Below are 57,671 nucleotides of genomic sequence, written 5' to 3' on the forward strand. Positions count from 1 at the left end.
CTGAACGCGGGTCGAAGTTAAATGAGCCAATGAATACTTTCCCATCAATGTCAAAAAATTTGGCATGTAATCGAGATGAGCTTCTGCCTTTTGCTGGAATCACATTACCTGTAGCAACTTCATACCATGTTCGATTTTCTCTTTCAATATAAGGTTTAAACTCATACAGCTTTACGCCATTTTTAAGTAAATCGTGGCGATATTTTTTATAAAATGCATGAACGATTGCCACATCATTGGCAAATAAAGAGTTGGTCAGAACGCGAACGCGAGTACCATTTTTCGCAAGGCTTGAAAGATACTCCGTACCAGCCGTTGTTGGAACAAAATAAGCTGAAACTAACTCCATATGCTGTTCGGGCTTGCCCATCAAATTAAACATTTGATTGACAATCATTTCATGAGGCTTTGCATTCGCACGAATTTTATTGGGAGAGTCTGCAATAAAATGTGCTTTAGCCCAATTTACAGGGTGTTGATTCAGCTCTGTATTGACTTCTGATCGTGCCCGATCAATTTTTCGCTCAATAACGTTTTTATCTAAAGCATCAGCTTCGTAATGTTGTCTTAAATCAGTCAGCGCTTGTTGAGTTCCTTGACCGATTAATTGTGGTACAGCGTAGCTTAAGTCATCATTCCAAAAGTCTAGAAATACACGATTGGCTTGCTCTACAGCTTGCCCATAAAACAAAATGTCTAAATCGGTAAATTGGAAGTTTTCACTGGCGTCAAAGTATTCACTACTGATGTTACGACCACCAGTTACGGCAATGGCGCCATCGGCAATGATAAGTTTATTATGCATACGATGGTTGATGTGCTTGAAGCGGAAAGCATAATCAATCACACGTAAATGTCTGTATTTGTAAGGATTGAACAATTTAATTTCAAAATTGGGATGAGCGACTAATGTTTTGAACGTTTCATCTAATGCAGTGCCGTTTTGGTCATCAATTAATAAACGTACTTTTACACCACGATCCGCAGCATTTAGCAGTTCATGTAACATCATATGACCAATAAAGTCATCCCCCCAAATATAGTATTGAACATCCAGACTGTGTTTAGCTTCGCGAATCAAATGTAGACGTGAAGCAATACTCATGAAAGCCTCATCAAGCGCCAAATAGGCTGTAAGCCCTTGCTTTTGCTGTGTAGATACGTCTTGCTCATTGAGCCAATGCTGTGCAAAAACTTCGACTGGGGCTGAGGGCTTAGCCTGATTGGGGGCGAGTTGGCATCCCGCGAGTGTAAAAGCTGTACTCAGTACAATTAGTGGTCTACAAAAAGTTGATATCTGCATATTGGTTTTAAAGACCTAATTTTTATAAGTTATATATTTCACATGTTATAGGTTGAAACCGTGAATAAAAAGCGGTTACTGTAGCTCATCTGTTAAATAGCTGTTAAGGATAGCGAAAATGAAATCACGTGCGGCCGTTGCCTTTGGACCAGGACAAGCTCTGGAAATTGTAGAAATTGATGTTGCTCCACCGCAAAAGGGTGAAGTTTTAGTCAAGATTACGCATACAGGTGTTTGCCATACCGATGCATTTACTTTATCTGGTGATGATCCTGAAGGTGTTTTTCCTGCGGTTTTAGGCCATGAAGGTGCGGGTATCGTGGTTCAGGTGGGTGACGGTGTCACTAGCGTTCAGCCGGGCGATCATGTTATTCCACTATATACAGCTGAGTGTGGCGAGTGTTTATTCTGCCAGTCAGGTAAAACCAATTTATGTGTAGCTGTTCGTGCAACTCAAGGTAAAGGTTTGATGCCAGATGGTACAACGCGTTTTTCTTATAATGGACAACCGATTTATCACTACATGGGCTGTTCAACATTCTCTGAATATACTGTTGTCGCAGAAGTGTCTTTGGCTAAAATCAATCCAGAAGCTAACCCAGAACACGTATGCCTATTGGGTTGCGGCGTGACCACTGGTTTAGGTGCAGTCAAAAATACAGCCAAAGTACAAGAGGGCGATACCGTTGCTGTCTTTGGTCTAGGTGGTATTGGTCTAGCTGTTGTACAAGGTGCAAAAAAGGCTAAAGCCAGTCGTATTATTGCGGTTGATACGAACCCTGACAAATATAAATTAGCAGCAGAATTCGGGGCAACTGATTTTGTAAACCCAAAAGACCATGACCGTCCTGTACAGGAAGTGATTGTTGAAATGACAGGTTGGGGGGTTGATCACTCATTTGAATGTATTGGTAACACCAATGTCATGCGCTCAGCATTGGAATGTGCACACCGTGGTTGGGGCCAGTCGGTGATTATTGGTGTAGCAGGTGCAGGCCAAGAGATTTCAACACGTCCGTTCCAACTGGTTACTGGTCGTACTTGGAAAGGGACTGCTTTTGGCGGTGTAAAAGGTCGTTCACAACTGCCGGGTATGGTTGAAGAAGCAATGAGTGGAGACATTCGTTTAGCTCCATTTGTCACTCATACTATGGGGCTCGACAAAATCAATGAAGCGTTTGATTTGATGCATGATGGCAAATCTATCCGTACAGTGATTCATTTTGAAGACTAATTCAGTGTAATACATTTAGAAAACCAAGCTTAGGCTTGGTTTTTTTGTTTTTAATGAAACGAAAAGTGGGGTGGCAAAACTGTTCATATTGTTAGACAAAAATGATAGAAAATGTCAATTTGTTAGATTTTGTCCTTTTATGACATAGCTGAAAACAACTTCTAACCGTATCTTGATGATTCAATAATGCACACTTGTATAAAAATAAATTTAGATCAGAGGGTGACTATGGGAAAGCATATTGAGTACCATCCAGAATGGGTTCGAGAAGATTTTGTGGATTTTCTAGCTGAAAAAGTAAATCCGCTGTGGGCTTGGAAAAAGGCCAAAGCACAGATTGTTGCAAAGTATCATTTGTCAGATGACTTCGTGTGCATGCAGTTACAGCCAAATCGTCATTTTAAAGTCGCTGGTTATCAAGCTGGGCAAAGCATCTTAGTAACGGTGCTTATAGGTGGTGTACGTTGGCAACGTAGCTATTCGATTGTTGAAATTTTAGACAATGGTAATCTTGTGATTGCTGTAAAAAAACAGGGAAAAGTCTCAAATACGCTTACTCAGCAGTTCGAAAAAAGTGTAGTTGAAATTTCCCAATCGCAGGGTGAATTTGTTTTAAAAACACAGCCTCATTCTGCACTGATGATTGCCTCTGGAAGTGGCATTACTGCAATTTACGCATTGATTAATGCTGCATTAAAACAAACACAAATAGTTTCCCATATTGATCTAATTTACTTTACGCGGGATGATGCCTTTCACGTAGAACTGCAACGTTTAGCGGAACATTATCCGCAGTTTAAATATCATCATATAAATACCTTGCTGGATAAACAACATCTGAGCCAAGACTTGCTTAGCCAAAAGGTTGAATGTTTTGAACAACGCGAATGTTATGCCTGCGGTGCTGCCAATATGATGCAAAGTCTGACACAAATCTATCTGGCTTTAGACTTAATTGACCATCTGCATACCGAATACTTTCAAATTACTGTCGATCACACTCAGAACGCTCAAATGGTCACATTTCAACGTTCGCAGCAACAGTTTCAAGCTCAAAGCAATTTATTAGAAAGTGCCGAACAGGCGGGTTTACGTCCCGCACATGGCTGTCGTATGGGGATTTGTAATACTTGTTCATGTACCAAAGTTCAGGGTGTGGTGCGTAATCTACTCACAGGTGAACTGGATCAAAACAATAACACTCAAATTAAGTTATGCATTTCACAGGCGGTTAGTCCTGTTGTAATTAACCTTTAAGAAGGTATAGATATGAATCTTCCCGTATATTTTAGTGAAAGCAGTAAATCTAAATATTTAAGTCCTGCACAAATCGAAGAGTTTGGCTCAAAGGTTGAAGCGATCCGCCGTGAAGTGATGGAAAGCCTCAATGAAAAAGATGCCGAATATATTTACACAATCCGAAATTTTGTCCGCTATAGCGAAATAAGCGCACGTGCAATGCTCATGTTTGCAGGGTGGTTACCTCCAGTATGGCTTTTGGGCACAGGTTTATTGGGGGTATCTAAGATCGTAGAAAATATGGAACTTGGGCATAATGTCATGCATGGTCAGTTTGACTGGCTAAATGATCCGAGTCTCAATGGTAGCAATTATGATTGGGATACTATGGCCACAGGTCCCGACTGGAAGCATACACATAATTACATCCATCATACCTATACCAACATTGTCGGGATGGATCATGATGTCGGTTATGGCTTAGTCCGTGTGAGTGATGCACAGAAATGGGAACCTCGCTTTTTGCTGAATTTGCCTTTAGCTGCTCAGTTGATGGTATTTTTTGAGTGGTACGTTGGCATACAAAATCTGCATATCGAAGATGTGGTCGCTTATAAAACCAAAACATGGCGTGAAGTTTGGGTAGAGTCATATAATTTTAGACAGAAGATGAAACGCCAAGTGATTAAAGACTATGTCTTTTTCCCCATCATCGCTGGGCCAAATGCATTGCCTGTCTTTGCAGGAAATGCTGTAGCGAATGTTATTCGTAGCTTGTGGGCATCCGCGGTGATTTTTAATGGTCACTTTACCGAAGACGCTGAAAATTTTGAAATGGACAATATTGACAATGAAACACGGGCCGAGTGGTATCTGCGTCAAATTCGAGGTTCGAGTAACTTTACTGGAACACAGTGGCTCCATATCTTAAGTGGCAACTTGAGCCATCAAATTGAACATCATCTTTTTCCAGATATGCCTGCAAATCGCTACGCACAAGTAGCCCCAAAAGTTAAAGAATTATGTGCGGATTATGGGATTCATTACAATGAAGCCAGTTTTATAAAACAGTTTTCATCTGTTTGGACAAAATTGGCGAAATATTCATTACCAAACCAGTGCTATGCGAAGAATGAAAATACATTTTCATTTATTAAACACAATCTAAATTTATTGAAGAAAGCGCTACTGAATTAATGTATTTAAAATGCATTAATTCAGTAAAAGTCTAATTGGAATGGATCTACCAATTAGACTTCTTTTTTTGCTCAAAATTAGCGCATAAAATACTGATAAATAATGTTTCATTCTAACTAAAAATAATCAGTGATCTGTCTGCATGTTTGAAATTTTATTTTATCTAGTTGTTATTATTTAAATTTTATTACTTTTTTTATATGCTCTTTTCCCCAGCAAGGATAGGGTGAGTTTAATTTCAAATATCGCTTTTGTTTATTTGTCGGATTTGTGTAAATGTTGCAATTTTTCATTGGTATAGGCTCATATAAGTTGTATATGATGCATGGTGTGATGGCAATCACGCAACGTCACTTCACATTTGTTTTTCTTTGTTTTTTTAATTTATATTTATGACTTTGCTTGATTTCTTTTTTAAACAATATGTCTGATTACGGATTAAATCAGCTAGTTTAAGTTGCAGATAATTATTATGTCGCGAATCCAATCACAGCCGAAAATTAAATCTAAAAATTTTGCTTATGAACATGAGGCAGGGAAAACTGCCATTTCTAAAAATGACAGTTTATTGATTGATTCTATTCCACAGCTTTTTTGGTTGCATAGTCATGTATGTAAGTACCTAAACTTACCCCTACGCCAATATTTGGGTGTGATGAATATATCAGAACAAGAATTTAATTTACTTCATTATATTCATCCTGAAGATGTTCAAGTACTTGATGACTTTTTGCATCAAGCAATTGTGGTCGAACATAAATTTGAAAAATCCTGCCGAATTCGTAACCAACAAGGCGAGTATCACTGGTTTTTAATTCAAGCTGAGTTGGAAAATAGTCCAATCGGTGGTTTTAAAATCAGTTGTACCAATATTCATCAGGGCATGAAAATCCATATTGAATCATTGGCTCTTTTAAGAGCTCATGCCGATATGTTGGATGCCAGTGTGGATTGTATTATTGTGGTTGACCCTGATGGCATAATCACACACATGAATAAGTCAGCATGTGAAAATTTTTTTGGGTGTGCTGATTTAAAAGAGTTTGGCATGTCTTGGATCGAAATTTTGCCACAAGCGATTCGTAAAAAAGCTAAAAAGGCGATGCTCGATGCTAACAATGGAAAAAACTCACGTTTTAATGGCATGAGCTTTTCTAAAGACAGTGTCTATTACTGGGATAATGTGCTTACACCTGTACTAGATGTCGATGGTAAAACCCAAAGTATTTTATGTGTTTCACGTGATGTAACTTTACAATACTTGGCAGAACAAAAGCTTAAACAAGGAAATGAACGGGATGAACTTACAGGCTTAAATAACCGTAGAGCGTTTAAAGAAAAAATAAGAAAACTATATACAAATGCACGGGATAAAAAGCAAAAGCTTGCTGTGATGTTGTTGGATTTAGATCATTTTAAAACAATTAATGATACGCTGGGTTATGCTGCAGGCGATCATCTTTTGCGCATATTATCTAAACGCTTAAAACAGACTCTTGAAGGACGAGCATTCTTGGCGCGTCTGGGTGGTGATGAGTTTGGAGTCATTATTCCACATGTACGAGATATTGGTGAACTCAATGAAATTGCTCAACTGATTTTAAAGCAATTAGAGATCCCGATTACATTCGCAGGTAATTATATTAATGGAGGCATGAGTATCGGCTGTGGCTTATATCCAGATGATGCTAGTGATATTGTCGAGTTAATGAAGTGTGCAGATACCGCACTTACCGATGTTAAAGCCCAAGGGCGTGGCGGTATGCGAATGTTTGATCAAGACATGTTTAATGCTGTTCGAGAGCATTCAGCACAACTGAATTGCGCACATCAAATTATTCGTAACTTGACTATTGAGGCTTATTTTCAGCCTAAAGTCTGTTTAAAGTCTGAAAAAATTATTGGTTATGAAGCATTATTACGTTGGCGAGATGAACATAATAATATTCAAAGCCCTGCAAGAATTGCTGCTGCGTTTAATGATTATGAGCTATCTAGTCGTATAAGTGAAATTATGCAGAATCAGGTTTTTAAACAGATTACTGAATGGCTAGCAAAAGGGTTAAAGGTTGTTCCTATTTCAATCAACGCTGCACCTGTTGAATTTATGCGAGATAACTTCGCAGAAATATTTTTAAAACGGCTTAAAACACATGCTATTCCAGCAAAATTTGTTGAAATAGAAGTCACAGAGTACCATTTAGCAGAACGGGGTTATGAGTACGTTATTCGAGCTTTAAAAAAACTTAAAGCCAATGGTGTGAGAATTGCATTAGATGATTTTGGCACGGGGCATTCTTCACTAACTCATTTACGAGACTATCCTGTTGATATCATTAAAGTTGATTGCTCATTTGTACAGCGATTAAGTGAAGATAAATCAATTTATGCGATTGTTGAGGGATTAGCTAAACTGGGCCCCTTATTATCTATGGATATTATTGCTGAAGGCATTGAAACAGCTACTCAATTACAACTTTTAAGGGAAATGGGTTGTCATATTGGGCAGGGCTATTTGTTTAGCCCTCCAGTTTCGGCTCAACAGGCTGAAATGCAATTATTAAAACGACACTAAACATTGATCTTTAGACAAAGACAGCTTGCATGATTTCCGATTTTCCTGGAGGGTTGTGTTTATCGAGATAGAACAACACTTTTCTATAAAAAAAGTGTTGTAAAAGCAAAAAAATCAGCGTATTTTAAATTTCAGATAACATATTTTTGAAGATATAAAAATGTTAAAGCAACCTGTAGTTTCTAACGCGACATATTATTTTTGGCAATTTAGATAGTTGCCTGAATGCGTTCGGGCATCAAAAGGTTGCCCACCCAGTTAATACCTGATCGGCAACCCTGATCAGGTTTTTTTATATCTGCTATTTTAATAAATTTTGGAGAACTTCATGAAAACGATTAACTATTCATACTTTAGCAACTTTTATTGGTTTTACTTTAGTCAATTTATGACTTCAGCCGAACAATCCATTAGACCCATAACGCTCAAATAAAAGCTCGGACTGAGACCACAGTCCAAAGGATACAAACCAATGAATGCTCTAAATACTGCACTACAACAAGCTCAACAAACAGCTCAAGAAACGTCTTTAAGTTCACCACAGCAACTCAAAACACAGCTACCACTTTCAGCAGCATTAAAATTACAAATTGCTGAACAGTGTCAAACGATTCAAAAGATTTTGAGTGGGCAGGATCATCGTCTTATGGTGATTACAGGACCATGTTCTATTCACGACCCGATTGCAGTATTAGAATATGCTGAAAAATTAAAACAATTACAGAGCAAAGTTGCAGACCAAATTTTCTTCGTTATGCGTGCTTATATCGAGAAACCACGGACAACCGTTGGCTGGAAAGGCTTTTTATACGACCCAATGTTAAATGGTTCCTCAAATATGCAGTTAGGCCTAGAGCAGTCTCGTGCATTGTATTTAAGCATTATTGAAAAAGGACTGCCTATTGCCTCAGAAATTTTAAGTCCAATGGCAACAGCATATTTTGATGATCTGTTGGCATGGGGGGCGATTGGTGCACGTACGAGTGAGTCGCAAATTCACCGTGAAATCTCAAGTCACATGCCATTCAGCATAGGCTTCAAAAACGGGACAGATGGTTCTATTCAAATTGCATTGGACGCGATTCAGTCAGCGACAAATCCGCATCAGTTCATGGGGGTGGGGCAGCAAGGCATGGCATGCATGTTGCACTCTACTGGAAATCCGAAGCCTCATTTAATTTTACGCGGTGCAAATTCTGGACCTAATTATGACATAACACATATTCGCCAAATGCAGGATAAAGTGAAAGGCGAATTACCGGCTCTAGTGATTGACTGTAGTCATGGTAATAGTGCCAAAAATCCGCTCAATCAACCTGAGGTATTGCGTAGTATTGTTGAAGAGCGTGCTCAAAGTAATGTATGTGGTGTCATGCTTGAAAGTTACTTGGTAGATGGTCATCAAAAGATCTCATCAGATATGGTCTATGGCCAATCGGTAACGGATGGATGTTTAGGATGGGAAAAAACACAACAGGTACTATTAGATATTGCTGATACTTTAAGAATGCATGCTATACAGCGTAGCGCATGATTGAAGTACCTATAAAAAAGGCCTTCAGATTTGAAGGTCTTTTTTTGTGATGTAGTTCAGAAAATACTGATAATAATTTGAAAAATAAGTTAAAAATTATTTATGAAAGAATAAATGAGGTTGAGCTGGCGGTTAAAGTTATGCACAATCAGTAACCTTAGAAACATGATAACAAATTGTATTTTTAACAAAAATGCTTTTTAGGGTCAGCTATTTGCACTAATTTTTAGAGAATACTATGTATACTGCAGAACTCTTAGAAGAAGCTCGTCGAATGATGTTCCACATGCTCACCAAGGTGGTTGAGTATGGCGGTTCAGATTTATTTATATCTGCGGACTTTCCTCCGAGTATCAAGCATCAAGGCTTGATGAAGCCTTTAGGGCAACAGAACTTAGCAGCAGATCAAACTAAGCTGTTTGCCTATAGTTTAATGAACGAAAAGCAACGTCAAGAATTTGAAACTGAGCTTGAGTGTAATTTTGCAATTAGTGTTCCCAATGTTTCTCGTTTTCGTGTCAATGTCTTCCAGCAACAACTACAAGTAGGGATGGTTATTCGTACGATTGCTGCGGAAATACCGAATTTTACCAAGTTGCAGCTTCCAGAGTCCTTAAAAGATGTGATTATGGAAAAGCGCGGTCTGGTATTGGTTGTTGGTGGTACAGGATCTGGTAAATCAACCTCTTTAGCAGCCATGATTGACCATCGAAATGAAAACTCAGCAGGGCATATTATTACCGTTGAGGATCCTGTCGAGTATGTACATAAGCACAAAAAATCAATGATTACTCACCGAGAAGTAGGGGTGGACAGCCATTCTTGGCACAATGCCTTAAAAAATACACTTCGCCAAGCACCTGATGTTATTTTAATTGGTGAGATTCGAGATACTGAAACGATGGAGCATGCAATTGCCTTTGCAGAAACAGGACATTTGTGTCTTGGAACTTTGCATGCCAATAATGCCAATCAAACCCTAGACCGTATTATTAACTTCTTTCCAGAAGAACGAAGAAATCAGCTTTTGATGGACTTATCTTCAAATATGAAGGCGATTATTTCGCAGCGTTTAGTCCGTACTGAAGATGGTCGTGGTCGCCGGGCAGCAGTGGAAATCATGCTCAATACGCCTTTGATGTCAGACTTGATATTAAAGGGGAATTTTCATGAGCTTAAGGAAGTGATGGCAAAGTCAAGAGAGCTTGGAATGCAAACATTCGATCAGGCTTTATTTGATTTGTATAATCAAGGTGCAATTGCCTATGAAGAAGCGTTACGCAATGCAGACTCGGTAAATGAATTGCGCTTACAAATTAAACTCAAAAGCAGTAGAGCAAATCCACATTTGAATACAAGTAGTGTTTTATCTTTTGATCAAACAACTCCTGAGAAGTCAAAAGACTTAGAAGAAACACAAGCTGAAAGCTAAGCTTTAAGTCCGTATGTTTAATGATCAGAACCTGCGGACACTTCTATTTAGATATATTTTTACGATTTACGACATAAGTATAGAAGAATAAACTTAAAGCTGTCGTTGTTGCACACAGTAAATAGGTGAAACTATAGCCCTGTTTTGAAATCAGTAGTCCCAGCAAAATTGAACCTAAAGCAATACCTAAGTCATACATGGTAAAAAATGTGGAAGTTGCATGTCCAATCCGATGCTTTTCAGCACGTTGAATGGCTAGGGTTTGTAGGCAGGGTTGAGCTGAACCGAAGCCCATACCTACGCATACCGCTGCAATGAGCAAGCCCGCTAATGATTGAATTTGACTTAGGATTACAAGACCTAAACTAAACAAGAGAATAGCAGGATAAATTACATAATTTGCACCATGTTGATCATAAATCTTGCCAGTAATAGGGCGTAGGCTCATCATAGCAATAGCAAAGACAATAAAAAACAAGCTTGCATAATTAAGAAGATGCTTAGACTCTGCATAGGTAGAGATAAACGACATGATGCTGGCATAGGAAAAAGAGATAATCATGGCCATAATCGAAATGTTTAAGGCTTTTATTTCTATAAAATCATCTCTAGAGAGCTTATGTTTTTTACTAGATTTAGAATGTTTGGGCTTCGAAGGAATTGGGATAAAAAAGCAAAAGAGAAAACCAAGCCAGACACTAAATGCCAAAAATCCTGCAACCATTTGATAAGACATAGACTGAATGAGCGTCAAAGCGATGAATGGTCCTAGAACAATACCTAGGTTAATTGACATGACAAAATAGCCCATACCTTCGCCTTTACGTTTCTCTGGGATAAACTCATTCACAATAGGAACAGCCACAGTTGTAACAATGCTGAACCAGATGCCGTGCAGAAAACGAATCAATAAAAGCACCTGTAAGTTATCAGCTAAGAGATAAGCTAAGGAAAATAGGCAAAATAAGGCTTCCGAAATGAAAAGTGTTTTCTTTTGACCAAATTTTTCAATAATCAGTCCACTAAAAGGTCGAACAGCAATGGATGAAACCATAAACAAGGTCATGGCTAAACCTGCTTGCGTAAGATTTCCGCCCAAATCTTTTAAAATATAAATTGGTAGAATGGTGGTTTGTGCAAAATAAAAAATGAATAAGAACAAATTATTGAATAAGCAAAGAATAAAAGACTTATTCCACAGCGTTGGGGTATTGGATGTGGACATGCTGAACCTTTGGTTTGAGGCTAAGTCACAAGGCGCTTTTATATTTTTTATGCAGGGATCTTGAGACGCTATCGTACAGTTTAGAATTGTTTAATTATAGTACAAAAAACGTGAAAAGTGTAGTTATTGTGATAAACGGAAATAAATAGACGGTCACTGTGCTATAGAAAATGATTTATTTCTCAAAATAGGAGGATAATAAAAAATCAGTCCGAAGACTGACTTTGCTTATTTCAAACGCTTCAGTTTTATTTATAGTCCAGCTTCATAGGCTGTATTTGATAGAAGCTGTTCAACATCGGCCATATTGTCAGGCTTAATTTTATAAATCCAACCTTTACCATAGGGGTCATCATTGACAAAGTCTGGGTCATCTTCCAAATTTGCATTGATTTCAACAACGGTGCCTGATACAGGTGCATGAATGTCAGAAGCTGTTTTGACTGACTCAACGACACCTGCTTGTTGACCAGCTGTGATCTGTTGACCAACTTCTGGGGTTTCAACATAGACTAAATCGCCTAAAGCATCCTGTGCATGGTCTGAAATACCAGTTACAACCAGATCACCTTCAATACGCACCCATTCATGTGTACTTGCATACTTCAATTCTGAAGGATGATTCATGAATAACTCCTTAAAATACAAAAACATTTTTGCATGATTTATACATGCTTTTTTATAAAAACAAAAGGCTTATAAATAGGGATCTTTACGCCAATTACTTGGGCTGCGACCACTCCAGCGTTTGAATGCACGGCTAAAATTGGCTACATCGCTGTATCCTAGTTCATCTGCAATTTGTTCCAGACTATAGTCAGTACGAGAAAGTAGTGAGGTGGCATGGCGGTATCGAACTTCATCAACAATGGTGGAAAATGAAGTACCTTCAGCAGCCAATTGGCGTTTCAGTGTTCGATCAGACATGTGTAATAGGTCAGCCACGTGCTCGATGCTTAAATAGTGTTGTTCTGATCGGGTTAGAATGTCACGAACTCGCATAGATAATCTTCGGCGTTCGCCCATAGCGGAGAGTTCGGCTTCACACTGATTAATCGCAATTTGGCTTGCAAGTGGGTCGGCATTGACCATTTTAAAGCCTAAGTAATGTTTATCAAAGCTTAAAAGTAAATGAGGTTGATCAAAACGAACACTATGGTTAGGCAATTTTGCGCGGTAGCGGTCAAAGCCTTCTGGCTCTGGAAAATCGAAATCAATTTCACCTGCCAGAGCCTCAATACCAGTGAGTGCCTTACTCATTGACACAATCCCAAAAATAATACTGATCGCAATATCCGTACGCAAAGGTTCAATATCAACATCGCAACGTAATTGTAAAGTTGCTTTTTCGCCAAAGGTAGAAAAGAAAAGCTGCAAAAAAGGCATACGTAGTTGAATAAAACGATTTGCCAGAACCAAAGCTTCACCAATATCATGTGTGGTCATGATGGCATAGCCAATGAAACCATGAATTGAAATACGCATCTGCGTACCAAGATGGTAGCCTAGAGTGGGCTCACCAGTCAGACGACTGGCTAATTTAACCAATTCATTCGCAGTATGCACTGGGATACGAAAATCAGGCTCAGCAAGTTGTTCGCTGGTGAGTTGAAAAGGGGAAAAGAGTGCCTCTGCGTTATAGCCCCAGCGAGACACAACATCTAATAACAATAAGCCATAAACACCAGGAATTCCTTGATCTTGGCGAAGTGAAACTGTTTTCATGCGCGATCCATTGCATTTTTCTTTCTTTTCGGTCTGAAGTTATATTGGCATGAATAATGAAAATCCATGAAGTATATTGTTTGACAATATACTTTGAGCAAATATAGGTTCAGTTTATCGGGGTTTGAATTCCTTTCAAGTAAATAATAAATAGCATAATTTTTCGTTGCACACATAAGTATTTTACTGTGCTTATAACGATTGTTATAAATAGGCTAATCGTGACTATAGATAAATTAAAAAGCCTAAATCACCTCTAAGGAGATCTAGGCTTAAATGATCATTCAGTCAATAATATTGTTTAGTATATTAAGCTTCCTTTTGCGCTTTGATCGGATGTTGTTCTGTTAAAAAACCACCTGTCTGACGCTGCCATAAATGTGCATAAATGCCATTTTTCTCAATCAGTTCCTCATGCGTCCCTTGCTCAGCAATATGACCTTCATCGAGCACAATTAAACGATCCATTTGTGCAATGGTTGAGAGTCGGTGTGCAATTGCAATTACCGTTTTACCTTCCATGAGGTCATCTAAACTAGATTGAATCGCAGCTTCAACCTCAGAATCCAAGGCACTGGTGGCTTCATCTAAAATCAGAATAGGCGCATCTTTTAAGAATACTCGAGCAATTGCGATACGCTGACGTTGTCCACCTGAAAGTTTTACCCCACGCTCACCGACATAGGCTTCATAACCCGATTTGCCACGTAAGTCTGTTAGTTGTGGGATAAACTCTTCAGCTTTGGCTTTGCGTACGGCAGCAAACATTTCCTCATCTGTTGCATTTGGACGACCATATTTAATGTTTTCAGCGACACTACGATGAAGTAAGGAGGTATCTTGAGTGACTAAAGCAATATTGCGACGTAAGCTATCTTGAGTAATGTCTTCAATATTTTGTCCATCAATTAAAATGTCACCTTGTTTTAACTGATAAAAATGTAATAAAAGTTGAATGAGGGTGGATTTACCTGCACCAGAACGACCCACAATCCCAATTTTTTCACCTGCACGAATATGTAAGTTTAAATTGTCGATGACATTTTTACTGTTATACGCAAAAGTTACGTCATTAAACTCAATCACACCTTGTTTAACTTCAAGGTCTTTAGCATTAGGCTTATCTTGGATATTAATCGGGCGACCAAGCGTTTTCATCCCATCTTGAATGGTACCGACATTCTCAAATAAGGCTGAGGTTTGCCACATGATAAACTCAGCAATACTACTCAGCTTTAAAATCATGGCTGTTGCTGCTGCAATGACACCAAGTTCAGCCTGTCCATTCATCCATAACCAGACAGCTGTGCCGAGTACACCAACGTAGAGCACGACATTTAAAAATAGGATGCTAATTTCATACTTTGCGCCCAACCGCATTTGCTTATAGACCGTAACCATAAACTCTTGCATCGAGGCTTTGGCATATTGGCTTTCACGCCCAGCATGGGCAAAGAGTTTAACGGTTTGAATATTGGTATAAGCATCGGTTACACGGCCTGTCATCACCGCACGAGCATCAGCTTGTTCGTTAGACACTTTGCTTAAACGTGGAATAAAGTAATACGCAGCACAAATAAATAAAGCCAACCAAACTAGCAAAGGCACAATTAACAACGGTGAAATAGCACCAAGGACTAGATTGACAGTGATAAAGTAAATCAATACATAGGCCAACATGTCGCCTAAAATGACCCAGAACTCGCGTATCGGCGAGAGCTGTTTGCATGACCTTTGCAGACAATCGTCCTGCAAAATCATTATGAAAAAAGTCGAGACTTTGTTTCAGCAAAAGATTGTGAAAGCGCCAACGCAAACGCATTGGGAAAGAACTAAACAAAATTTGGTGCTTAATAATGGACTGGAGGCTGGCAAAGAAAATGTTGGCTAACAAAATACAAAACAGCAGACTAAGGTTTGAACTGTGTTCTGCTAAAAAGGTTTCAGGCTGACTTTTGCTGAGCCAATTTACCAGTTCACCAATTTTTGCATAAAGGAGTGCTTCAAAACTGGCCGCACCAGCAGTGAATAAAACTAAAATCACTAAATATTGACGGACACCTTTAGCCGCCTGCCAAACAAATGGAAAGAAAGTGGTTGGTAAAGGCTGGTTTAGTCCTTCTTCTGGATAGGGATCAACACGCTTTTCAAACCATTTGAACATAAATAAAACCTTGTAAAAATAAGCTGTTTAGGGAATAACAGTTTGTTTTATAGATAATCAGAGTTCGAGAATTTTAGCATGAAAAGGTCGTTCAGTTGTTTGTAAATTACAAGACCATGTGTCTGTTTAGGAAATGGTAGTTTTGTCCAGAGAGAATTGCTTTTTAATACAAATTTTGTGCTTTGACATGGTGTTTTATACAAGGGAATCCAATTTAAGTTGGACTCCCTGAAACACTTAATGTGTTAGTTTGCTTGAGCTTCCGAAGTCGCCGTAACATCAGCTGCAGCAGCTTCCGAAGCAGAAGTCGTGTTTTCAGTTGTAACTACCGCTTGAGTTGTTTCTACAGATTGCGCTTCTGCTGCAAAGGAAGAAGTTGCTGCAACAGCTAAAAGAGTAGCCATGAAAGTTTTATTTAAAGTATTCATTTTAGAATGTCTTACTAAAGTTAAAAGGAATGGCTAATTTAATGAAGAGAAAAGGTGGATGTTGTGATAAAGTCGTATATTTCATGTAATTATTCACGTAATTTATTTACACAATACTCAATCTAATTAACACAGTTTTTAATCATTAATGTTAAGGCAGAATTGATTTTCCCGGGAAATGATGAAAATTAAGCCAATAGACTTAGTAAGTATTTTTATATATTTGAAGAGTTTGGGCACACTCAAATTGAAACTATTTGAGTGTGCTAAATAAGAAATTTAATGTTCAGATAGTGCAACTTGCATATCATGCCCTGAAGGTGCTTGGTAAATTCTGAGTCCAAACTCTGGAATAATCGCAATTAAATGATCAAAAATATCTGACTGAATAGCCTCGTAGTCTTTCCATGCAATTTGGTTGCTAAATGCATAAATTTCTAGTGGCAAACCTTTTTCCGTTGGCTGTAACTGACGTACGATGAGGGACTGGTGTTTTGAAATATTGGGATGCTGATTAAGGTATAACTCGACATAAGCACGGAACGTTCCGATGTTGGTCAAGCGTCTTTGGTTACACGGTGATGTATTGTCAAGTTTTTGGTTAAACTCAATCAATTCACTACTCTTATGATCTAAATACTGATCTAGTAACAGGAAATCGCGCAGTTTAACTTGCTCTTCTTCTGACATGAAATGAACACTGCTTTGATCAATATAAATGGAGCGTTTAATACGCCGAACGCCAGACTGTGACATTCCACGCCAGTTTTTAAAGGTATCGGTGACCAATTTGTTGGTTGGAATGGTGGTGAATGTTTTGTCAAAATTCTGTACGGTAATGGTATGTAATGACATATCAATCACATCGCCATCGGCATTAAGTGAGGGCATTTCAATCCAGTCTCCAATACGTACCATGTCATAAGATGAAATCTGCACAGAAGCCACCAATGACAAAATTGTATTTTGGAAAACCAGCATCAACACTGCAGCCATTGCACCAAAACCTGCAAGCAAAGTGAAGACATCTTTTTTCAGGAAAGTCCCGAGAATCATCAAACCACAGACAATAAAGATAATCAGCTTGATGAGTTGCAAATAACCTTTGATGGGTTTATTGCGTGATTTAGGATTACGCTGATACACCAAATTGAAGATATTAAGCAATTCACCGATGGCTAAGGCGATGGTCAAGAAGATGAATGCTTGCGCTGCCATTTGCACAAAGCTGACCATTTTCGCAGACAGGTGGGGGACGGTGACGATACCATTCATAATGACGATTGCTGGGACAATGTTCGCAATTCGACGAATCACACTATGCTGCGACATGATGTCATGATTGGCAAATTTTAGCTTAGTGATGAGATGCCGAATACCACGGACAACAACATGTTTAGCAATAATATAGGCCAATATTGCAATTAAAATCAGTATGCAAAACCCTGTGAGCATTTCGATCCAAGGATACTGATCTGACCAGTCTTTTAAGTTCTGTATAAAATGAAATTTATCCAAAATTTAGTCTTCTTTTGATTAAAACACTGAAAATAGTGTAATCAGCTATACAGATTAATCAAATCATGTCACTAAATTTATACACGTTTTCAACGACTTGATTATTTACTCGTTGTTGGGAGCGTTGGCTGAATTATAGATAGATTCAATAGATGTGTTGGATTGAAAGATAAAAGACCAACATGATAAGGAGGGATTTATCACTATCATTTTATTGTAAAAAAGCCTCCTTGTCGGAAGCTTCTTGAACGTTAAATGGTCAAATCATTACCACATTAAGTCATCTGGAATGACATAGGCTGCATAAGGATCTTCTTCATCAGTGACAGCTTCATTCTTTTCTGAGTTATTGACAATAATAAAACCTTCAAGTTTAGTATTGATACGTTCAGCTAAAGCTTTTGGTAAGAAAGCATAGTTGTCATGATCACGAGCAATCACCAAACTGCCTGCAACTAGGGCATTATAAATTTGTTGATTGATATATTGTTTTTTGATTTTGCCATTATCAATAAATTGGTAGATGACTTCGCCATCCGTATCACGGATTTTATGCTGTGAAATCATTTGAATAATGGCTGCTTTGAGCTCTTTTTCTTGCAACAGAGTTTTCTTCTCAAGCTCTATGGCTTGATCTTTCTCTAATTTTTGCTGTTTGTCTTGCGCAATTTTTGCCTTAATCTCAGCTTCATTGCTTTGACCAGTTCTTTGCTCATGCACTGCTTGTTTAGAGAGTTTTTTTGCCTTTTTATTGTCGACTAAACCGGCTTTGAGTAACTGAGCCTGTAATGCATTTTTAACCATAACGAATTCCACAATTGCGTTTAAATACGACGATATCGAAAATAGATGATCCAATATACAACACTAAGGATCAAGCTTAATGCTGTCGGGATTAAGAAAGAGTTGAGTTTGAAATAAGGGTAGATCAAACTTGCGCTGAGTCCACCAATGAAAAAACCAATTAAAATAAGAAGATGTAATACAACACGGCGTCGCTCGACCACGAGACCTCTTGCCCGATAGCCGAGTGCTAAACCTAAGTCGGTTAAGACACCAGACAAGTGTGTGGTTCGAATGATGGTTCCTTTGTAGTGGCTGACCATGGCATTTTGTACACCCATTGCAACACATGCCCAGAGCAGTGCATAGCGCGGAAAGTACGGCAGGAACAACCAGCATAGAAAAATAAAAAAAGCCACCAGACTAAGGGGTAAGCCATAACGGCGACCCAACTGAAAGTGGCTATTTCCTAAAATGATACCGCTGTAAAATGACCCCACCACATAGCACAATGTAACAAGCGCAAGGTATAAGATGTGCTCAGGTTGCCAGTTCGCAAGTGACATGGCTAAAACACTGATATTACCTGTCATGTGGGAAACGGACTGGTGTAATACTGTGACCAGTCCTAAAACATTAATCATTCCAGCATTAATTGCTAAAAAGAATGCACCCAGTTGTATCCAAAATGGTAAGTGTTGAAATGGCATAACTTCAAAATGAAACAATGTACTGATTCTACAATATATTATTTTGAAGCTCGGTCAACTGCTGCAGTGAATAATACATCAGTTGATGAATTAAGCGCTGTTTCAGTTGAATCCTGCAATACGCTAATCACCATCCCGATAGCAACGACTTGCATCGAAATATCAGAAGAAATACCAAACAGGCCGCAAGCAACAGGGATCAACAGCAAAGAACCACCTGCAACACCAGAAGCACCACATGCTGACACGGTCGCAAGTACTGATAAAATCATCATCGTAGTAAAGTCAACATCAATCCCCAAGGTATTGACTGCTGCAAGTGTAAGTACAGTAATGGTCACAGATGCGCCAGCCATATTGATGGTTGCACCCAAAGGGATTGCTACGCTTGCCGTAGACTCAGGAACGCCTAAGCGCTTTGCAAGGTCCAAGTTAACTGGAATATTCGCAGCAGAACTACGTGTAAAAAATGCAGTAATACCGCTTTCACGTAAACATTGGAATACTAAAGGATAGGGGTTGCTGCGTGTTACAACCGCAACCATAAGTGGGTTAATTACTAGTGCCACAAAAGCCATAGTACCCAGCAATACTGCAAGCAACTGAGCATAGCTTTCTAGAGTACTTAGACCCGTTTCAGCAAAAGTGACAGCCACTAAGCCAAAAATACCCACTGGTGCAAAGTTAATTACGAGGCGGATAACACTGTTTACCGCATGAGCTGTGTCATTTAAGAAGTCTTTAGTCGTGTCTTTTGCATGGCGAAAAGCTACGCCTAAAGCAACAGCCCAAGCTAAAATACCAATGAAGTTTGCTTCGCTAATTGCAGTTACAGGGTTAGCGATGAAACTGAGCAGTAAATTCTTAAAAATTTCAATCAGGCTACTTGGTGCTTGTAGATCCGTATTTGCAGGTAAATTTAAGTATAATGTACTTGGGAAAATAATACTGACGGCAACCGCTGCAAACGCAGCGAGCAACATACCAATTGCATACATGATGATAATTGGACGTAGATTTGCACTGTGGCCCACTCTAAAATTGGCAATAGAGGCAAGAACTAAAACGAAAACAAGTACAGGCGCCACAGATTTTAACGCTTTAATAAACAAGTCGCCTAGTAGGCTCAAATAAGGTGCAACACCGGGAAAAACAAGAGCTACACCAATACCTAAAATAATGGCAATGATAATTCGAGTAACTAAACTCATTCGCGCTAAAACAGAGAACATAGAGGCGCCTTGAAAATTACGAGGACAAAATACGGATTTTAAGTGCGCCATTTTATACCTAATTTCCTAACTGACTGAAAAATATTTAAATATAAAAATTAAGTTATTGTAATTTCAGTTTTTATTATTCATTCTTATTCATAAAAATGACATATTTAATGGGTTTTTATCATAAAAAGACATAGAAAGTTTTTCATTTATGCCAAAAAACTTTCATATATAGATCATATTGAATGTGTCGATAGAAGCTGTGGTGCAAGCGTTTGAATTGCTTGATAATGAGTCAAGAATATTTTTCCACTTAAATGCTTTAACAGTTTTGAGCCTTGTAACCGATCCATCACAGGGCCTTTAACTTCCGATAAATGCAACTGAATGTTTTGTTTAGATAACTCTAGATTGATATCTTCTAACATTTCTAAAGCACTTAGGTCGATACTGCTGATACTTGAACAATTGATCACTACATGAACCAGTGTAGGTTGCTGGCTGACTGCATTAATCAGTTCACCTTTTAAGACATTGGCATTGAGAAAACTTAGGTTTTCATCTATACGCATGGAAAGCACTTGTGCAGCTGTTTGAACATCATGACGTTCAACATTGCGAAAATGTTGTGTACCTTCGACCAAACCAATCACCGCAATATGTGGACGGCTAATTCTCCAAAGCAATAAAACAAATGTTGAGATCATGCCAATGATCAGACCTGTTGAAATATCTATACATACGACCCCAAAGAACGTGATCCACATAGCAATACCATCTGCTTTTGAATATTTCCATGCTTCAATAAAGGGTCTAAAGTCTACCAATTTCCAAATAGAGACAATAATCGTTGCAGCCAGAATGGCTAAAGGCAGGTTTTGAAAAAAACCAGTAAAGTATAAGCTCACTACAATAATCAATAATGATGATATCACTCCTGCCATAGGGGTTTGAGCGCCTGCATCTGCATTAACGACAGTACGAGATAAACTGCCTGTGACAGGAAAGGCTGAACTCAAACCAGCGCTGATGTTGGCTAATCCCAAAGCGATCAGCTCTTGGTTACTATTCAGTTGACTTCGATTTTGTAGCGCTGTTGCTTGGGCAATAGACAATGATTCAACAAAACTGATCATTGCGATCATGGTGGCGCCTGGCAACAGTTGCAGAACTAGAGCCCAGTTCCAATACGGCATATCGAGCGGAGGCATACCAGATGGAATGATTCCGACCGTTTTGATGCCAAGCGTTTGCAGTTGGAAAAAATAGACTAAGGCGATCGACGCAACCACTAAAAATAAAGGAATGGTGCGCGAAAGTAATACAGTCGATCCGAACCAAGACTTAAAGGCATGGCTGTTTAGCAGTTTGGGAGTGTAAATTAAAAAAGCGATGGCGCAGAGTCCAAAGACTAGCGTCCCTACGTGAGTGAGACTAATGTATTGCCAAACACTAGTTGCAAACTCGGGGATATTATTGGCTTTTAAAGGCAGATCAACAATAAACTTCAACTGACCCAAAGCAATGAGTAAGGCCGAAGCAATAATGAAACTTTGAATAACGGGATGACTAATGAGTTGAATTAAGAAACCAAAGCGTAGCATCCCCAAACACAGAGAAATAACACCGACCATGAGCGCCAATAGGCAGGCTGCCTGTATGTAGACAGGTGAACCAACTTCGAACATCGAATTCAAAGTCGCAAAGGTCATCATGGAAATGATGGCAACGGGACCAATCGAAAGCGTGGGACTGCCGCCGATGATGGCATAAATAATCATCGGGATGATACTGGCATATAATCCTGTAATTGGAGGTAAACCTGCCAACATGGCGTATGCCATACCTTGAGGAACCAACATGGCAATGACAATAAAGGATGCAAGTAAATCTGATTTAAAAGTAGGCGTGTCATAGTGCTTGAGCCACTGCCATGCGGGGAGATAAAGGCCTAGACGACGATTCCAATCAGACATAAAAAAATCTAAATCATAAATTTAGATATATTATGCATAAAAAATGCTAAGAAGTCTTAGCATTCATTATACTCATATCAAAAATAGCATAATCATTTGATTTTAAAGACGTGGTTTAGGGCAATACAACTGATATAAAGTATTTAAGACTTCTACCATACGTTCGTCTTTAATGGAGTAGTAAATTTGCTTACCGTCACGACGTGTATTTACTACATCGCTTTTGCGTAGCATCATCAATTGCTGAGAAAGTGTTGGCTGTTTGATGTCAGTAATTTCTTCAATTTGTGAAACATTAAGTTCTTGTTGCGACAAATGGCATAGAATTAATAAACGATCGGTATTGGCTAGAGATTTTAAAATACTCACAACAACTTCAGCAGAGTCGCGCATAGACGTGATTTCAAGTCCTGTGTTCATTTAAAACCTACTCATAAAACAAAACAACTGTGCGCTTAGTATAAAACCAAGCAGTTCATAATGTTGTGTTTTCATGTGTAATATGCATGGCTTTTAGTGAAATAAAATATTAGTTAAAGTTATATATACGTTCTATTTACATCAAAAATAGTTATCTTGAATATCACTTAAGTTCTCGATATTTATATAATTTAAGGATAAAAATTTAATAATATTTGTATTCTTTATGATTATTTATAATAAGCTTTTATTATTTTTTCATATATGAGTCTTATGACAGCATAATCTCTCATCTATTTATAAAATAGCACTATAAAATTTAAAAATATATGTATTTATTAAAGGCATAATTATTGCAACTTATTTTTTTTGACCAATAAGTAAATTTTAAGATGAATGTACAAATTTTTCCCTCAAATGAAGAAAGTGCAGAATATGTGGTTCTATCGTCTGGTTTAGGCGGACATGGTCAGTTTTGGCAACCCCAAATTCAAGTACTACAGTCTAAGTTTCATGTATTGATTTACGATCAAGAAGGTTGCTGTGCTGATGCAGCATTATTAAAACCAGATTATTGTATGCGAGATTTGGGGCAGCAACTTTTGCTGATTTTAAAACAGCATCATATTCAACGATTTCATTTTATTGGTCATGCATTGGGCGGCTTTATTGGTGCCGAATTAGCATATTTATGCCAACTGACAGCGTATCGGATGTTGTCCATCACGATTTTAAATGGCTGGGATACGCTAGATGCGCATACTTATAAATGCTTTGAAACACGAATCAATCTTTTAAAATGGGCTGGAACAGAAGCTTATGTCAAAGCGCAAGCATTGTTCCTATATCCACCCGCTTGGATTTCAGCAAATATAGAAAGTATTCAAAAACAAGAACAGCTCCAAATTCAAAACTTTCCACCACATGAAAATGTATTACGACGACTGAGTGCTTTAATGGCTTTTCAACTGAGCGAGGAGATACGAGCGGCTTTGCAGAATATCCCTATGCATTTGATCGCGAACCAAGATGATTTCCTTGTGCCTTACCAACGCTCACAAAAGCTAAAACAGTTGTTTCCGCATGCGCAGTTGACTCTTTTAAGGCAGGGCGCTCATGCGGCGACTGTAACTGAGACAGCACGGATGAATAACGAAATATTGGGCTTTTTAATAGCACAGGAAAGTTTGGTTTAAATGTTAATTGTTTAATTCAACTTTATAAAATAAAGGTGTCTAGATTTTATATCTAGACACCTTTTTCTTTAGGCGAATACATTTAAAAAAACTAGTTTGGTTCATTTTCTGCACAATGTTCGACCATAGATCACAAATATAGTGCATGGTGATAATTATTATTTTACTTTTTGGTAAAAAATAAAAACAATTAAAATACAATAAATATTTGAAAATAAAAAATAAAAATAAATTGGCACGGCTTATGCAAATGTATTTTTATCAAACAAAGAGTAAAAACTTTGCGCTGATTGAATATTTTTAATTCATCAGCATTCACCGAGGCCAGAGGATAAAAGAGATGAAAATAGGTGTGTTTTGCCCGATTGGAAATAATGGCTGGCTGCTTTCGGAAAGCGCCCCACAGTATATGCCTTCATTTGAACTAAACAAAAAAATTGTTCAACGCGCTGAGCATTATGGCTTCGACTTTGCTTTGTCGATGATTAAGCTGCGTGGTTTTGGCGGGAAAACTGAGTTTTGGGATCATAACCTTGAGACATTCACTTTGATGGCTGGGCTTGCAGCAGTAACCAGCAAAATCAAAATTTATGCAACAGCAGCGACATTGGTAATGCCACCTGCAATTGTGGCGCGTATGGCATCAACGATTGATTCTATTTCAAATGGGCGCTTTGGTCTAAATGTGGTGACAGGTTGGCAAGCTCCAGAATATACGCAAATGGGGATGTGGCCAGGAGATGAATATTTTGCACAACGTTATGAATATCTCTCGGAATATGTAGAAATTCTACGTGAACTTTGGGCAACAGGGCGTTCAGACTTCAAAGGAGAGCATTTTACCATGCAAGATTGTCGTGTCAGTCCACGTCCACAAGCAGACATGAAAATTATTTGTGCAGGTCAGTCTGATACAGGACTTGAGTTTTCTGCCAAATATGCCGACTACAACTTTGTCTTTGGTAAAGGGTTGAATACACCAACAGCCTATGCAGAAATCAATGACCGCTTAAAAGTACAAACGGATAAAACAGGCCGTGACGTGCAAACCTATGTGTTGTTCATGGTGATTGCTGCACAAACCGATGAAGAGGCACATGCAAAATGGCAAAAATATAATGCTGGTGCAGATATGGAGGCCATCAATTGGCTAATGAATCAAGGTGGTAAAGATACCAAATCTGGAGCAGATACGAACATCCGTCAAATGGCCTCTTCAGTTTCACCTGTGAATATCAATATGGGAACTTTAGTCGGCTCGTTTGAGCATGTTGCACAAATGTTAGATGAAATTGGTGAGATCCAAGGGACGGAAGGCATTTTGCTTACCTTTGATGATTTTGTACAAGGGGTCGAAGACTTTGGTCAGCGCATACAACCCTTAATGAAATGCCGTGAACATATCGTGGTTGAAGAGGATATTCCCCAAGCTGTTTTGGAGAAAAGTGCATGAATGAGCCGATTGTCTGTACAGAATTTACTAAACAGTGCCTGCACGCAAAAACATTGAAAGCCGAACCTGAACATATTGCATTGGCACCTGAGCACACGGCCTTGATCGTGATTGATATGCAAAATGCCTATACCTCAGAAGGTGGCTATTTGGATTTGGCTGGGTTTGATGTATCTAAAACTAGACCTGTGGTTGAAAACATTCAAAAGTCCGTTCTTGCTGCACATGCAGCGGGTATACAGGTGATTTACTTTAAAAATGGTTGGGATGATCAATATCGCGAAGCAGGAGGGATTGATTCGCCGAATTTCCATAAGTCGAATGCTTTAAAAACCATGCGCAAAAATCCTGAGCTACAGGGAAAGCTATTGGTAAAAGGTGGTTGGGACTTTGAGTTGATTGATGCACTAAAGCCAGAACCACAAGACTTGGTGATTGAAAAGCCTCGTTATAGCGGATTTTTTAATACCGCACTGGACAGCATGTTGCGGGTACGTGGAATCCGAAATTTAGTTTTTGTTGGTATTGCGACCAATGTTTGTGTTGAGTCAACTCTCAGGGATGGTTTTTCTTGGAGTATTTCGGGGTAGCTCTTAAGGATGCGTGCTATCAGGCTGGGCCCGTCGAAGCACAAGAAGCAAGTCTCTATAACATCAAAACCTTTTTTGGTTGGGTGTCTGATACACAAAGTTTTGTAAACACCTTCCAGACCTGTGGCAATAAGCCTCTGGCAAAAACAGCATAAGCCAAACATACAGTAGATTAAAGGAAGTCTCATGCCTAAAGAAATTATTGTGCCAGAAGGCACAGCGAAACCACTGGCTCCATTTGTACCTGCGACTAAGGCTGACAATATCGTCTATGTATCAGGCACTTTAGCTTTTGATGAACAGAACAATGTTGTCCATGTGGGCGATGCAGCTGCACAAACTCGACATATTTTAGAGACTATTAAACGAGTCCTTGAAACAGCTGGCGGTACGATGGATGACGTGACTTTTAACCATATTTTTGTGAAAGATTGGGGGGATTATGGCGCGATTAATGCTGTATATGCCGAATATTTTCCAGGTGATAAGCCCGCGCGCTATTGTGTCCAAACTGGATTGGTTAAGCCTGATGCTTTAGTGGAAATTGCTTCGGTTGCACATGTGGCTTGAGTTGAATAATCAAATTTTAACGTCCTGAATGGAGGAATTCGACATTCAGGACATGGAGAATACGATGAATGCAAAACTATTACACCAAGATCAGGTTGAAGCCATGCTAAACACTATAGTGCCTGAAGAAAAAGCGGAAGTGATATTGGATCAACACCTGTTCCGTCAAGGCATGGCGAATCTTGGTGCTGCGGTTAATGTGATTACGACGGATGGTGCTGCGGGTCAGGCAGGTTTTACTGCATCGGCAGTATGTAGTGTAACAGATACACCACCGACCTTATTGGTCTGTTTAAACCGTTCATCTTCTGTGTTTGATACATTTAAAACAAATCAAGTACTGTGTGTGAATACGCTATCGAGCCAGCAACAACATTTATCTAACGTGTTTGGAGGCAAAACTCCAATGTCTGAACGTTTTGCTCAAGGCACATGGTCCACACTTTTGACCAATGCTCCAGTCTTGGATGATGCCTTAGTGAGTTTTGACTGCGAAGTGGTGCAGAGTATGTCTGTGGGGAGTCATGATGTTCTGTTTTGCCAAGTCAAAGCCATGAAGCAAAGTTATGGACTGAATGCACTTATGTATTTTAAGCGTGGTTATTGCGAGCCATTACCAATGTGTTAATTCAAAAAATCCTACTTTTTAAGGGAGGGGAAACCCATGCAAACAAAAGAATCGTGGTTTCCAAAATTTAAGCCTTATCAAGGCGATTTAGATACAACTGCTGTGCAAACAGATGAGTACTTGCCCGTAGGCAAAAGCATTATTTTAGGATTACAACATGCTTTCGCCATGTTCGGTGCAACTGTGCTTGCGCCATTGCTGATGGGTTTTGATCCGAACTTAACTATCTTTATTACAGGGATTGGTACGATACTTTTCTTCCTAATGACTGGCGGACGTATGCCAAGTTATTTGGGGTCTAGCTTTGCCTTCATTGGTGCAGTGGTTGCAGTCACAGGCTACACGGGTGTCGGATCAAATCCAAATCTTTCGTTAGCATTGGGTGGAACCATTGCATGTGGTGTATTGTACGCTTTAATTGGCTTAATTGTGATGCGTACAGGCACAGCATGGATTGAAAAGTTGATGCCACCTATTGTAACAGGTGCCATCGTAATGATCATTGGTTTACACCTTGCACCTGTTGCAATTAAAAGTGTATCGGCCAATCAATTTGACTCTTGGATGGCCTTAATCACAATTATTTGTATTAGTGTGATTGCGGTATTTACCAAAGGGATGGTTCGCCGCTTATTGCTTCTTTTAGGCTTGGTTGCATCCTATTTTATTTACTTCTTACTGACCAATGTCATGGGTTTTGGTACTGCAATTGACTTTGCCAAAGTTGGTCAAGCAGCATGGTTTGGTTTACCGACTTTCCATAGCCCAACCTTTGATGTAAATGCCATGATGTTGATTGCACCTGTTGCAATTATTTTGGTGGCGGAAAACTTAGGACATTTCAAAGCAGTTTCAGCGATGACTGGGAAAAATTTGTCTCCTTATATGGGGCGTGGTTTCTTTGCGGATGGCGTGTGCACTACGCTTTCAGCTTCAGTTGGTGGAACAGGGATGACGACTTATGCTGAAAACATTGGAGTCATGGCGGTCACTAAAGTTTATTCAACCACAATCTTTGTTTTTGCAGGTGTGTTTGCCATTTTATTGGGGCTTTCCCCTAAGTTTGGTGCAGTGATTAGTACGATTCCCGTTGCACTCTTGGGTGGTGCATCCATTGTTGTTTTTGGTTTGATTACGGTTGCGGGCGCAAAAATTTGGGTCGATAACAAAATTGATTTTACCAAGAATAGTACTTTAATGATTGGTGCGGTGTGTCTGATTATGGGAACAGGTAATTACAGCTTACAAATTGGTAGTTTTGACCTAGGTGGTATTGGCACTGCAACACTAGCAGCTATTCTTCTTAATCTTTTCTTAAACCGAGGCAGTGAAAATGAGCAGGCCATAGAAAAGTCGGATGACCAAATCAATAGCACTATTGCACACGGTTAGGAGTACGTTTTGAGTCTGAATATTGCATTTATAGGACTGGGCGCAATGGGTTGGCATATGGCCTCCCATTTGCCAAAACTGGGTCATAATGTTTGGGTGTGGAATCGCACAGCGGAAAAAGCTGCATTGCATGCGCAAACCTTTGACACTGAGCCCGTTCAACTCCAACAAGCGGTGCAAGCCGATATTATATTTTCATGCTTACCGACCAGCGCAGATGTTGAAGCTTTAATTACATTACATCCACCTAAGTCTGAAAGTTTATGGGTGGACTGTACCAGTGGCGTGCCTGAGTCTGCGCAGCGAATTTCCACTGATTTGGCAGCACGTGGTGTAACTTACTTAGATGCACCTGTTTCGGGTCAAACCATTGGTGCTGAACGCGGTACGTTAACGGTTATGGTAGGTGGCAATATCGCTGGATTTGAAAGGGCAAAACCGATCATTCAGGCATTTGCGGGGCTGATTGAATACGTCGGGGAAAGTGGTGCAGGCTTTGCAGTTAAGGCGGTGAACAATACACTCATGGCAACACACTTATGGGCTCTGTCCGAGGGTTTGTCTATTTTGAAGCATCGAGGCGTTGATTTGGTCGGAGCATTGAGTTGTATCAATCACTCTAGCGGTAAAAGTACGATGTCTGAAACGGTGATGGCGCAAAAAGTTTTGAGCCGAACTTTTCAAAAAACTTTTGCTTTAAACCTGTTGCAAAAAGATATTGGCATTGCGTTGGATTTGGCGGAGGAAGGACAGATGAAAACTCCTATTTTTCATACAACGCAGGAATTGTTTTTAAAAACAGATCGAGAACAGGCTCCGCAAGTGGATTTTAGCGCGGCAGTCACGGAGTTGGAAAAGTGGAATAGCCTAACACTAATATAAGTGGCTCACTTGGTACTAAAAGTATGGGGAAACCCATACTTTTTCCGTTTAAATGATTTATTTATCAAATAAAAACATATGCACGACCAAATGTCAGTTTGCATTTAAAAATCAGGGTATGATAATCAATACATCATTAAAAACAACATAGGAAACATTGCTATGAGTACGGATTCAGCTTTTCCAACGCCTCATAATTTAGGGATAGCGGTTTATAGTAATAACGCAGAAGCGATTGGTAATACCCCATTGGTTCGTATCAACCGAATTATACAAAGCCCAGCAACCGTTTTAGCCAAAGTTGAAAGCCGTAACCCAGCATTTTCAGTCAAATGCCGTATCGGGGCTGCACTTATTGCAGATGCTGAAGCGCGTGGTGTACTTAAAGAGGGAATGCACATCGTAGAGCCTACCAGTGGGAATACTGGGATTGCTTTGGCATTTGTTGCTGCAGCAAAAGGCTATGCATTAACCCTGACTATGCCATCAAGTATGAGTATCGAACGCCGTAAAGTAATGAAAGCTTTAGGTGCTAACTTGGTGCTTACCGACCCTGCAAAAGGCATGCGTGGTGCGGTAGAAGAAGCACAGCGTTTAGTAGATGAAAACCCAGAAACTTATTTTTTACCACAGCAGTTTGAAAATCCAGCAAACCCAGCTATCCATGAAGCAACTACAGGCCCTGAAATTTGGGAAGCAACAGGTGGTAAAGTTGATATTTTAGTGGCTGGTGTCGGAACAGGTGGTACGATTTCTGGGATTTCAAGTTATTTTGAAAAAGTAAAAAAACAAGCCTTGTACTCAGTTGCGGTAGAACCTGCTGAGTCGCCGATTATAGGGCAAACCAAACGTGGCGAAGCTTTGACACCTGGACCACATAAGATTCAGGGGATTGGCGCTAATTTTATTCCTAAAAACTTAGACCTTGACTTGGTCGATGAAGTGATGCCAATTGATGCTGCAACAGCAATTGATTGGGCACGTAAAACAGCAAGTCAAGAGGGTATTTTAGTGGGTATTTCAAGTGGTGCAGCGATGGCGGCTGCAGCAGAACTTGCAGTACGCCCTGAAAATGCGGGTAAAACCATTGTGGTGATTTTACCTGATGGTGGTGAGCGTTATTTATCTTCAGTTTTGTTTGAAGATATTTCAGCTGATTAATTGGATGTAAATGTAAAAAGCCAAACATCAACTGTTTGGCTTTTTATTATTTTAGTCGCTTAAGCAGTTTTGAAACTTAAAGGACTGCGTGTGAAATTTTATCAGGTGTCATGAGGGCTTGATTAACATACAGTTTAATCAGGCGTTCGCGTGAACCAATTGATTTTTGATAATACGTTGAATTGAGCAACAAAGAGGCACCGTAGGTCACTGTCCATACATAAGATAAATAATCACGAATGGACATTGCGCTATCTAAAGACTTTAAGTAGTCAGAGGTCATGTCTTTAATTTCGATAATACGTTGCTCACGTATTTGATAGAGCTTCTCAAAAAGTTCTTTAAGTTTACGTTCGCTATTGGTTAAACGTTCTTCAATAACGTGCAGTAAAATCGTACGATTTGAATTTAACATGTTGTACAACATGTATTCAGAAACATAGGTTTTAATATCATTATTGTACTTCTGAGAAATTTCCAGCAAGCGAGTTTCATTCAATATAATCAACTCCAAATAGAGTTGGTTCTTACTTTTGAAATGCTTGTAAATTGTACCCTTGGCAATATCGAGTTCCGTTGCTAATTCGCTTAAGGTGATGTCTTGATTATTATCTAATAACAAAGTCTCAGCCATAGCTAAAATTTTCTCTTTGCGTAATAGAAAATTCTGTTGGCGTACTGAAGTCATTGGCTTTTCCAGTATATTTTATGAGAACTATAGAGAGGCTATTTAACTCGGTTCAATATTTAAATTCAACTAAGGTCTTGAATATTACTACAATCGTTTTAAAAATATCCACTTGTTCAAGAATTGAAATAAATTTGTTTGCAACAGCTGAAGACAACCGTCAATAAAGTTAGCCTCTAGAGATCACTTTTATGGAAATACATTTCATTTTTGTGATTTTTACACTATTGTCAGAAAAACTATATATTGCCTTAAACGTAGTGATGGATAGTTCTGGCTCAGATCTAAGCCTACATTGGTTATTGCGTGTTGAACTATTCGGATGCGTTCGATTCTGTTGAATATTACCGATAGCGCAAGATCATAACGTTGTGAGCGAAATCGTGGACTAAAGGCATCAAAAATAAGGCGTTTAAATTGAGCCTTTATTAAGACGAAGAATAGTTATGGAGCGTTTTTGAGTGCATAAAATGTCGCTTAAAAACAAATAAACATCAAAAAGGATGAATGGAAAATGATTGTTATTGTAGACGGTGTACGTACAGCAATGGGTGGCTTTCAGGGTTCGTTGTCGGCATGTACAGCACCTGAACTTGGTGCGGTCACGATTAAAGAAGTGCTAAACCGTTCTGGCTTACAACCGACTGATGTAGACGAAGTCATTTTTGGTTGTGTCCTTCCAGCGGGGCTTAAACAGGGCCCTGCACGTCAAGCAATGCGCATTGCAGGTCTACCAGACTCAACAGGTGCAACAACCATCAATAAGATTTGTGGCTCGGGGATGAAAGCCGTCATGCAAGCGGCTGACGCGATTAAAGCAGGTTCAGCTGAAATCGTGGTGGCAGGTGGTATGGAGTCGATGTCAAATGCGCCGTACCTACTTGAAAAAGCACGTGCGGGTTACCGTATGGGACATGGTAAAACAACCGATCACATGTTCCAAGAAGGCTTAGAGGATGCTGAAACAGGTTTGTCGATGGGTGTCCTTGCTCAAGAAATGGCAGATAAAAAAGGCTATACCCGTGAACAGCAGGATCAGTATGCCATTGGTTCTTTAAATAAAGCCGTTGCTGCGATTCAAGGTGGTTACTTTAAAGATGAAATCGTGCCTGTGACAGTGAGTAGCCGTAAAGGTGATGTTGTAGTTGATCAGGATGAGCAACCCCTCAATGCTAAAGTGGATAAAATTCCAACTTTACGCCCAGCATTCAAAAAAGACGGCACGATTACCGCGGCAAATTCGAGTTCTATTTCAGATGGGGCTTCTGCATTGGTTGTAACTTCATCTGATGTTGCAGACGCACGTGGTCTCAAACCATTGGCAAAAGTTGTGGCTTATGCCAGCAATTCTCAGCATCCATCTGAGTTCACTATTGCCCCTGTAGGTGCCATTGAGAAAGTTTTAGCCAAAGCAGGGTGGTCTGCGGGTGATGTTGACCTGTGGGAAGTCAATGAAGCCTTTGCGATGGTCACAATGCTTGCAATTGACGGTTTTCATTTAGACCCTGCTAAAGTGAATGTGAATGGTGGTGCTTGTGCACTTGGACATCCATTGGGTTCTTCTGGTTCTCGTATTATCGTGACTTTACTGCATGCCTTGAAACGTACTGGTGGGAAAAAGGGTGTAGCTGCTTTATGTATTGGTGGTGGTGAGGCGACTGCTATTGCCGTTGAGCTGTTGGGTTAAAGCTGTAATATCTTTAGCTGTGCCTGTGAAGAAAATGATTTAAATATCTATAATTCGGCATGGTTGATTTCATCAAAGGTTCGATTGATTCGGGCCTTTTTTGTTATGTAAAATATATGCAGAACATGCGACATAAATTTTCAGGAAAAGTATCTATTGTTTAGTACAGCTAAAGGTATAATTCATGTGCTTTTATTGTTGAAACGTCTGATATTAGACCTAGATGCTTATAAATGTAAGTTTTGAGCATTGGATCATCGCTATAATGGGTAGATGATGGATCGTCTACCATCACATGCATATAAGGAACATTTTTTTCGTGTTTGAACTGGACTGTAAATTACTCAGTATCTTTTTTTACGTTTATAAGTTTAAGAGTGTATCGCTTGCGGCAGATCATTTAGAAATGAGTCAACCGACGGTGAGTAACATTCTGAATAAAATTCGCCAACATTATAATGATCCGCTGTTTTTGCGGATTGGCAACGAAATGGTGCCGACAGAGTTGTCTAAGCAATTGTTTCCGTTGGTCAGTGAGGCTTTAAACAAGGTTGAAATCATCAATAACTTTACGATTGATTTCGACCAAGCCACTTCGCAGCAACAGTTTAGTTTGGCCATGACTGATGTTTCGCATTTGGTGTTGTTGCCGAAAATTTCGCAGTATTTAAAGAAACATGCACCACATATTCGTTTGAATATCCGTCCGATCACCTCTGAAACCAGTTATCAAATGGCAAATGGTGAAATTGACTTGGCGTTGGGTTTTTTACCGCAATTGGAAAATGGCTTTTATCAACAGCAACTGTTTGAGCAGTATTATGTGGTGATTGCAGCCAAAGACCATCCGCGTTTGACAGGTGACAGTATCAGCACAGCGCAATACTTGGCTGAGTCACATATTGATATTGATGCAGGCATGGGACATTACCATATTGAAAACGAGCTGCTTAATTTAGAACTAAAGCGTGACATTTTAATGCGTTTACCGAGCTATTTGGGGGTAGGCTTGGTGGTACAAGAAACAGATGCAATCGCCACAGTCCCATACTATTTGAGTGAAGTTCTACTTTCACGTGGCAATTTAAAGATCTTTAATGCGCCAATTGCCTTTCCAAGTTATGGAGTGAAACAGTATTGGCACATGTCTTGTCATCATAAAACCAGCCACCAATGGCTGCGTCATATGTTTCATGAAATTTTAATGAAATAGCATTCTTAAAAATTTGATGCTTTTTATTGGTGCGTATAGCAAAGATATTCGTGCTGAAAATTGAAAGCGCCCGTTTATTGCTCATAAATGGTATTACAAAGCTTGAAAATCGTAATACTAAATTGGCACGGCCTTTGCACAATCTAAACTGAAAGAGTGATCTAGGGTTCCGATACATTTTTGATGTATGTCTGTGACCGAGAGTTCACGGTTCGTAAGAACTACACGGAGGGATAAAAGCCCGGGAGGTAAACAGTTACGATTTAGGCAGAGGCGCATGAGCACAATAACATATCACGACGATAACGCACTATGGACTGAACTTTTACCGGGTGGACATCACTGGTCTGGGCGTATTCAACGTGGCACAGTCTTACAGTTTAAAGCCTTAGGGGCACAAGCTAACGTTTCTCTTTTCTGCGTCAACAGTGAAGATAAGCTCGAACGTTTTAATATGCCAGATAGTTTAAAGGCACAGCATACGGCATTTCTAAGTGCAGGACATGTGTTGTATTCGGACTTAGGTCGGGTTATGGCCTCAATTGTTCAAGACGATCATGGTTGGAATGATGCCTTGTGTGGTCCGAGTCGCACAGAACAAATTCAAAAACAATTCGGCACTCAAACTTTCCAAGATGCACGAAATAAGATGTATCGGAGTGGACGAGACAGTTTGTTACTTGAAATGACCAAGTTTTCATTAGGTCAAACCGACCTGTCAGCTACGGTCAACCTATTCTCCAAGGTTCGTCCTGATGATGCGGGCAACTTATCTTATGTTGATACTGACAATACCCATCAAATCATTGAACTGCGTTTTGAGATGGACTGTCTGGTGTTCTTATCTGCCGCACCACATGGTTTAAGCCAAGTCGTAAAGTATCAGCCTGCCGATATTCAAATGAGTTTATTCAAAGCCTCCGCTTTAACTGCACATGATATTTGTCGTGACTCATGCTCGCAAAACCAACGCGGTTTTCAAAACAACGCACGTTATTTCGCATTTGATGCTGTTTAAGCCCGAGGAGAATACGCATGACCATTTTACAAGCATTTGATCAAGCTGTTTTAAATGAAGTCTGTCCAGCGGGTGAGGCATGGATGGGTGAAGTAAAGAAAGGGCAGTATTTCCGTATTATTGATCTCGAAGGCAATCAAGCGGTCGATACCTTATTTATTTCTGCGGGCAACCCTGAAGAGCGTTACAGTGCAACTGATACTTTAGCTATTAACCAGCAGATTTATCTCGAAAAAGGCACAGCTCTATATACCAACTATGGCAATAAAATCGCCACGATCCATGATGATAACTGTGGTCGTCATGACACCTTGGGTGGCGCTTGTTCATGTGAAAGTAACACCGTACGTTATGCACACGACACATTTCCGATGCACAGCTGTCGCAATAACTTTATGACAGCTTTAGCTTTGCACCCAATTGCGAAAAAGCATGGACTGAATGTTCGTCATATTGGGCCGAATATTAATTTCTTTATGAATGTTCCTGTGAGCAGTGAGGGACATCTCAAATTTGATGATGGAATATCGGCGCCTGGTAAATATGTTGAAATTCAAGCGGAGATGGATCTTATCGTGCTGATTTCTAACTGCCCGCAGCTGAACAATCCATGTAATGCCTATAACCCGACCAAAATTCAACTGATTGTACGTGAAGGCAAGGAGTAATCTGCATGTTTAAAAAAGTTCTCATTGCCAACCGTGGTGCAATTGCCTGCCGAGTAATTCGTACATTAAAGAATTTAGGCATTCAGTCTGTTGCAGTGTATTCAGAAGCAGACCGTGATTCCTTGCATGTGACTTTGGCTGATGAAGCGGTATTTATTGGTGATAGCCCAGCCAGTCAAAGTTATTTAAATATTGAAAAAATTTTACAGGTTGCCAAAGAGACGGGTGCTGAAGCTATTCATCCGGGTTATGGATTCCTGTCTGAAAATGCCGAATTTTGTGACTTGTGCGAGTCACAGGGCATTGTGTTTTTAGGGCCAAATTCTGCACAAATGCGTAGTTTTGGTTTAAAGCATACCGCACGTGAACTTGCCATTCAGGCGGATGTGCCATTGTTACCGGGTAGCCAGCTTTTAGCAGACGAAGCGGAAGCACTGATCGAAGCAAATCGTATCGGCTATCCCGTTATGCTGAAAAGTACCGCAGGTGGTGGCGGTATTGGTATGCGTTTGGTGTGGAACGAAGTTGAGTTGAAAGATGCTTATGCAACCGTATCTTATTTGGCACAAGCCAATTTTAAAGATGCAGGTTTGTATTTAGAAAAGTTTGTGCAAAATGCGCGGCATATTGAAGTCCAAATCTTTGGGGATGGTAAAGGTTTGATTTTGGCTTTGGGAGAGCGGGACTGTTCAGTACAGCGCCGTAATCAGAAAGTAATTGAGGAAACTCCAGCACCGCATTTAAATGATGAACAACGTGATTATATTCAAGGTGTTGCAATTCAACTGATGCAGTCAGTGAATTACCGTTCGGCAGGTACGGTTGAATTTGTGATGGATACTGACACCCAAAAATTCTATTTCTTAGAGGTGAATACACGCCTACAAGTTGAACATGGTGTGACCGAGCAAGTGTTTGGTGTAGACCTTGTGGAATGGATGGTCACTTTAGGTAGCGGTGACTGGACTGCACCGATAGAGGCGCTGAGATCTAAAGGCCATTCGATTCAAGTCCGTTTATATGCCGAAGATCCAATTAAGAACTTTCAACCCAGTGCTGGCTTACTGACTTATGTCGACTTTGACCCACAAGCACGCAATGAAACATGGGTCGAAACAGGTTCAAATGTATCTTCCTTTTATGATCCGATGATTGCCAAAATCATTGTGGCCTGTGAGAACCGTGAAAGGGCAATTCAAGCCATGAGTGATACTTTGGCAAAAACTTCAGTGGCAGGAATTGAAACTAATCTTGAGTATTTACAAAATATTATTGACTGTGACGTGTTTAAAACAGGGATACAGACCACACGTTTTTTAAATACTTTTGAGTGGAAAACCCAAAAAATTGAGGTGTTACAGTCAGGTATTCAAACCTCAATACAAGACGTCAATGGTCGTTTGGGTTACTGGGATGTTGGAGTGCCACCATCGGGTGCGATTGATCCTTTATCTTTAAATATAGCCAATCAACTATTGGGGAATTCATTTAATACCGCAGGGCTAGAATGTACATTACAAGGCCCAACTTTAAAGTTTCACTGTGACAGCCAAATCGTGATTACGGGTGGTGAGATGTTTGCGACATTGGATGGTGTCGACGTTGCCATGTGGCAGACCCTTAATGTTAAAAAAGGGCAAATCCTTAAAACGGGTAAAATCACCACAGGTTGTCGCAGTTATATTGGTATTAAAGGCGGGCTGAATGTACCCGCCTATTTAGGCTCGCAAGCGACTTTTACTTTAGGTCAGTTTGGTGGTCACGCAGGACGCAATTTACTCATTGGAGATATGTTGCCCATTACGGCTTATACCTCAGCAGAAACTGTTGCACTCAGCGCAGCACAGGTACCAAGCTTTAGCAATGCTTGGAACATCGCGGTGATGTATGGACCGCATGGTGCGCCCGACTTTTTTACTAAACGTGATATTGAGCGCTTCTTTGAGCAAGAGTTTGAAATTCACTTTAACTCAAGTCGTACAGGCATCCGCTTAGTCGGTGAAAAACCTGAATGGGCACGTACCGATGGTGGTGAGGCAGGACTACATCCTTCAAATATTCATGATAATGCTTATGCCATTGGCGCGATTGACTTCACTGGAGATATGCCGATTATTTTAGGGCCCGATGGTCCAAGCTTAGGTGGTTTCGTTTGCCCAGCGGTGGTGGTTAGTTCAGAACTATGGAAAATTGGTCAGCTTAAAGCGGGGGATAAAGTTAAATTTATCCCAATTTCTTATGATCAAGCACAAGTATTGAATCAAAAATATCATGCCGCGTTAAAAGCGGATACGACTGAAAATGTAGATTTTGCCCCAAGCTTGCATGCTGAAATGGACACACTCTCAGATGCAGTTTTGGCGACTCTAAAAGGTGTGAACGCTGCACCTGATGTGACTTATCGCCCCGCAGGGAACAGTTATTTATTGGTTGAATACGGAGAGTTGGTTTTAGACCTCAATTTACGTTTCCGTATTCACGCTTTAATGCAATGGGTCAAAGACCAAAGTATCGAAGGGATTATTGATTTAACCCCAGGAATTCGTTCGCTACAAATTCATTTTGACTCATTAAAACTTGATCAAAAACATTTATTGTGGCTTTTACAGCAAGCAGAAAATGAATTGCCTGACGTGACCGCAATGGAAGTGCCGTCACGCACAGTCTATTTACCTTTGGCTTGGGAAGACTCGCAAACCCAGCTGGCAACTGAGCGCTATATGCAAACGGTACGTCCAGATGCGCCGTGGTGTCCAGATAATATTGAATTTATCCGCCGCATCAATGGACTAGAGTCAAAACAAGCGGTGAAGGATGTTGTGTATAGTACCAATTATTTGGTCATGGGCTTGGGGGATGTTTACTTAGGGGCACCTGTGGCAACACCACTGGATCCACGCCATCGTTTAGTAACCACCAAATATAATCCTGCACGTACATGGACGCCTGAAAATGCAGTCGGCATCGGTGGAGCGTATATGTGTGTCTATGGCATGGAAGGCCCTGGCGGTTATCAGTTTGTTGGGCGTACCACCCAAATGTGGAGTCGTTACCGCAAAAATCCAGACTTTGAACAGGATAAGCCATGGTTACTGCGCTTCTTTGATCAAATTAAATTTTATGAAGTATCTGAATCAGAATTGATGCAAATGCGGGAAGACTTTAAAGCAGGGCGCTTAAAGCTCCGTGTAGAAGATGGGGTTTTAAATCTAAAAGAATATAATGATTTCCTCATTGAAAATGCAGCATCCATTTCAAGTTTTAAAGCAGTACAGCAAGCGAACTTTGATGAGGAACGCCGTCGTTGGCATGCAGCCGGTTTGGTTGAATATGTTTCTGAAAGTCTTGATGCGGTTTTAGATGACAGTGAAATTCAGATTCCTGAAGGTGGCTGTGCAGTAGAGTCGCACATGCCGGGTTCTATTTGGAAAATTGAGTGTAATTCTGGAGATGTGGTAGAAGAAGGAGCGACATTAGCTGTGATTGAAGCTATGAAAATTGAAATTCCAATTATTGCCCCAGAACGTATGCGTGTTGAGTCCATTACTATTGAAAAAGGACAAACGGTCAAAACAGGTCAGGTACTGTTTACGTTAGCCCCTGTTGCTTAAACTCAAATATTCCTAAATGAAAGGATTGCTAGGGCAGTCCTTTTTATTGCGTTTCAAAGCAGATAAATCTAATCACTACATCATTTTGTTAAATAAAGCTTCCGATGCGTAGCAGAAAATAGATTGTTATGAAATGGTTATAAAATGATGTTTTGCATGAAAATATGCTAATTTAGTACGACGCTAAAAAACATTATGGCTTGTATGAAAAAAACATTACTCGGCATGTTATTCATGTTAACTACATCAGTAGTTATGGCAAATACGCCAAATCAGACTGAGGTCACTCAAGCATCAAATCAAAATAATATTCGCGTGATGACTCGCCCAGAAATCGTGGGTTTGTGGGGAATGGAGCTACCAAACAACAGGAAATGCGTTGAATACTATAATTTTAAAAGTAATAGCGATGTCGTGATCAAAAGTGGCGAGGAATGGTCTACAGGAATTTACGACTATCAACCGTCAAACGATCAAAATGTTCAGTTGCCCGCACTCATTTTGCAAGTGAAGTATGATAATAATGAAGTCGATTGTTCTGGCTTAAAAGAAGATCAATCTGGTGAAATGTCTCAATACTTTGTGAAATGGAAAAGCCCATCAACCATTAACTTCTGTGCCAATGATAAAGGTCAGCAGTGCTTTGCAACACTACGCCGTGTTTTGCCTTAAGTATTTGTATCGTCTATAAAAAAACCGCGATTAATCGCGGTTTTTTTAGAAAGACTAATCAACTCTTTAGATTAGTCTTTATCTTGATGACCTTCAATTTGCTTTAACAAGTGTTTTTCAAGATAGTGAATATCCATCGCTTGTTCGCAGAACTTTTTATCTTGAAGAATCAAATCTTTGTGCAATGGAATATTGGTTTTAATTCCAGTCAAAATCATTTCATCAAGTGCTTGGCGCATACGTGCAAGAGATGTTTTACGATCTTTACCGTGTGCGATCAGCTTCGCGATCATCGAGTCATAATAAGGTGGAATGCTATAGCCTTGATAGATATGTGAATCAAGACGAATACCTGCACCACCTGGTACATAAAAGTTCTCAATTTTACCTGGTGAAGGTAAGAAGGTCGTTGGATCTTCAGCATTGATACGGCATTCAATCGCATGGCCTTTGACTTCAACTTGATCTTGTTCAATTTCAAGACCCAAGCCACCAGCAATGCGGAGCTGTTGTTCAATAATGTCGATACCTGTCACCATTTCAGTTACAGGGTGCTCAACTTGAACACGTGTATTCATCTCAATAAAGAAGAATTCACCATCTTCAAACAAGAACTCAAAGGTACCTGCACCACGGTATTGCATTAATTTACAAGCATTTACGCAAGCTTCTAAAATGTCAGCACGTGCTTGCTCAGGTAAGTTTGGCGCAGGCGCTTCTTCTAACACTTTTTGATGGCGACGCTGTAAAGAACAGTCGCGGTCATAGAGATGAATCGCGTGACCATTACCGTCAGCAAGAACTTGAACTTCAACGTGACGAGGTGTTTGCAGGAAACGTTCCATATACACCGTGTCATCGCCAAACCACATTTCAGCATCACGCTGTGCAGCTTGAACAGATTCAAGTAGGGTGTCGACACGTTCTACAATACGCATACCACGACCACCACCACCAGAAGCAGCTTTCACGATCAATGGGAAACCAATTTCTTTGGCTTCTGCTAAAGCATTTTGAGGTGTAACTGCATTTGCAGATCCCGGTACGGTTGGAACACCTGCTTTACGCATTGCGGTAATGGCAGAAACTTTGTTACCCATCAAACGAATATGTTCAGGGCGTGGTCCAATAAAAATGAAACCTGAGTTTTCTACAATTTCAGCAAATTCAGCATTTTCTGATAAGAAGCCATAACCTGGGTGAATGGCATCTGCACCTGAAATTTCAGCTGCTGTAATAATGGCAGGAATATTCAAGTAGCTTTCACTGCTTGCACCTGGTCCAATACATACTGCTTCATCTACAAAACGTAGGTGCATTAAGTCTTTGTCAGCATCTGAATAGATCCCTACAGTCTTAATCCCTAAAGTTTTGCAGGCACGGGTGATGCGCAGGGCAATTTCACCACGGTTTGCAATTAAAACTTTTTGCAACATTATGAGTCCCCGTCTATTACGCGCGGTAGCGGAATAATGGTTGACCGAATTGGATCACTTCGCCGTTTTTCACTAAAATTTCTTCAACTACACCGCTTTGCGTTGCTTCAATCGGGTTCATGATTTTCATTGCTTCGATAATACCAAGTGTTTCACCAGCCGTGATTGTTTGACCGACTTTAACAAATGGCGCTTCACCTGGGCTAGGAGCAGCATAGAACACACCAACCATTGGCGAAGTTTCTACAGCACCACGTGGTGTTTTTGCTGCTGGAGCTTGGGCAACAGGAGCTGCCATAGCAACAGGAGCACCAGCTGCAACAACTGGACTGCGACGAGTAAGAGCAATAGATTGATCGCCTTCTTTAACTTCAATCGCTTGTAAGTCAGATTCAATCATCAGGTCGATGAGTTTCTTGATTTTACGAATATCCATGTGACAATATTCCTAATTATGATTGCGTAGAGGATTGAATTTTGTTGAGAGCGTAATTGAGCGCAGCGCTATAACCTTGAGCGCCTAAGCCACAAATCACGCCAATGGCTTTATCTGATAAATATGAATGATGTCTAAACGCTTCGCGCGCATGAACATTTGATAAATGAACTTCAATAAATGGAATGGCTACACCAAGTAGCGCATCACGAATTGCCACGGAAGTGTGGGTGAGCGCAGCAGGATTGATAATAATAAATTGCACGCCATCCGCTTGGGCTTGATGAATACGGTCGACAATGGCACCTTCCCAATTACTTTGGAAAGTGTCGAGAGAAATGGAAGCATGTTTAGCTTGGGCGATGAGTTGTTGGTTGATGTCTTTCAGCGTTAGAGAGCCATAAACTTCTGGTTCACGCATTCCTAGCAAATTTAGATTCGGTCCATGAATAACCAAAATGGTCGAACTCATTTAGCTTGCTCCATTTATAAGTTGCAATAATTCTTTGCAAGATGGCTGCAAAGTTTGCGTATTATGGCATAAAGTTCTACATTTTTTTTATAGTTTGTTTGAATTGACGTAGATGCTTAGTGCCAAACTTCGGCAATATAATGTAAATTTTGCAAGGAATTGGCAATGTTAAAAGATTACAAATTTTCGAATGATTACTCTTTTTTACATTGTAAGTTAAATTGACCAAAAACTGCATTTTTGTTTTAGGTTTACAGCATGTAAATGACGTAGTTACCCATGCGAAAAACAGTATGATTCTGTTGATCACGCTGAAATTTATTACAGTATCTTAACCGATTTTTAAGTGCTAACACTGTATATCAAAATAACAGTACTGTCTGAAAGTGTTTGTATCTGCTGACTTGGCCATCAAACCGCTTTATCGCGCAGGCTCGAATAAATCAGATTTCAAAGTCTTTCTAAAGCAGCATATTTTCTAAAGTGAATAGAAATATAAGATCACTTTCTTTAAATAAAACATAAGTTTGTTACATCAATATTTAGAAATGCTTTATTTTATTCACGGATGTATTCTGACAGTTACATGTTATGAAAATAATGGAGTTATCCTAGGCGGGATGTGGTCAAGCCTAAAGCTATAGTTATTTCTTTAGTTTTCGACTTGTTTTTTTGCCTATGTTTAGTTGTGAGTGAATTGTAGCTTGTATGTCTGAATACTTGGTTTTGGGTAAAAAAAATACAGTCATTTCATATGGTTTTTTGATCCAAAGATTGGCTCAATCACGCCATGATTGGCTATTTTGTTCACTAGAGCGTTCTTGATCATGACAAAAGTAGCAGAGTAGTGCAGGTTGGGTATTGGCAATAAGTACGATAGAGTCGGAAAAGGTCTAAAACACATAAGTATTTATGGTTGTTTTATATGCAGTTTTTAATTCTCTGACGACAGAAATATAAAAAACAGCCCGCAATGAGCTGTTCTTTTATCAGGTAAAACGATTAGGCAATAAAATCCAAGATGACCTGATTGAAAATTTTGGGCTGTTCAATATTTGAGATATGTGATGCATCTATTTCAAATAAAGCACTACTACGTACATGATTGACCATGTATTGAGCATCGGCGATTGTAGTCACAGGGTCTTTACTACCTGCAATCACAAGTAGAGGTACTCGAATACTTTCGAGTTTTTCACGTAAATCCGCTTTAGCCAAAGCTTCACAGCAACTCGCATAACCTTCTGGGCTGCCAGCACCTAAGTCGTTTGAAAGCACTGCTACTGTTGCTGCGTTGCTTTGGATAAAGGGTTCGGTAAACCAACGGCTCGCGGCCGTTGAAGCAATCGGTTCTAAACCTTGGCTACGAACGAGAGATGCTCGCTCATTCCAAGCCTGTTCACTGCCAATTTTTGCGGAAGTATTGCATACAATCGCACGGTGGAAACGTTCAGGCTTATGAATGACTAACCACTGACCTGTGAGACCGCCCATAGAAATGCCGCAAAATATGGCTTTTTCGATGTTCAGGTGGTCGAGTAAATGGATCAAGTCTAGACCAAGTAGTTCAATATCATAAGGTCCTTGAGGTGCAGAAGACTGACCATGCCCACGAGTGTCATAGCAAATCACGAAATAATTTTTCTGGAAAAAATTGATTTGTGGCTTCCACATGTTGAAGTTTGTACCCAGTGAGTTTGAAAAAACAAGCGCAGGATTTTTTGAATCACCAAAGGTCTGATAGTGAATTTCGGCATTATTTGAAGTAAAACTTGGCATAAGTTCTTCCTTAATTCATTAAAAATTTTCAGTGTTTCTACTGTTGTTATCAGCAATAAGTGTTATGAGTAGAAATACCACGTCAGATCAGAAGGAGGGTTAAACGCGCTGAATAATCATTGCAATCCCTTGACCGACACCAATACACATCGAACACAAGGCATAGGTTCCACCCGTTTGTTCTAACTGGTTTAAAGCTGTGGTGACTAAACGTGCACCCGATGCACCGAGTGGATGACCGATGGCAATTGCACCACCGTTTGGATTCACTTGAGTGGTGTCGTCCGCTAAACCAAGATCACGCGTGACCGCCAGTGCTTGTGCTGCAAAGGCTTCATTTAGTTCAATCACATCCATCTGCTCTAATGTCAGATTGGCTTGTTTGAGTAATTTTTTGATGGCAGGCGCAGGTGCAAAGCCCATGATGCGTGGTTCTACACCCACAACCGTAGACGCAATAATCTTGGCACGTGGTTTAAGTTGGTACTGTTCAACCGCTTGTTCCGAAGCAATCAGTACAGCAGCCGCACCGTCATTGATGCCTGATGCATTCCCCGCAGTGACGGTGCCTTCTGCTGTCACGACTGGCTTGAGTTTTGCCAAAGCTGCTAAGGTGGTCGAGGCACGTGGATGTTCATCCGTGTCGACCACAATTGGATCACCCTTACGCTGTGCAATATTCACAGGGATGATCTCATGTTTAAAAAAGCCTTGAGCTTGCGCGGTTGCGGTGCGCTGTTGACTCGTCAAGGCAAACTGGTCTTGATCTGTACGATCAATATTAAATTGTTGTGCCACGTTCTCCGCGGTTTGCGGCATGGTGTCTACACCATACATCGCTTTCAGCTTAGGATTGATAAAACGCCAGCCCATGGTGGTGTCTTCAATCTTTTGGCTACGACCATAAGCCATTTCTGATTTGCCCATGACAAAGGGTGCACGTGACATACTTTCTACACCACCGGCAATGATCAGATCGGCTTCACCTGCTTTAATCGCACGGGCTGCCATCGCAATGGCATCGAGTGACGAACCACATAAACGGTTCACAGTCGTGGCAGGAACTTCGACAGGTAAGCCAGCAAGGAGTGCTGACATACGGCCAACATTACGGTTGTCTTCACCCGCTTGATTCGCGCAGCCGTAGATCACGTCATCGACTTTAGTCCAATCCACTGTTGGATTGCGTTGCATCAAGGCTTGAATTGGCACTGCACCCAAGTCATCGGCACGGATTGGAGCGAGTCCACCTGCATAACGGCCGAATGGGGTACGGATGGCATCAATAATGTAAGCGTTTTTCATATTTCATTTTCCCTTTATCTAAAATCCCTCCCAACCTCCCTTTATCAAAGGGAGGAGTTCCCCTCTTTTTAAAGAGGGGTTAGGGGAGATTTATTATTCCTGCGTCGCATCCACTAAAGTTGCACCCGTCATGGCCTGCAATTCTGCAAAGCTTAAACCGTCGACTTTCTCAATCACTTTTAAACCCTCTGCGGTGACATCAATCACACACAGGTCGGTGTAAATACGGTCTACACACTTCAAACCTGTCGCTGGATAGCTCAGTTCAGCCACGACCTTCGGTTCACCTTGTTTGGTCACATGGTCGGTGGTGATAAAGACTTTCTTGGCACCGACAGCTAAGTCCATTGCACCGCCAACCGCAGGAATCGCATCAGGTGCACCGGTATGCCAATTGGCCAAGTCACCATTGGCTGCCACTTGAAAGGCACCGAGGACTGCAATATCTAAGTGACCACCACGCATCATGGCAAAAGAATCCCCATGATGGAAAAAGGCACCGCCTTGCAGCATGGTCACATATTCTTTACCCGCGTTGATCAGTTCAGGGTCTTCTTCACCTTTTTCAGGTGGCGGGCCAAAAGCCAACAGTCCATTTTCAGAATGTAAGAACACGTCTTTGTCTGACGGTAGATAACTGGCAATCTTGGTCGGTAAGCCAATCCCAAGATTCACATAAGCCCCATCGGGAATGTCTTGTGCCACACGTTCTGCAATTTGGTTACGGCTGAGTTTTTGATAGCTCATGATGTTCTCCCGATTACACAGCAACAGGTTCTGGTTGAACCTGCACCACGTGTTGAACAAAAATACCTGCGGTGATGATGTGTTCAGGGTCTAAAGCCCCTAAGTCCACCACTTCAGAGACTTGTGCAATAGTCACACTGGCAGCCATGGCCATAATCGGGCCGAAGTTACGTGCCGATTTGCGGTAGACCAAGTTACCCCAACGATCGCCTTGCTGCGCTTTAATCAGAGCAAAGTCGGCTTTGATTGGATATTCCAGTACATAATCTTTACCCTCGATGTGACGGGTTTCTTTGCCTTCAGCCAATAAAGTACCGTAACCTGTAGGCGTAAACACAGCACCCAGTCCCATGCCTGCGGCTTGGATACGACAGGCCAAGTTACCTTGAGGCACCAGTTCCAATTCGATTTTGCCTGCACGATAGAGTTCATCAAAGACCCAAGAGTCGGACTGACGCGGGAACGAACAAATGACTTTTTTCACAGCACCCGCTTTCAGCAGCTTGGCTAACCCATAGTCGCCATTGCCAGCATTGTTACTGACGATGGTGAGGTCTTTAATGCCGAGTTGAATCAAGCCATCAATCAGTTCAGCAGGTTGTCCTGCTGTGCCAAAACCACCGATCATGATGGTTGAGCCATCCTTTATTTGCGAAAGTGCTTCTGTTAAAGAAGCTGAACTTTTATCAATCATAATATTGTCCTAGGTACAGCGTACCTATTAACTTTTAGAACTTGAATTGGAGCGTGAAGCTAAAGCTGAAACTTCAGGACTACGTTTGGTTAAAATCAGATGCGCAGTTAAACCAATGACGATGCCCCAAAAAACTGAACTTAGGCCTAAAAAATGCATACCTGAAGCTGTAGCCAAAAAGGTAATGAGGGCAGAATCGCGTTGAGATTCATCTTTCATGGCTACAGCAATATTGGTTGAAATTGCACCGAGTAAAGCCAAGCCAGCCAAAGCAGCAACAAGCTCTTTTGGTAGCAAGCTGAAGAGCAGAACGATACTGCCTGCGAACAAACCACCTAAAATATAGAAAATGCCGTTAGCAACGCCTGCGATATAGCGTTTTTCTTTTAACTCATGCGCATCTTTGCCCATACACAGTGCAGCGGTAATGGACGCCAAAACGATGGTGATACCGCCCACACATGCAACAGCTAAAGACGCAATACTGGTGGTGGTGATAATCGACTTAGCAGGCATGTCATAACCACTCAGTTTCATGATGGCCATGCCCGGTAAAAACTGTCCCGTCAGACTGACTAAAATTAAAGGCAGGGCAAGGTTTAAGGTGGAGTGCCAAGTCCATTCAGGGCTAATGAACTGAGGAATCGCAAGTTGGAAATCTAAACTCACCGCATTCATTTCACCAAGCCCAAAGCTCAAGGCTACACCTGAAAGCAGTACCCAAAGCATGCTATAGCGTGGTGAAATTCGTTTTGCGACTAAAAAGACAAACAGCATGCTAAATACAATAATCGGCATACTGTTAGTTGCACTAAAAAGACCCAAACCAAACTGAAATAAGATCCCTGCCATCATGCCTGCTGCAACCGGCTGCGGAATCCATTTCAACAATTTATCGAAGTAACCACTGATCCCGATCAGGAAAATTACTATTGCTGAGGTGATATAAGCGGCTACAGCTTCATTCAGGCTAATATTCGGAAACAGCGTGACCAATAAAGCTGTACCTGGTGCAGACCATGCGGTAATCACAGGGACTTTAAACTTAATGGAAAGGAAGATCCCTGCCACGGCTGCCCCTATAGAAATACCCCAAATCCATGAAATCATCATGGTCGGGGAAACCTGAGCTTGTTGCGCAGCCTGAAAGAAGATAATGAGTGGTCCTGAATAGGAAATCAGTACCGCCAAAAAACCTGCGACAGTGGCTGAAATAGACAAATCTTCTTTCAAAGTTTTAAACAGGGTAGCCATTCATTTGCCTCCATGCAGACATGATCCTGTATATAAAGTTTTGCGACGATCAATTAGCCTTGATCGCCACCGCCTACAGGAACCACTGTACCTGTCATATATGACGAATCATCTGAAGCAAGGAATACAATCGCATTTACTTGTTCCTGAATCGTGCCATAACGGTTCATAAAACTACGATCAATGGTTTGATCGACCACTTGTTGCATCCATGCTTTTTCATTTTCAGACAGTGGATTTGCATTACGTGGCACTTTACGCGGCGGTGCCTCGGTTCCACCTGTCGCAACTGCATTCACTCGGATGCCATCTTTGGCATGTTCAAAAGCGAGTGATGCAGTGAGAGCATTGACCCCACCTTTGGATGCCGAGTACGGCACACGGTTGATGCCACGAGTTGCAATAGAAGACACATTTACAATCGTACCTTTCTGATTTTTAATCATTTCAGGTAAAACTGCACGACAACACCATAGCGTTGGAAATAATGAGCGATTGACTTCTTTGATGATTTCTTCTTCAGAAAATTCGTCAAAGGGTTTCATCCAAATTGCACCACCGACATTATTGATGAGTACATCAACACGGCCATAGATTTCAAGTGCTTTATCTACAACACTTTGTGCGCCTGCAAAGGTTTCAAGATTGGCTTTGACGGTTATAGCATCGCCTTGATGTGCTTCAATCTCTGCTAATGTTTCATATACATAGTCGGATAAATCAGCTAAGACAACTTGCGCACCTTCTTCAGCCACTTGGAGTGCAACACCGCGACCAATGCCTTGAGCGGCACCAGTCACAATCACGACTTTGTTTAAAAATCTTTGATTTAACGCCATTTTTTAACTCACTCATCATCCGATATAAAGATGATTTTCTAAATTTATAAATTTGGCACGCCGGCGTCCTAACATTTGAATATCACTTACCGGATTAACCTTTGGTTGGACTTACTTTCCTTTTGGGAAAAGTAAGCAACACTGCAAAACTCGTCAGAAACCGATTACTTGATATCTTTTTCGCAGAAAAGGCTTTTTTACCAAGCAGTCTGGCCTCGAACAATTGCGAATGACGTTTTCGCGTATCATTTTTTCTATGACTTAAATATTGGGTGATCTATTAGTTTGCAGAGAATTTTTCAAACAGGAAGTTTGCAGGCTTTATGCCTTCGCTATCTAACCAACCACGAACAGCATCGACCATAGGTACAGGACCACAGAGGTAGACATCAACATCACCGCCATTGAGCCATTCATTGTCAATGTGCCCAGTCACATAACCCTTACGCTCATGCGCAGAGTCTGGGCTTGCAACCACGGTACGGTATTCAAACCATGGCAGTTTAGCTTGGAGGGCATTGAGCTGTTCTAAAGCCACTAAGTCGAAATCATTGGTAACACCAAACACTAAACGAACAGGGTGTTCAGCACCTTTTTCTTCTAAAGTTTGTAACATAGACATAAAGGGTGCAATACCAGTACCGCCTGCAAGCATAACCACAGGACGAACGACATTACGCAGGTAGAAGCTACCAAATGGACCAGTAAACGTCATTTTGTCGCCCGCTTTGGCAGCACCACTTAAAAAGCTACTCATTTTGCCATTCGGCACATTACGTACCACAAAGCCCGTTAAACGGTTGCCCGGTTTCGAGCTAAATGAATATGAACGTGTTTCTGCTGTCTCTGGAATGCCGACGTTGACATATTGACCAGCAAGGAAGTGAATGTCAGGTTGACCTTCATCAAGCTGAATATCAAAAGTAATGGTCGACTCTGATAAGTTTTCAACAGCAACTAAAGTGCCTTGATACTGGTGGATTTCGGTTTTACACACTTCAGATGACGCTTGAATTTGGAATACGGCATCTGAGGTCGGACGGCATTGGCAAGCCAAAATATAGCCTTGTTCCGCTTCTTCTGGTGTTAACGCATCTTCAATATACGTCTCTTCAGGCATGTCATAACTACCAGATTCGCAAAAAGCGCGGCAAGTTCCACATGCACCATCACGGCAGTCTAGCGGAATGTTAATTTTTTGGCGGTAAGCGGCATCTGATAACGACTCACCTTGAGTCACGGTAATAAAACGCGTTACGCCATCTTCAAATTGAAGTGCAACATTGTGGTTTGACATGGCTGAATATCCTTTAAAAACTTTGAAACTTGGAACTTTCAGCCAAAACTCCATTTGGCTGAAAGCATACTAAGGATGTGTGGCTAACTTAGAGGTGATAAATATCAATCACTTGGTTGATATAATCGTTTTTCAGTACCACGTATTTACTTAAAATTTGTGGTTTTTCACCTGAAAAGTCGATTTCATAACGTGACATACCAAAGTAGCTATAACTGGTTTTGTAGCGGAAGCTCAGCGTATTCCAGTTAAAACGGACAGTAACTTTATCGCCATCACGCTCAATCATTTCGATGTTGTTCACATTGTGACAAGTACGTGTGTCTGGCATAGTCGCAGAGGAGCGTTCAGTTTTAATGCGGAACACACGGTCTTCTAAACCTTGGCGGTCTGGGTAGTAAATCAGTGAAATTTCAGACTGCGGATCTGTAGTCAAGGTATCGTCGTCATCCCATGCAGGCATCCAAAACGATGCAGAAGGGGCATAACATGCAAGCCAATCGTCCCATTGTTCATCATCTAAAAAGCGTGCTTCTTGATACAAAAACTGACTAACTTGTTCGATGCTAACGGTATTGAGTGTTGTAGGAGCATTCATGCAACTTCTCCTTGTTCATTTGCAGTTTCAACAGCCAGCGCTTTTTCATTCGCAATGGCAATTTTCATCATGTCTAACCAATGTTGGTGCTGTGCAAGATAGAGGCCTTCATCTTCAGTTTTGACACCTGAAAGTTTTGGTTTTAGACCAATTTCATTGGCAGCATCATCCGGGCCATGAATCCAATGTTTTGAACCGCGGCACATATCGTTCCATTCCAGTTCAATGCCTGCATAACCTGCTTGGCATGCACGGAATTCCTCCAAATCATCCGGTGTTGCCATGCCTGAGGCATTGAAGAAGTCTTCATACTGGCGAATACGGCGTGTACGTGCTTCCGTGTCTTCACCCACAGGCGCGATACAGTAAATCGTCACTTCGGTTTTATTGACTGAAATCGGGCGGAGTACACGAATTTGTGAACCGAACTGATCCATCAAATAGACGTTTGGATAAAGACATAAGTTACGTGAACGCTCAATCATCCACTTCGACATTGCTTCGCCAAATTTTTCAGAGTATTCGTCGGCTTTCGGGAAGTTTGGACGGTCTTCTGGGTTCGCCCATTGTGTCCAAAGCAGCATGTGACCATTGTCAAAACCGTATGAGCCACCGCCTTGTTTACCCCAAGCGCCTGCGCTCATGGCACGGATGTTGTCACCCGCTTGTTTTTCTTTACGCTGTTGAGTGGTAGCAGCATAGTTCCAGTGTACCGCGGAAACATGATAACCATCTGCGCCATTTTCCGCAGTCAATTTCCAGTTGCCTTCATAAGTGTAGGTAGACGCACCACGTAAAACTTCGAGACCTTGCTCAGACTGATCCACAATCATGTCAATGATCTTACTGGTTTCGCCTAAGTATTCTTCTAAAGAGGGAACATCCGGATTTAAGCTACCGAACAAGAAACCTTTATAGTTACCAAAACGTGCAACTTTTTTCAGATCATGTGAACCTTCGTGGTTAAAACAGTCTGAATAACCTGCATCTGCTGGGTCTTTAACTTTTAAAAGTTTGCCAGAGTTGTTAAATGTCCAACCGTGGAAAGGGCATGTATAGGTTGCTTTATTGCCACGTTTATTACGACAAAGCTGTGCACCACGGTGTGAACAGGCATTGATCATGGCATTGAGTTCACCATTACGGTTACGTGCAATCAGAATAGGCTGACGGCCAATATACGTTGTGTAATAGTCATTGTTATTTGGAATTTGGCTTTCGTGTGCCAAGTAAACCCAGTTACCCTCGAAGATATATTTCATTTCTAGGTCAAAAAGGGCTTGATCAGTAAAAACTGAACGATGAAGTTTGAATTCGCCTGTTTCAAAGTTGTCGACAAGTAATTCGTCGATACGATCGAGATGGCTAGTATTAATAACTGGGATACGTGGCATGTCCGTTCTCCGACTTTCCAAAAGTGAGGAAGTCCCCGAAATGCGACTTTGCAGTGGCTATTTCGGTTCCAAGGGTAATTAAGCGCTAGCGCGACGACGCTCAACTTCAGTTGATGGGGCAGCTGCTTGGTCTTTCACAAGTTCAACATTGAATTGAATGTGTTTGAATGGACCAGTTAAACCACGGCGCGCAATTTCAGCTTCATCGGTAATATCGACAGCAGTAGCCACTAAGCCTTCACGGGTTGCAAATGCAAAGTCATCCCACAGGTATTGGTCACCCTCAATGTTGAATTGAGTGGTTAACTTGCGGTAGCCTGGCGCAGATACAAAGTAATGTACGTGCGAAGGGCGGTTACCGTGACGGCCTAACTTGTTCAATACAAATTGAGTTGTTCCTTCTGGTGGGCAACCGTAACCGACAGGCATCGTGGTGAGAGCAACGTATTTACCATCTTGGTCGCTAATGATTGAACGACGTAGATTGAAGTCTGATTGTGACTTATCGAAGAAAGAGTAGTTGCCTAAGCTATTGGCATGCCAAACTTCAACTTTTGCACCTTCAATAATCTGACCATCAGTATCAGTCACTGTCCCTTCAATAATTAAAGTCGGAATTTTGCCTTCTTCAGAACCATCATCCATACGTGCAAAACCAACTGATTCAGGTGCGCCAGCTACATATAAAGGACCTTCGATAGTACGTGGTGTTCCGCCTGTAATGCCTGCTTTGGCATCGGCTTCGTCTGCACGTAAGTCGAGGTAGTGCTCAAGGCCAAGCCCCGCTGCAAGTAACCCGAGTTCGTTGGCTTGGCCTGCATCCGTAAAGTATTCTAGGCCTTTCCAAACTTCAGTTTGACTCAAATCTAAGTCTTCAATTGCTTGGAATAAGTCACCCAATAGGCGAACTACAATTTGTTGAGTACGTGCGTCTACAGGGCCTGTTGCTGTATCCACATTCATTGTTTTGACTAGTGCATCAATCTGTTGACGATTCATACTATTGCTCCTTAAGTATGTTTGCTGTGTGGTGGCTGGCTTTATGAATAGGTTGAAAAGCTAGCTGCCACGCTCCTTGTTAATTTCTTTCACTGGATTACTCATTACGTTCCAGTGATTAAACTGCATTAAATCTTTTTAAATTAGCGATCATCTTCGCGAATAGACGATGGATGTCGGTTCAAAGGCATCACTTCAATGTTCATATACGGGTACAGGGGTAAACCTTGCAAAATGTTGTGTAGCTCTTCATTGCTGTCTACATCAAAAATACTGATGTTTGAGTACTGACCTGTAATGCGCCAAATATGTCGCCATTTGCCCTGAGCTTGTAGCTCTTGCGAATATGCTTTTTCGACTGCTTTAATTTCACTGGCAGTTTCAGCAGGCATATCCAGTGGAATGTTTACATCCATACGTACAGTGAAAAAGCATGTGTAACTCCTAAACGGTTAAGACGTCGCTTAAGCGCGGCGCAGCTGATCAATCTTGTTTTCATCCAACTCAATACCGAGTCCTTTGCCTTGGGGTAGATGTAAGGCGAAGTCAGTGTATTGAAGTGGGGTTTTTAAAATATCTTGGGTTAACAACAGTGGGCCGAATAACTCGGTGCCATAAGCTAAATTTTCAAAGGTCGAAAACAAATGTGCCGAAGCAATCGTGCCGACTGCACCTTCAAGCATGGTGCCGCCGTATAGGTCAATTCCTGCTAAGTTGGCAATCTTCGCGACTTCATGACCTTCGATTAGTCCACCAGACTGCGCCACTTTGACTGCAAAAACAGAGGCCGCATTAGTTTTGGCTAAACGGTAGGCTGAGCTCGGCCCCATGAGCGATTCATCTGCCATAATGGCAAGATCAAAACGTCGTGTTAAACGCTGCATCGCATCAATGTTGTCGATTGCACAGGGTTGTTCAATCAGGTCAACACCACCATTTTGTAGGAGTTGAATGCCTTTAATCGCATCTAGCTCAGACCATGCACGGTTCACATCAACACGGATAGAAATGTCTGAACCCAATGCTTGTTTAATTGCAAGAACATGTTCAACATCTTCTTCTACACGACGTGAGCCAATTTTAAGTTTGAAAATATTGTGGCGTTTCGCCTCAATCATTTTTTGAGCTTCAGCAATATCTTTTTCAGTATCACCAGATGCCAACACCCAGAGCACAGATAAGCTGTCACGTAAACGCCCGCCCAACACTTCAGAAAGGGGTAAATCTAAACGTTGTGCTTGGATGTCGAGTAGAGCCGTTTGAATTGCACATTTGGCAAAACGGTTACCATTAATGTTCTTTTTCAAAGCACGCATGGTTTGTGCGATGTTTGGAGCTTTAAGGGACTTCAATAAAGGTGCAAAATAAGTTTCAATATTGGTCTTAATACTTTCAGGGCTTTCTTCACCGTAGCCCAGTCCGCCAATCGTTGTTGCTTCACCCCAGCCGACAAAGCCATCTTCAGTGCTAATTTTCACCAAAACAAGCGTTTGCGTTTGCATAGTCGCTACCGCCATTTTGTGCGGGCGAATAGTGGGGATTTCGACGAGTAAGGTTTCTATAGATTTATACATCTTAACTCTGCGCAGCCTTGCGTTGTGTACCTGATGTGATATACCTTAAAAGAATAAATATGAACTGTCGAAGATCAAATTAGCATTTTAATATATCTTAAAGGTATCAAAGGTCATGGAATTGAGACACCTCCGCTACTATGTAGCTGTTGTAGAAGAGCAGAGCTTTACCAAAGCTGCTGAAAAACTATTCATTGCACAGCCTCCTTTAAGCCGCCAGATACAAAATCTAGAGGCTGAATTGGGAGTGCAATTATTTGAACGTGGTAGCCGCCCACTCAAGACCACAGAAGCAGGGCAATTCTTCTATCAACATGCGGTTAAACTTTTGTCTAATGCCGAAGAAGTAAAAACCATGACTCAGCGGGTGGGTTTGGTGGAAAAAACGGTAACGATGGGCTTTGTGGGTTCTTTGTTATATGGGTTATTGCCTAAAATTGTGTATTTATTTCGCCAGCAACAGCCGCATTTAAAAATAGAATTGATTGAAATGAGTACCAAAGACCAAATTCAAGCCTTAAAAGAAGGGCGTATTGATGTTGGTTTTGGACGTTTACGCATTTCCGATCCTGCTGTGCGTCGGGTTTTACTGCGTGAAGAACCATTGATGTTAGCGGCACATTCTAGTCACCCTTTAACGGCACACAAGCAGGGGGTCTACCTGTCTGACTTGGTTGATGAAAACTTATTTCTTTATCCAAGTCATCCCAAGCCAAATTTTTCGACTCAGGTACAAAGTCTATTTTCAGAATATGGGCTCGAACCGAAACATTTAAAAGAGGTTCGTGAAATACAGTTAGCACTGGGTTTGGTCGCCGCTGGAGAAGGGATTTGTGTAGTTCCAGAAAGTGCAAGAACCATTCAACTCCCGCATTTGAACTACATTCCAATCTTAGATGATGCGGCAAGAAGCCCAATTTTTCTTGCGATTCGCTCTATGGATGAAAGTGAGGATATTCGCTCGCTATTTGATTGTATTTATCAGGTTTATGACCTCGAAGCGATCAAATATGACCGTGCTTTTATTTAAAATTTGAGTTTCAAATTTAACTGTTAAAACTATGCATATATTTAAAAATATGTGATTTAAGCCATCTAAGCAGGTGGCTTTTTTTATGGCATTTTGTCGGCCAAAGAAGATTATTTCTAACCGATTTATTCTCAATCATTTATATATATATTTAATTATAAACAATAAAATGGGTAACCGACCTTAAAGGTATAAATATAGAGTTATTCGGTTTTGGACAAGAAAGTCACTTTTACTGCAATGTGCACAGCAACAGAACATTCGCAAGCAGGAGGCTTAAAGTGAATACAAATCCAGTTAATATCAACACGGTGGTCGATGAAGCCAAATTTACGCCCTTTCATTGGAGTGTGCTCATTTGGTGTCTACTGATTATTATTTTTGATGGTTACGATTTAGTCATCTACGGTGTGGCATTGCCACTTCTGATGCAAGAGTGGGGACTCAGTGCAGTACAAGCAGGTTTACTTGCGAGTACAGCATTGTTTGGCATGATGTTCGGTGCGATGAGCTTTGGTACGTTGTCTGACAAATTGGGCCGTAAAAAGACCATTATGATTTGTGTGGCTATTTTTAGTGGTTTCACTTTTCTAGGCGCATTTGCAAGCAATCCTATTGAGTTTGGTATTTTACGTTTTCTTGCGGGACTTGGCATTGGGGGAGTGATGCCAAACGTGGTCGCGCTCATGACTGAATATGCCCCAAAGCGCATTCGTAGCACACTTGTTGCGGTTATGTTCAGTGGTTATGCCATTGGCGGGATGACCTCAGCTTTATTGGGTGCATGGTTGGTAACAGACTATGGTTGGAAAATCATGTTCTATATCGCCATCATTCCATTTCTGGCTTTACCGATTCTTTGGAAGTTTTTACCTGAATCTTTAATGTTCCTGACTAAAAAAGGCGAAACTGAAAAAGTCCGTGAAATTGTGCGAAAAATTTCACCTGAACAAGACATTCAACCAGAGACCACTTTTAAATTGAATGATGCGGTTGCAGGTGATGATGCACCATTAAAAGCATTGTTCCAACAAGGTCGAACTTTTAGCACCATGATGTTTTGGGTGGCATTCTTTATGTGCCTGCTCATGGTCTATGCGCTTGGAAGCTGGTTACCAAAACTCATGATTCAAGCAGGCTATTCGCTTGGTGCAAGTATGATTTTCTTATTTGCTTTAAATATTGGCGGTATGGTTGGCGCAATTGGCGGTGGTGCTTTGGCAGACCGTTTCCACTTAAAACCAGTTTTAACAACGATGTTCACCGTGGGTGCTATTGCACTGATTCTACTTGGCTTCAATAGCCCGCAAATGGTGCTGTATACCTTGATTGCGATTGCAGGCGCAGCGACTATTGGCTCACAAATTCTACTCTATACCTTTGTTGCACAATTCTATCCAACTGCGGTGCGCTCTACAGGTATGGGCTGGGCTTCAGGCATAGGACGGATTGGCGCAATTGTCGGACCTGTACTGACAGGTGCACTGTTAACTTTTGAATTGCCACATCAAATGAATTTTCTCGTGATTGCGATACCTGGTGTGATTGCGGCTTTAGCAGTGTTTATGGTGAATTTAAAAGTATCTGTTGATGGTGAAAAAGCTAAATCAAAACAAGTATTTGATGCAGTTAAATCCACCGCCAATTAAATAATATTGAACCCATGAGTCTAGTGCATTAGTAGTAGGCTCATGTTAAAAACTGA

General features: G+C 40.8%; 48 protein-coding genes, 2 pseudogenes and 1 riboswitch (1 of these 51 cut by a window edge). Of the genes and pseudogenes, 22 read left to right on the plus strand and 28 right to left on the minus strand.

Features of this window, described 5'->3' with window-relative positions; translation table 11 throughout:
• A protein-coding gene (locus tag ACZ8ZH_RS08340) for a phospholipase D family protein (RefSeq protein ID WP_119063460.1) crosses the window boundary here: on the minus strand, positions 1–1,303 show its 5' portion. 251 nt of this gene lie to the left of the window's left edge; the window shows 1,303 of its 1,554 coding nt (coding positions 1–1,303); it begins with the start codon at positions 1,301–1,303; its stop codon lies off the left edge, out of view.
• 118 nt (positions 1,304–1,421) lie between these two features.
• Here ACZ8ZH_RS08340 and ACZ8ZH_RS08345 point away from each other — a divergent pair, with 118 nt between their 5' ends.
• From ACZ8ZH_RS08345 to ACZ8ZH_RS08370, 6 genes are all read left to right on the plus strand, one after another.
• On the plus strand, positions 1,422–2,537 hold the full coding sequence (locus ACZ8ZH_RS08345; RefSeq protein WP_119063461.1) for an S-(hydroxymethyl)glutathione dehydrogenase/class III alcohol dehydrogenase: 1,116 nt from the start codon (positions 1,422–1,424) through the stop codon (positions 2,535–2,537).
• Between the two features lie 228 nt (positions 2,538–2,765).
• Complete coding sequence (locus ACZ8ZH_RS08350) at positions 2,766–3,794, plus strand: flavin reductase family protein (RefSeq protein WP_119063462.1); 1,029 nt, start codon at positions 2,766–2,768, stop codon at positions 3,792–3,794.
• 12 nt (positions 3,795–3,806) lie between these two features.
• A complete protein-coding gene (locus tag ACZ8ZH_RS08355) occupies positions 3,807–4,973 on the plus strand; it encodes a fatty acid desaturase family protein (RefSeq protein ID WP_119063463.1) in 1,167 nt (388 codons plus the stop codon).
• Between the two features lie 472 nt (positions 4,974–5,445).
• Entirely contained in the window at positions 5,446–7,548 is a 2,103-nt protein-coding gene (locus ACZ8ZH_RS08360; RefSeq protein ID WP_470247905.1) for an EAL domain-containing protein, read from the plus strand.
• Positions 7,549–8,020: 472 nt separating this feature from the next.
• Positions 8,021–9,082, plus strand: coding sequence for a 3-deoxy-7-phosphoheptulonate synthase (locus ACZ8ZH_RS08365; RefSeq protein ID WP_119063465.1), 1,062 nt, complete (start codon positions 8,021–8,023; stop codon positions 9,080–9,082).
• A 238-nt stretch (positions 9,083–9,320) separates the two neighbouring features.
• Entirely contained in the window at positions 9,321–10,514 is a 1,194-nt protein-coding gene (locus tag ACZ8ZH_RS08370; RefSeq protein WP_086210052.1) for a PilT/PilU family type 4a pilus ATPase, read from the plus strand.
• A 43-nt stretch (positions 10,515–10,557) separates the two neighbouring features.
• Here ACZ8ZH_RS08370 and ACZ8ZH_RS08375 read toward each other — a convergent pair whose 3' ends face one another.
• The 11 genes and pseudogenes from ACZ8ZH_RS08375 to ACZ8ZH_RS08425 form a co-directional block, all read right to left on the minus strand.
• On the minus strand, positions 10,558–11,781 hold the full coding sequence (locus tag ACZ8ZH_RS08375) for an MFS transporter (RefSeq protein WP_228199417.1): 1,224 nt from the start codon (positions 11,779–11,781) through the stop codon (positions 10,558–10,560).
• Between the two features lie 210 nt (positions 11,782–11,991).
• Positions 11,992–12,366, minus strand: a complete 375-nt coding sequence (gene gcvH / locus ACZ8ZH_RS08380; protein WP_086210050.1) for a glycine cleavage system protein GcvH — start codon at positions 12,364–12,366, stop codon at positions 11,992–11,994.
• 69 nt (positions 12,367–12,435) lie between these two features.
• On the minus strand, positions 12,436–13,464 hold the full coding sequence (locus ACZ8ZH_RS08385; protein ID WP_119063467.1) for an AraC family transcriptional regulator: 1,029 nt from the start codon (positions 13,462–13,464) through the stop codon (positions 12,436–12,438).
• Between the two features lie 309 nt (positions 13,465–13,773).
• A pseudogene (locus ACZ8ZH_RS08390) lies at positions 13,774–15,628 on the minus strand (ABC transporter ATP-binding protein).
• A gap of 245 nt (positions 15,629–15,873) precedes the next feature.
• On the minus strand, positions 15,874–16,032 hold the full coding sequence (locus ACZ8ZH_RS08395; protein WP_162900254.1) for a hypothetical protein: 159 nt from the start codon (positions 16,030–16,032) through the stop codon (positions 15,874–15,876).
• A 303-nt stretch (positions 16,033–16,335) separates the two neighbouring features.
• A complete protein-coding gene (locus ACZ8ZH_RS08400) occupies positions 16,336–17,574 on the minus strand; it encodes a mechanosensitive ion channel family protein (protein WP_086210047.1) in 1,239 nt (412 codons plus the stop codon).
• 267 nt (positions 17,575–17,841) lie between these two features.
• Positions 17,842–18,378 (minus strand): DUF2058 domain-containing protein, encoded by a 537-nt coding sequence (locus tag ACZ8ZH_RS08405; RefSeq protein WP_119063469.1) that lies wholly within the window; start codon positions 18,376–18,378, stop codon positions 17,842–17,844.
• Positions 18,379–18,398: 20 nt separating this feature from the next.
• Complete coding sequence (locus tag ACZ8ZH_RS08410; protein ID WP_086210045.1) at positions 18,399–19,067, minus strand: YoaK family protein; 669 nt, start codon at positions 19,065–19,067, stop codon at positions 18,399–18,401.
• 38 nt (positions 19,068–19,105) lie between these two features.
• Positions 19,106–20,299: a serine/threonine transporter SstT gene (gene sstT / locus ACZ8ZH_RS08415; protein WP_086210044.1), complete on the minus strand. Its 1,194-nt coding sequence runs from the start codon at positions 20,297–20,299 to the stop codon at positions 19,106–19,108.
• Between the two features lie 224 nt (positions 20,300–20,523).
• Positions 20,524–22,263, minus strand: a complete 1,740-nt coding sequence (locus tag ACZ8ZH_RS08420) for a SulP family inorganic anion transporter (protein WP_119063470.1) — start codon at positions 22,261–22,263, stop codon at positions 20,524–20,526.
• Positions 22,264–22,365: 102 nt separating this feature from the next.
• Entirely contained in the window at positions 22,366–22,683 is a 318-nt protein-coding gene (locus tag ACZ8ZH_RS08425; RefSeq protein ID WP_086210042.1) for an ArsR/SmtB family transcription factor, read from the minus strand.
• A gap of 392 nt (positions 22,684–23,075) precedes the next feature.
• Between ACZ8ZH_RS08425 and rutD the strand changes: the two genes are divergently transcribed.
• The 8 genes and pseudogenes from rutD (at position 23,076) to cysK (ending at position 30,555) form a co-directional block, all read left to right on the plus strand.
• Positions 23,076–23,879 carry a pyrimidine utilization protein D gene (gene rutD / locus ACZ8ZH_RS08430; protein WP_119063471.1) on the plus strand — a complete coding sequence of 268 codons (804 nt, stop codon included), beginning with the start codon at positions 23,076–23,078 and terminating at the stop codon, positions 23,877–23,879.
• A gap of 340 nt (positions 23,880–24,219) precedes the next feature.
• Positions 24,220–25,332 (plus strand): pyrimidine utilization protein A, encoded by a 1,113-nt coding sequence (rutA, locus tag ACZ8ZH_RS08435; RefSeq protein WP_119063472.1) that lies wholly within the window; start codon positions 24,220–24,222, stop codon positions 25,330–25,332.
• Positions 25,329–26,077 (plus strand): annotated as a pseudogene (gene rutB, locus ACZ8ZH_RS08440) (pyrimidine utilization protein B). The gene rutA and the pseudogene rutB overlap by 4 nt, the downstream one beginning before the upstream one ends.
• Before the next feature lie 31 nt (positions 26,078–26,108).
• Complete coding sequence (gene rutC / locus ACZ8ZH_RS08445) at positions 26,109–26,492, plus strand: pyrimidine utilization protein C (protein ID WP_086210038.1); 384 nt, start codon at positions 26,109–26,111, stop codon at positions 26,490–26,492.
• Positions 26,493–26,595: 103 nt separating this feature from the next.
• Positions 26,596–27,120: an NADH-dependent FMN reductase RutF gene (gene rutF, locus ACZ8ZH_RS08450; protein ID WP_228199418.1), complete on the plus strand. Its 525-nt coding sequence runs from the start codon at positions 26,596–26,598 to the stop codon at positions 27,118–27,120.
• Between the two features lie 36 nt (positions 27,121–27,156).
• Complete coding sequence (gene rutG, locus ACZ8ZH_RS08455; protein WP_086210037.1) at positions 27,157–28,512, plus strand: pyrimidine utilization transport protein G; 1,356 nt, start codon at positions 27,157–27,159, stop codon at positions 28,510–28,512.
• A 45-nt stretch (positions 28,513–28,557) separates the two neighbouring features.
• Complete coding sequence (locus ACZ8ZH_RS08460; RefSeq protein WP_416332344.1) at positions 28,558–29,394, plus strand: NAD(P)-dependent oxidoreductase; 837 nt, start codon at positions 28,558–28,560, stop codon at positions 29,392–29,394.
• 162 nt (positions 29,395–29,556) lie between these two features.
• Positions 29,557–30,555, plus strand: a complete 999-nt coding sequence (gene cysK, locus ACZ8ZH_RS08465) for a cysteine synthase A (RefSeq protein WP_119063476.1) — start codon at positions 29,557–29,559, stop codon at positions 30,553–30,555.
• A 76-nt stretch (positions 30,556–30,631) separates the two neighbouring features.
• On the opposite strand, the gene ACZ8ZH_RS08470 is transcribed toward cysK, so the two are convergent.
• The gene (locus tag ACZ8ZH_RS08470; protein ID WP_086210034.1) at positions 30,632–31,243 is read right to left on the minus strand and encodes a TetR/AcrR family transcriptional regulator; all 612 of its coding nucleotides are present in this window, start codon (positions 31,241–31,243) and stop codon (positions 30,632–30,634) included.
• Between the two features lie 514 nt (positions 31,244–31,757).
• On the opposite strand from ACZ8ZH_RS08470, the gene ACZ8ZH_RS08475 reads away from it, so the two are divergent.
• From ACZ8ZH_RS08475 to ACZ8ZH_RS08500, 6 genes are all read left to right on the plus strand, one after another.
• Complete coding sequence (locus ACZ8ZH_RS08475; RefSeq protein WP_086210033.1) at positions 31,758–32,930, plus strand: thiolase family protein; 1,173 nt, start codon at positions 31,758–31,760, stop codon at positions 32,928–32,930.
• Between the two features lie 319 nt (positions 32,931–33,249).
• Positions 33,250–34,143 carry a LysR family transcriptional regulator gene (locus ACZ8ZH_RS08480; protein ID WP_004979763.1) on the plus strand — a complete coding sequence of 298 codons (894 nt, stop codon included), beginning with the start codon at positions 33,250–33,252 and terminating at the stop codon, positions 34,141–34,143.
• Positions 34,144–34,293: 150 nt separating this feature from the next.
• A riboswitch (guanidine-I (ykkC/yxkD leader) is annotated at positions 34,294–34,393 on the plus strand.
• A 27-nt stretch (positions 34,394–34,420) separates the two neighbouring features.
• The gene (locus tag ACZ8ZH_RS08485; RefSeq protein ID WP_110974009.1) at positions 34,421–35,161 is read left to right on the plus strand and encodes an urea amidolyase associated protein UAAP1; all 741 of its coding nucleotides are present in this window, start codon (positions 34,421–34,423) and stop codon (positions 35,159–35,161) included.
• Positions 35,162–35,178: 17 nt separating this feature from the next.
• Complete coding sequence (locus ACZ8ZH_RS08490) at positions 35,179–35,829, plus strand: urea amidolyase associated protein UAAP2 (RefSeq protein ID WP_110974010.1); 651 nt, start codon at positions 35,179–35,181, stop codon at positions 35,827–35,829.
• A 5-nt stretch (positions 35,830–35,834) separates the two neighbouring features.
• A complete protein-coding gene (gene uca / locus ACZ8ZH_RS08495; protein WP_119063477.1) occupies positions 35,835–39,440 on the plus strand; it encodes an urea carboxylase in 3,606 nt (1,201 codons plus the stop codon).
• A 255-nt stretch (positions 39,441–39,695) separates the two neighbouring features.
• Positions 39,696–40,112: a hypothetical protein gene (locus ACZ8ZH_RS08500; RefSeq protein WP_228147010.1), complete on the plus strand. Its 417-nt coding sequence runs from the start codon at positions 39,696–39,698 to the stop codon at positions 40,110–40,112.
• A 71-nt stretch (positions 40,113–40,183) separates the two neighbouring features.
• On the opposite strand, the gene accC is transcribed toward ACZ8ZH_RS08500, so the two are convergent.
• From accC to ACZ8ZH_RS08575, 15 genes are all read right to left on the minus strand, one after another.
• Entirely contained in the window at positions 40,184–41,548 is a 1,365-nt protein-coding gene (accC, locus tag ACZ8ZH_RS08505; RefSeq protein ID WP_086210027.1) for an acetyl-CoA carboxylase biotin carboxylase subunit, read from the minus strand.
• Positions 41,549–41,564: 16 nt separating this feature from the next.
• A complete protein-coding gene (gene accB / locus ACZ8ZH_RS08510) occupies positions 41,565–41,984 on the minus strand; it encodes an acetyl-CoA carboxylase biotin carboxyl carrier protein (protein ID WP_004979753.1) in 420 nt (139 codons plus the stop codon).
• Between the two features lie 16 nt (positions 41,985–42,000).
• Positions 42,001–42,456, minus strand: a complete 456-nt coding sequence (aroQ, locus tag ACZ8ZH_RS08515; RefSeq protein WP_086210025.1) for a type II 3-dehydroquinate dehydratase — start codon at positions 42,454–42,456, stop codon at positions 42,001–42,003.
• Positions 42,457–43,458: 1,002 nt separating this feature from the next.
• Positions 43,459–44,235, minus strand: coding sequence for a 3-oxoadipate enol-lactonase (pcaD, locus tag ACZ8ZH_RS08520; protein ID WP_119063478.1), 777 nt, complete (start codon positions 44,233–44,235; stop codon positions 43,459–43,461).
• Positions 44,236–44,334: 99 nt separating this feature from the next.
• Entirely contained in the window at positions 44,335–45,540 is a 1,206-nt protein-coding gene (gene pcaF / locus ACZ8ZH_RS08525) for a 3-oxoadipyl-CoA thiolase (RefSeq protein ID WP_119063479.1), read from the minus strand.
• Positions 45,541–45,633: 93 nt separating this feature from the next.
• Positions 45,634–46,287, minus strand: a complete 654-nt coding sequence (locus ACZ8ZH_RS08530) for a 3-oxoacid CoA-transferase subunit B (RefSeq protein WP_470247906.1) — start codon at positions 46,285–46,287, stop codon at positions 45,634–45,636.
• 13 nt (positions 46,288–46,300) lie between these two features.
• The gene (locus ACZ8ZH_RS08535) at positions 46,301–46,981 is read right to left on the minus strand and encodes a 3-oxoacid CoA-transferase subunit A (RefSeq protein ID WP_119063931.1); all 681 of its coding nucleotides are present in this window, start codon (positions 46,979–46,981) and stop codon (positions 46,301–46,303) included.
• A 27-nt stretch (positions 46,982–47,008) separates the two neighbouring features.
• The gene (benE, locus tag ACZ8ZH_RS08540; RefSeq protein ID WP_119063932.1) at positions 47,009–48,235 is read right to left on the minus strand and encodes a benzoate/H(+) symporter BenE; all 1,227 of its coding nucleotides are present in this window, start codon (positions 48,233–48,235) and stop codon (positions 47,009–47,011) included.
• 53 nt (positions 48,236–48,288) lie between these two features.
• On the minus strand, positions 48,289–49,074 hold the full coding sequence (gene benD / locus ACZ8ZH_RS08545; RefSeq protein WP_119063933.1) for a benzoate diol dehydrogenase BenD: 786 nt from the start codon (positions 49,072–49,074) through the stop codon (positions 48,289–48,291).
• 280 nt (positions 49,075–49,354) lie between these two features.
• The gene (benC, locus tag ACZ8ZH_RS08550; RefSeq protein WP_110975480.1) at positions 49,355–50,371 is read right to left on the minus strand and encodes a benzoate 1,2-dioxygenase electron transfer component BenC; all 1,017 of its coding nucleotides are present in this window, start codon (positions 50,369–50,371) and stop codon (positions 49,355–49,357) included.
• Positions 50,372–50,459: 88 nt separating this feature from the next.
• Complete coding sequence (gene benB, locus ACZ8ZH_RS08555) at positions 50,460–50,969, minus strand: benzoate 1,2-dioxygenase small subunit (RefSeq protein WP_119063934.1); 510 nt, start codon at positions 50,967–50,969, stop codon at positions 50,460–50,462.
• On the minus strand, positions 50,966–52,363 hold the full coding sequence (gene benA / locus ACZ8ZH_RS08560) for a benzoate 1,2-dioxygenase large subunit (RefSeq protein WP_110975457.1): 1,398 nt from the start codon (positions 52,361–52,363) through the stop codon (positions 50,966–50,968). Before benA ends, benB begins: the two co-directional genes overlap by 4 nt.
• A 78-nt stretch (positions 52,364–52,441) precedes the next feature.
• Positions 52,442–53,362, minus strand: a complete 921-nt coding sequence (gene catA, locus ACZ8ZH_RS08565; RefSeq protein WP_119063935.1) for a catechol 1,2-dioxygenase — start codon at positions 53,360–53,362, stop codon at positions 52,442–52,444.
• Positions 53,363–53,505: 143 nt separating this feature from the next.
• A complete protein-coding gene (gene catC / locus ACZ8ZH_RS08570) occupies positions 53,506–53,778 on the minus strand; it encodes a muconolactone Delta-isomerase (RefSeq protein WP_470247907.1) in 273 nt (90 codons plus the stop codon).
• Between the two features lie 48 nt (positions 53,779–53,826).
• Positions 53,827–54,936, minus strand: coding sequence for a muconate/chloromuconate family cycloisomerase (locus tag ACZ8ZH_RS08575; protein ID WP_119063936.1), 1,110 nt, complete (start codon positions 54,934–54,936; stop codon positions 53,827–53,829).
• A 115-nt stretch (positions 54,937–55,051) separates the two neighbouring features.
• Between ACZ8ZH_RS08575 and ACZ8ZH_RS08580 the strand changes: the two genes are divergently transcribed.
• Together ACZ8ZH_RS08580 and ACZ8ZH_RS08585 are read left to right on the plus strand one after the other, a co-directional pair.
• Complete coding sequence (locus ACZ8ZH_RS08580) at positions 55,052–55,966, plus strand: LysR family transcriptional regulator (RefSeq protein ID WP_086210932.1); 915 nt, start codon at positions 55,052–55,054, stop codon at positions 55,964–55,966.
• A gap of 281 nt (positions 55,967–56,247) precedes the next feature.
• A complete protein-coding gene (locus ACZ8ZH_RS08585; protein ID WP_119063937.1) occupies positions 56,248–57,615 on the plus strand; it encodes an MFS transporter in 1,368 nt (455 codons plus the stop codon).
• Positions 57,616–57,671 lie beyond the last annotated feature (56 nt).

This window comes from Acinetobacter sp. SW-226 (assembly GCF_055632855.1).

Bases quoted from the DNA above. Each gene is read 5' to 3' on its own strand.
- catA (WP_119063935.1), bottom strand. From the start codon at position 53,362: ATGAATCGTCAACAGATTGATGCACTAGTCAAAACAATGAATGTGGAT.
- catC (WP_470247907.1), bottom strand. From the start codon at position 53,778: ATGGATGTAAACATTCCACTGGATATGCCTGCTGAAACTGCCAGTGAA.
- ACZ8ZH_RS08490 (WP_110974010.1), top strand. From the start codon at position 35,179: ATGACCATTTTACAAGCATTTGATCAAGCTGTTTTAAATGAAGTCTGT.
- gcvH (WP_086210050.1), bottom strand. From the start codon at position 12,366: ATGAATCATCCTTCAGAATTGAAGTATGCAAGTACACATGAATGGGTG.
- accC (WP_086210027.1), bottom strand. From the start codon at position 41,548: ATGTTGCAAAAAGTTTTAATTGCAAACCGTGGTGAAATTGCCCTGCGC.
- ACZ8ZH_RS08475 (WP_086210033.1), top strand. From the start codon at position 31,758: ATGATTGTTATTGTAGACGGTGTACGTACAGCAATGGGTGGCTTTCAG.
- rutF (WP_228199418.1), top strand. From the start codon at position 26,596: ATGCTAAACACTATAGTGCCTGAAGAAAAAGCGGAAGTGATATTGGAT.
- ACZ8ZH_RS08365 (WP_119063465.1), top strand. From the start codon at position 8,021: ATGAATGCTCTAAATACTGCACTACAACAAGCTCAACAAACAGCTCAA.
- ACZ8ZH_RS08370 (WP_086210052.1), top strand. From the start codon at position 9,321: ATGTATACTGCAGAACTCTTAGAAGAAGCTCGTCGAATGATGTTCCAC.
- sstT (WP_086210044.1), bottom strand. From the start codon at position 20,299: ATGTTCTCTGTTTTAGCGCGAATGAGTTTAGTTACTCGAATTATCATT.
- rutG (WP_086210037.1), top strand. From the start codon at position 27,157: ATGCAAACAAAAGAATCGTGGTTTCCAAAATTTAAGCCTTATCAAGGC.
- benE (WP_119063932.1), bottom strand. From the start codon at position 48,235: ATGGCTACCCTGTTTAAAACTTTGAAAGAAGATTTGTCTATTTCAGCC.
- ACZ8ZH_RS08360 (WP_470247905.1), top strand. From the start codon at position 5,446: ATGTCGCGAATCCAATCACAGCCGAAAATTAAATCTAAAAATTTTGCT.
- ACZ8ZH_RS08405 (WP_119063469.1), bottom strand. From the start codon at position 18,378: ATGGTTAAAAATGCATTACAGGCTCAGTTACTCAAAGCCGGTTTAGTC.
- ACZ8ZH_RS08535 (WP_119063931.1), bottom strand. From the start codon at position 46,981: ATGATTGATAAAAGTTCAGCTTCTTTAACAGAAGCACTTTCGCAAATA.
- benC (WP_110975480.1), bottom strand. From the start codon at position 50,371: ATGTCAAACCACAATGTTGCACTTCAATTTGAAGATGGCGTAACGCGT.
- ACZ8ZH_RS08485 (WP_110974009.1), top strand. From the start codon at position 34,421: ATGAGCACAATAACATATCACGACGATAACGCACTATGGACTGAACTT.
- rutA (WP_119063472.1), top strand. From the start codon at position 24,220: ATGAAAATAGGTGTGTTTTGCCCGATTGGAAATAATGGCTGGCTGCTT.
- cysK (WP_119063476.1), top strand. From the start codon at position 29,557: ATGAGTACGGATTCAGCTTTTCCAACGCCTCATAATTTAGGGATAGCG.
- pcaD (WP_119063478.1), bottom strand. From the start codon at position 44,235: ATGCCAAGTTTTACTTCAAATAATGCCGAAATTCACTATCAGACCTTT.
- ACZ8ZH_RS08470 (WP_086210034.1), bottom strand. From the start codon at position 31,243: ATGACTTCAGTACGCCAACAGAATTTTCTATTACGCAAAGAGAAAATT.
- benD (WP_119063933.1), bottom strand. From the start codon at position 49,074: ATGGCGTTAAATCAAAGATTTTTAAACAAAGTCGTGATTGTGACTGGT.
- ACZ8ZH_RS08385 (WP_119063467.1), bottom strand. From the start codon at position 13,464: ATGAAAACAGTTTCACTTCGCCAAGATCAAGGAATTCCTGGTGTTTAT.
- ACZ8ZH_RS08420 (WP_119063470.1), bottom strand. From the start codon at position 22,263: ATGTCTGATTGGAATCGTCGTCTAGGCCTTTATCTCCCCGCATGGCAG.
- benA (WP_110975457.1), bottom strand. From the start codon at position 52,363: ATGCCACGTATCCCAGTTATTAATACTAGCCATCTCGATCGTATCGAC.
- rutC (WP_086210038.1), top strand. From the start codon at position 26,109: ATGCCTAAAGAAATTATTGTGCCAGAAGGCACAGCGAAACCACTGGCT.
- ACZ8ZH_RS08575 (WP_119063936.1), bottom strand. From the start codon at position 54,936: ATGTATAAATCTATAGAAACCTTACTCGTCGAAATCCCCACTATTCGC.
- ACZ8ZH_RS08500 (WP_228147010.1), top strand. From the start codon at position 39,696: ATGGCAAATACGCCAAATCAGACTGAGGTCACTCAAGCATCAAATCAA.
- ACZ8ZH_RS08395 (WP_162900254.1), bottom strand. From the start codon at position 16,032: ATGGCTACTCTTTTAGCTGTTGCAGCAACTTCTTCCTTTGCAGCAGAA.
- rutD (WP_119063471.1), top strand. From the start codon at position 23,076: ATGAATGTACAAATTTTTCCCTCAAATGAAGAAAGTGCAGAATATGTG.
- pcaF (WP_119063479.1), bottom strand. From the start codon at position 45,540: ATGAAAAACGCTTACATTATTGATGCCATCCGTACCCCATTCGGCCGT.
- ACZ8ZH_RS08345 (WP_119063461.1), top strand. From the start codon at position 1,422: ATGAAATCACGTGCGGCCGTTGCCTTTGGACCAGGACAAGCTCTGGAA.
- ACZ8ZH_RS08355 (WP_119063463.1), top strand. From the start codon at position 3,807: ATGAATCTTCCCGTATATTTTAGTGAAAGCAGTAAATCTAAATATTTA.
- ACZ8ZH_RS08350 (WP_119063462.1), top strand. From the start codon at position 2,766: ATGGGAAAGCATATTGAGTACCATCCAGAATGGGTTCGAGAAGATTTT.
- benB (WP_119063934.1), bottom strand. From the start codon at position 50,969: ATGAATGCTCCTACAACACTCAATACCGTTAGCATCGAACAAGTTAGT.
- accB (WP_004979753.1), bottom strand. From the start codon at position 41,984: ATGGATATTCGTAAAATCAAGAAACTCATCGACCTGATGATTGAATCT.
- ACZ8ZH_RS08460 (WP_416332344.1), top strand. From the start codon at position 28,558: ATGGGTTGGCATATGGCCTCCCATTTGCCAAAACTGGGTCATAATGTT.
- aroQ (WP_086210025.1), bottom strand. From the start codon at position 42,456: ATGAGTTCGACCATTTTGGTTATTCATGGACCGAATCTAAATTTGCTA.
- ACZ8ZH_RS08410 (WP_086210045.1), bottom strand. From the start codon at position 19,067: ATGCCATTTCAACACTTACCATTTTGGATACAACTGGGTGCATTCTTT.
- ACZ8ZH_RS08425 (WP_086210042.1), bottom strand. From the start codon at position 22,683: ATGAACACAGGACTTGAAATCACGTCTATGCGCGACTCTGCTGAAGTT.
- uca (WP_119063477.1), top strand. From the start codon at position 35,835: ATGTTTAAAAAAGTTCTCATTGCCAACCGTGGTGCAATTGCCTGCCGA.
- ACZ8ZH_RS08530 (WP_470247906.1), bottom strand. From the start codon at position 46,287: ATGAGCTATCAAAAACTCAGCCGTAACCAAATTGCAGAACGTGTGGCA.
- ACZ8ZH_RS08580 (WP_086210932.1), top strand. From the start codon at position 55,052: ATGGAATTGAGACACCTCCGCTACTATGTAGCTGTTGTAGAAGAGCAG.